Origin of the sequence: Pseudomonas sp. NFX5 (genome assembly GCF_049132125.1) — a bacterium.
Taxonomy (GTDB): Bacteria; Pseudomonadota; Gammaproteobacteria; order Pseudomonadales; family Pseudomonadaceae; genus Aquipseudomonas; species Aquipseudomonas marginalis.
In genome coordinates this window covers 115,343-172,499 of sequence record NZ_JAFMZG010000002.1, presented here as the reverse complement: position 1 = coordinate 172,499, position 57,157 = coordinate 115,343, and the positions used below count along the sequence as shown (strand labels likewise).

Annotated in this window: 49 protein-coding genes and 1 pseudogene (2 of these 50 cut by a window edge); 26 read left to right on the top strand and 24 right to left on the bottom strand. The window is 63.2% G+C overall.

The annotated features are described in order from the left end of the window. From J1N02_RS00820 to J1N02_RS00805, 4 genes are all read right to left on the bottom strand, one after another. A protein-coding gene (locus J1N02_RS00820; protein ID WP_098479269.1) for a winged helix-turn-helix domain-containing protein crosses the window boundary here: on the bottom strand, positions 1–61 show its 5' end (the start). Its footprint begins 587 nt before the window's first position; only the first 61 of its 648 coding nucleotides appear in the window; its start codon is at positions 59–61; the stop codon falls past the left edge of the window. A gap of 31 nt (positions 62–92) precedes the next feature. After that, a complete protein-coding gene (locus tag J1N02_RS00815) occupies positions 93–797 on the bottom strand; it encodes a hypothetical protein (RefSeq protein WP_098479270.1) in 705 nt (234 codons plus the stop codon). Then, positions 790–1,518, bottom strand: a complete 729-nt coding sequence (locus tag J1N02_RS00810; RefSeq protein ID WP_027608668.1) for a winged helix-turn-helix domain-containing protein — start codon at positions 1,516–1,518, stop codon at positions 790–792. Before J1N02_RS00810 ends, J1N02_RS00815 begins: the two co-directional genes overlap by 8 nt. Before the next feature lie 320 nt (positions 1,519–1,838). Next, positions 1,839–2,702, bottom strand: coding sequence for a LysR family transcriptional regulator (locus J1N02_RS00805; protein ID WP_027608667.1), 864 nt, complete (start codon positions 2,700–2,702; stop codon positions 1,839–1,841). 101 nt (positions 2,703–2,803) lie between these two features. On the opposite strand from J1N02_RS00805, the gene J1N02_RS00800 reads away from it, so the two are divergent. Continuing rightward, a complete protein-coding gene (locus J1N02_RS00800) occupies positions 2,804–3,808 on the top strand; it encodes a quinone oxidoreductase family protein (protein ID WP_027608666.1) in 1,005 nt (334 codons plus the stop codon). A 62-nt stretch (positions 3,809–3,870) separates the two neighbouring features. Here the strand turns inward: J1N02_RS00800 and J1N02_RS00795 are convergent, their stop codons facing one another. Both J1N02_RS00795 and J1N02_RS00790 read right to left on the bottom strand, forming a co-directional pair. Then, positions 3,871–4,374: a phage infection protein gene (locus J1N02_RS00795; protein ID WP_421147062.1), complete on the bottom strand. Its 504-nt coding sequence runs from the start codon at positions 4,372–4,374 to the stop codon at positions 3,871–3,873. 145 nt (positions 4,375–4,519) lie between these two features. After that, complete coding sequence (locus tag J1N02_RS00790) at positions 4,520–5,242, bottom strand: pirin family protein (protein WP_027608665.1); 723 nt, start codon at positions 5,240–5,242, stop codon at positions 4,520–4,522. A gap of 181 nt (positions 5,243–5,423) precedes the next feature. On the opposite strand from J1N02_RS00790, the gene J1N02_RS00785 reads away from it, so the two are divergent. Further along, positions 5,424–6,374: a GlxA family transcriptional regulator gene (locus J1N02_RS00785; protein ID WP_065941949.1), complete on the top strand. Its 951-nt coding sequence runs from the start codon at positions 5,424–5,426 to the stop codon at positions 6,372–6,374. Between the two features lie 95 nt (positions 6,375–6,469). Continuing rightward, positions 6,470–7,993: a winged helix-turn-helix domain-containing protein gene (locus tag J1N02_RS00780; RefSeq protein WP_108572820.1), complete on the top strand. Its 1,524-nt coding sequence runs from the start codon at positions 6,470–6,472 to the stop codon at positions 7,991–7,993. On the opposite strand, the gene J1N02_RS00775 is transcribed toward J1N02_RS00780, so the two are convergent. Further along, positions 7,940–10,702 (bottom strand): ATP-binding protein, encoded by a 2,763-nt coding sequence (locus tag J1N02_RS00775; RefSeq protein ID WP_027608662.1) that lies wholly within the window; start codon positions 10,700–10,702, stop codon positions 7,940–7,942. The two genes, J1N02_RS00780 and J1N02_RS00775, sit on opposite strands and share 54 nt — an antisense overlap. 58 nt (positions 10,703–10,760) lie before the next feature. Next, positions 10,761–11,159 (bottom strand): helix-turn-helix domain-containing protein, encoded by a 399-nt coding sequence (locus J1N02_RS00770; protein WP_027608661.1) that lies wholly within the window; start codon positions 11,157–11,159, stop codon positions 10,761–10,763. Between the two features lie 204 nt (positions 11,160–11,363). On the opposite strand from J1N02_RS00770, the gene J1N02_RS00765 reads away from it, so the two are divergent. The 7 genes from J1N02_RS00765 (at position 11,364) to uvrA (ending at position 22,425) form a co-directional block, all read left to right on the top strand. After that, positions 11,364–12,272 (top strand): LysR family transcriptional regulator, encoded by a 909-nt coding sequence (locus J1N02_RS00765; protein WP_027608660.1) that lies wholly within the window; start codon positions 11,364–11,366, stop codon positions 12,270–12,272. 92 nt (positions 12,273–12,364) lie between these two features. Then, positions 12,365–12,982, top strand: coding sequence for a transcriptional repressor LexA (gene lexA, locus J1N02_RS00760; protein ID WP_027608659.1), 618 nt, complete (start codon positions 12,365–12,367; stop codon positions 12,980–12,982). Then, a complete protein-coding gene (gene imuA / locus J1N02_RS00755) occupies positions 12,982–13,596 on the top strand; it encodes a translesion DNA synthesis-associated protein ImuA (protein WP_027608658.1) in 615 nt (204 codons plus the stop codon). Before lexA ends, imuA begins: the two co-directional genes overlap by 1 nt. Before the next feature lie 7 nt (positions 13,597–13,603). Continuing rightward, entirely contained in the window at positions 13,604–15,019 is a 1,416-nt protein-coding gene (locus J1N02_RS00750) for a Y-family DNA polymerase (protein WP_098479277.1), read from the top strand. Then, positions 14,995–18,087 (top strand): error-prone DNA polymerase, encoded by a 3,093-nt coding sequence (locus J1N02_RS00745; protein WP_421147061.1) that lies wholly within the window; start codon positions 14,995–14,997, stop codon positions 18,085–18,087. The genes J1N02_RS00750 and J1N02_RS00745 overlap by 25 nt, the downstream gene beginning before the upstream one ends. Positions 18,088–18,196: 109 nt before the next feature. Next, positions 18,197–19,909, top strand: coding sequence for an ATP-binding protein (locus J1N02_RS00740; RefSeq protein ID WP_027608655.1), 1,713 nt, complete (start codon positions 18,197–18,199; stop codon positions 19,907–19,909). Then, positions 19,906–22,425: an excinuclease ABC subunit UvrA gene (gene uvrA, locus J1N02_RS00735; RefSeq protein WP_421147060.1), complete on the top strand. Its 2,520-nt coding sequence runs from the start codon at positions 19,906–19,908 to the stop codon at positions 22,423–22,425. Before J1N02_RS00740 ends, uvrA begins: the two co-directional genes overlap by 4 nt. A 120-nt stretch (positions 22,426–22,545) precedes the next feature. On the opposite strand, the gene tkt is transcribed toward uvrA, so the two are convergent. After that, positions 22,546–24,603 (bottom strand): transketolase, encoded by a 2,058-nt coding sequence (gene tkt, locus J1N02_RS00730; RefSeq protein ID WP_421147059.1) that lies wholly within the window; start codon positions 24,601–24,603, stop codon positions 22,546–22,548. 175 nt (positions 24,604–24,778) lie between these two features. Between tkt and J1N02_RS00725 the strand changes: the two genes are divergently transcribed. After that, the gene (locus tag J1N02_RS00725) at positions 24,779–25,003 is read left to right on the top strand and encodes a DUF465 domain-containing protein (RefSeq protein ID WP_027608652.1); all 225 of its coding nucleotides are present in this window, start codon (positions 24,779–24,781) and stop codon (positions 25,001–25,003) included. Positions 25,004–25,161: 158 nt separating this feature from the next. Here the strand turns inward: J1N02_RS00725 and J1N02_RS00720 are convergent, their stop codons facing one another. Continuing rightward, positions 25,162–26,538, bottom strand: a complete 1,377-nt coding sequence (locus J1N02_RS00720; RefSeq protein ID WP_421147058.1) for a VOC family protein — start codon at positions 26,536–26,538, stop codon at positions 25,162–25,164. A gap of 288 nt (positions 26,539–26,826) precedes the next feature. On the opposite strand from J1N02_RS00720, the gene J1N02_RS00715 reads away from it, so the two are divergent. Together J1N02_RS00715 and J1N02_RS00710 are read left to right on the top strand one after the other, a co-directional pair. Next, positions 26,827–28,236 (top strand): OprD family outer membrane porin, encoded by a 1,410-nt coding sequence (locus tag J1N02_RS00715; protein ID WP_421147057.1) that lies wholly within the window; start codon positions 26,827–26,829, stop codon positions 28,234–28,236. 69 nt (positions 28,237–28,305) lie between these two features. Next, complete coding sequence (locus tag J1N02_RS00710; protein WP_421147056.1) at positions 28,306–30,942, top strand: MGH1-like glycoside hydrolase domain-containing protein; 2,637 nt, start codon at positions 28,306–28,308, stop codon at positions 30,940–30,942. Positions 30,943–31,009: 67 nt separating this feature from the next. On the opposite strand, the gene J1N02_RS00705 is transcribed toward J1N02_RS00710, so the two are convergent. Together J1N02_RS00705 and J1N02_RS00700 are read right to left on the bottom strand one after the other, a co-directional pair. Then, the gene (locus tag J1N02_RS00705; protein WP_027608648.1) at positions 31,010–31,324 is read right to left on the bottom strand and encodes an SCP2 sterol-binding domain-containing protein; all 315 of its coding nucleotides are present in this window, start codon (positions 31,322–31,324) and stop codon (positions 31,010–31,012) included. A gap of 56 nt (positions 31,325–31,380) precedes the next feature. After that, positions 31,381–32,091 (bottom strand): histidine phosphatase family protein, encoded by a 711-nt coding sequence (locus J1N02_RS00700; RefSeq protein WP_092356735.1) that lies wholly within the window; start codon positions 32,089–32,091, stop codon positions 31,381–31,383. Positions 32,092–32,286: 195 nt separating this feature from the next. Between J1N02_RS00700 and sohB the strand changes: the two genes are divergently transcribed. Beyond that, positions 32,287–33,312, top strand: coding sequence for a protease SohB (sohB, locus tag J1N02_RS00695; RefSeq protein ID WP_027608646.1), 1,026 nt, complete (start codon positions 32,287–32,289; stop codon positions 33,310–33,312). Between the two features lie 483 nt (positions 33,313–33,795). Here the strand turns inward: sohB and J1N02_RS00690 are convergent, their stop codons facing one another. After that, on the bottom strand, positions 33,796–35,304 hold the full coding sequence (locus J1N02_RS00690) for an MFS transporter (protein ID WP_098479283.1): 1,509 nt from the start codon (positions 35,302–35,304) through the stop codon (positions 33,796–33,798). A 150-nt stretch (positions 35,305–35,454) separates the two neighbouring features. Between J1N02_RS00690 and J1N02_RS00685 the strand changes: the two genes are divergently transcribed. Continuing rightward, the gene (locus J1N02_RS00685) at positions 35,455–36,351 is read left to right on the top strand and encodes a LysR substrate-binding domain-containing protein (protein ID WP_027608644.1); all 897 of its coding nucleotides are present in this window, start codon (positions 35,455–35,457) and stop codon (positions 36,349–36,351) included. On the opposite strand, the gene dhaL is transcribed toward J1N02_RS00685, so the two are convergent. The 7 genes from dhaL to J1N02_RS00650 all read right to left on the bottom strand — a co-directional run bounded on the left by dhaL (position 36,308) and on the right by J1N02_RS00650 (position 43,542). After that, positions 36,308–36,955, bottom strand: a complete 648-nt coding sequence (gene dhaL, locus J1N02_RS00680) for a dihydroxyacetone kinase subunit DhaL (protein WP_065927173.1) — start codon at positions 36,953–36,955, stop codon at positions 36,308–36,310. The genes J1N02_RS00685 and dhaL overlap by 44 nt on opposite strands. A gap of 3 nt (positions 36,956–36,958) precedes the next feature. Then, positions 36,959–37,960, bottom strand: a complete 1,002-nt coding sequence (locus J1N02_RS00675; RefSeq protein WP_098479287.1) for a dihydroxyacetone kinase subunit DhaK — start codon at positions 37,958–37,960, stop codon at positions 36,959–36,961. A gap of 88 nt (positions 37,961–38,048) precedes the next feature. Then, entirely contained in the window at positions 38,049–39,164 is a 1,116-nt protein-coding gene (locus J1N02_RS00670; RefSeq protein ID WP_027608641.1) for an MDR/zinc-dependent alcohol dehydrogenase-like family protein, read from the bottom strand. Positions 39,165–39,191: 27 nt separating this feature from the next. After that, a complete protein-coding gene (locus J1N02_RS00665; protein WP_027608640.1) occupies positions 39,192–39,947 on the bottom strand; it encodes an SDR family oxidoreductase in 756 nt (251 codons plus the stop codon). Between the two features lie 89 nt (positions 39,948–40,036). Then, positions 40,037–41,044, bottom strand: coding sequence for a substrate-binding domain-containing protein (locus J1N02_RS00660; RefSeq protein WP_421147055.1), 1,008 nt, complete (start codon positions 41,042–41,044; stop codon positions 40,037–40,039). Between the two features lie 36 nt (positions 41,045–41,080). Continuing rightward, positions 41,081–42,058 (bottom strand): ABC transporter permease, encoded by a 978-nt coding sequence (locus tag J1N02_RS00655; RefSeq protein ID WP_421147054.1) that lies wholly within the window; start codon positions 42,056–42,058, stop codon positions 41,081–41,083. Continuing rightward, positions 42,055–43,542 (bottom strand): sugar ABC transporter ATP-binding protein, encoded by a 1,488-nt coding sequence (locus J1N02_RS00650; RefSeq protein WP_092356741.1) that lies wholly within the window; start codon positions 43,540–43,542, stop codon positions 42,055–42,057. The genes J1N02_RS00655 and J1N02_RS00650 overlap by 4 nt, the downstream gene beginning before the upstream one ends. A gap of 283 nt (positions 43,543–43,825) precedes the next feature. On the opposite strand from J1N02_RS00650, the gene rpiB reads away from it, so the two are divergent. The 3 genes from rpiB to J1N02_RS00635 all read left to right on the top strand — a co-directional run bounded on the left by rpiB (position 43,826) and on the right by J1N02_RS00635 (position 47,454). Next, positions 43,826–44,287 carry a ribose 5-phosphate isomerase B gene (gene rpiB / locus J1N02_RS00645; RefSeq protein WP_016969738.1) on the top strand — a complete coding sequence of 154 codons (462 nt, stop codon included), beginning with the start codon at positions 43,826–43,828 and terminating at the stop codon, positions 44,285–44,287. Positions 44,288–44,350: 63 nt separating this feature from the next. Next, the gene (locus J1N02_RS00640; RefSeq protein ID WP_027608636.1) at positions 44,351–45,331 is read left to right on the top strand and encodes a sugar-binding transcriptional regulator; all 981 of its coding nucleotides are present in this window, start codon (positions 44,351–44,353) and stop codon (positions 45,329–45,331) included. Between the two features lie 554 nt (positions 45,332–45,885). Then, on the top strand, positions 45,886–47,454 hold the full coding sequence (locus J1N02_RS00635) for a TerC family protein (RefSeq protein WP_421147053.1): 1,569 nt from the start codon (positions 45,886–45,888) through the stop codon (positions 47,452–47,454). A gap of 19 nt (positions 47,455–47,473) precedes the next feature. Here the strand turns inward: J1N02_RS00635 and J1N02_RS00630 are convergent. Both J1N02_RS00630 and J1N02_RS00625 read right to left on the bottom strand, forming a co-directional pair. After that, positions 47,474–47,764, bottom strand: a pseudogene (locus J1N02_RS00630) (thioredoxin family protein); the annotation flags it as partial. Positions 47,765–47,839: 75 nt separating this feature from the next. Then, positions 47,840–48,088, bottom strand: a complete 249-nt coding sequence (locus tag J1N02_RS00625) for a hypothetical protein (protein WP_027608634.1) — start codon at positions 48,086–48,088, stop codon at positions 47,840–47,842. A gap of 332 nt (positions 48,089–48,420) precedes the next feature. On the opposite strand from J1N02_RS00625, the gene J1N02_RS00620 reads away from it, so the two are divergent. From J1N02_RS00620 to J1N02_RS00585, 8 genes are all read left to right on the top strand, one after another. Beyond that, positions 48,421–49,269: a transporter substrate-binding domain-containing protein gene (locus tag J1N02_RS00620; protein WP_027608633.1), complete on the top strand. Its 849-nt coding sequence runs from the start codon at positions 48,421–48,423 to the stop codon at positions 49,267–49,269. A 52-nt stretch (positions 49,270–49,321) separates the two neighbouring features. Continuing rightward, on the top strand, positions 49,322–49,984 hold the full coding sequence (locus tag J1N02_RS00615; RefSeq protein WP_027608632.1) for an amino acid ABC transporter permease: 663 nt from the start codon (positions 49,322–49,324) through the stop codon (positions 49,982–49,984). Positions 49,985–49,995: 11 nt separating this feature from the next. Beyond that, a complete protein-coding gene (locus J1N02_RS00610) occupies positions 49,996–50,658 on the top strand; it encodes an amino acid ABC transporter permease (RefSeq protein ID WP_421147052.1) in 663 nt (220 codons plus the stop codon). After that, positions 50,655–51,437, top strand: a complete 783-nt coding sequence (locus tag J1N02_RS00605) for an amino acid ABC transporter ATP-binding protein (RefSeq protein ID WP_027608630.1) — start codon at positions 50,655–50,657, stop codon at positions 51,435–51,437. The genes J1N02_RS00610 and J1N02_RS00605 overlap by 4 nt, the downstream gene beginning before the upstream one ends. Before the next feature lie 16 nt (positions 51,438–51,453). Next, on the top strand, positions 51,454–51,843 hold the full coding sequence (locus tag J1N02_RS00600) for a RidA family protein (RefSeq protein WP_012723821.1): 390 nt from the start codon (positions 51,454–51,456) through the stop codon (positions 51,841–51,843). Between the two features lie 169 nt (positions 51,844–52,012). Next, a complete protein-coding gene (locus tag J1N02_RS00595; RefSeq protein ID WP_027608629.1) occupies positions 52,013–52,777 on the top strand; it encodes an IclR family transcriptional regulator in 765 nt (254 codons plus the stop codon). A 9-nt stretch (positions 52,778–52,786) separates the two neighbouring features. Beyond that, positions 52,787–53,995 (top strand): amino acid deaminase, encoded by a 1,209-nt coding sequence (locus J1N02_RS00590; RefSeq protein ID WP_405125697.1) that lies wholly within the window; start codon positions 52,787–52,789, stop codon positions 53,993–53,995. Positions 53,996–54,005: 10 nt separating this feature from the next. Continuing rightward, positions 54,006–54,917, top strand: coding sequence for a sugar kinase (locus tag J1N02_RS00585; protein ID WP_368962486.1), 912 nt, complete (start codon positions 54,006–54,008; stop codon positions 54,915–54,917). Positions 54,918–54,998: 81 nt separating this feature from the next. Here J1N02_RS00585 and J1N02_RS00580 read toward each other — a convergent pair whose 3' ends face one another. Both J1N02_RS00580 and J1N02_RS00575 read right to left on the bottom strand, forming a co-directional pair. Beyond that, the gene (locus J1N02_RS00580) at positions 54,999–55,274 is read right to left on the bottom strand and encodes a peptidylprolyl isomerase (RefSeq protein WP_065941977.1); all 276 of its coding nucleotides are present in this window, start codon (positions 55,272–55,274) and stop codon (positions 54,999–55,001) included. Between the two features lie 31 nt (positions 55,275–55,305). Continuing rightward, positions 55,306–57,157, bottom strand: the 3' portion of a protein-coding gene (locus J1N02_RS00575; protein ID WP_027608626.1) for a PAS domain-containing hybrid sensor histidine kinase/response regulator. It continues 656 nt past the right edge of the window; the window shows 1,852 of its 2,508 coding nt (coding positions 657–2,508); its start codon lies off the right edge, out of view; the stop codon is at positions 55,306–55,308.

Genomic DNA, 57,157 nt, shown 5'->3' with positions numbered 1-57,157 from the left:
AGTCCTGCAGTGCGATAGACGCAAGTGTTGGAGCGAAGGCGTGTTTCTTGAAAGAACTCATAGGGTCCACCCATATCAGGAAGATGCAGTTGTTAAAGGCAGTCAGCGGGGGAGTAATAGCCGCCCTGAAAGTATTCGAACGGCAAGTTTTTAGCCAGCATGGCGCTGTCGGCAAACTCGACCTGATCGGCGATGAAGCTGACCCTGCAGGCACTGATCAGTTCCAGCATGTGATCGTAAAGCCGGTCGTACAGGTCCGAACGCGTGTTGAGGCTGAGCCTGAGGGCAGAATCCGGAAAGGGCATTTTTATATAGTCGTATAGCTCGAGGTCGACCAGCAGGTCTGCCGGCTTTGTATCGAGTCTGTAGTTGTTGTAGGCCAACGTGATACCGCTATGGTCTTTCAACTTATACAACTGACGCACCATCGCCCGGCGTTCTACCGGACCGGGCAGGGCGTCCAGTGGGTTGTCGAGACTGAGGGTGAAGGGTTGTTTGTAGGATTCCAATGCCTGCGCGGCCTGAATGATCGCCTTGAGGATGTCGTCGTTCATCAGGGCCGATTGACCCATGCGCAGAAGCGTATGACTCGTCGCCGGGCTGACTGCCTTAAGCGTTTTGCGCGGTGGGTGGATATGGCGCAAGGCTTCAGTGCAGGCACTTTCAAGTTGTGCGGGATCAACGCCGTCCGCTACGCTGATTTCGCTGCCCCACCAGGCATGACCGCGATCAACGATGGCTTGCCTGATGATCTTGAAGTGCGGGATATGTACAGGGGGCGTTTTTTCACTATTCACGGCTCGGCCCCTCCTTAGTGGGTTGGAAATGGCTGGCGCAAATAAGACCCCGGCTGAGTTTATAACCATAACCGCGAATATTTTGGATGATGTTTTCACCGTAGTGCGCCTTGATTTTACTGCGCAAACGGCTGATGGATTTTTCCAGTGCGCGGGAGTCGTAGTACTTGGTATTAAGTCCCATGACACGGGCGATCTCATTATGACTGAGCAGTCGGTTCTGAATAAGCGCTTCCAATACTTTCATTTCGACGAAGGATATTTCCAACTTTTTCCCGTCGCCATACAGGCACATGCGGTCCTGGTCGAGAATCAGGTCGCACTGATTGAGTCGAGCGCTTTCACTGAGAAAGGCATCAAACAGGTTCAACTTTTTTTCGGGTGAAGTTTCGATTACCTTGATGCAGTAATCGGCGCCAGCCAGGTAGTATTTTGTTTTGCTCAGGGTCGACGCAAAGGTGATCACGACGAATATCGTGCAGTCGGGGTTTTCAGTTCGCGCTTTTTTTATTATGTCCAGGCTCATATTGCTGGCGGAGGGTGTATCAATTTCTATAATGATGGCACGGTAATGTACGTGGCTTTCCTGGGTGTCAATTAGTTGTCCGTAGCAACGTGTATCGACTTTTAAATTATTCGCTACAGTGCGAACTAAAAGCGCCCGAAAGTCCTCTGATTTCGATTGAGTCCGTGCAATAGCGAGGACGTTGGAAAAATGCATCACCTACTCCCTTTTCCGGCATGCAAGGCCGTCAGTTCAATCGCTGCTAGCGTTTAGATACTAATCGAATTGATTCCGCTAAAACGTGACAAATTTTAACATTCACCACTTGGTTTTTACGAGCGCAGGGGGGATTAGGGGAATATTTCACGGCAGGTTGTACCGACTTACACATATGCTAGTGCAAACTCTTAATGCTCGATAAGTATTTTAGTTCCAACGATTTTTTTTGACGGGTGCAGGTTTAAGCGTTGACCTTCTCAGGCAAAAAAACGCCTGCAGAGCGCCCCGAAGGTTGGCGGCCGTCCCCTCGGATGGGCTCAACGGCGCAACTGCACTTCGGCCTCGATGCACGCCACCAGAAACTCCATGACCACCTTCACGGACGGCGAGCGGCGCATGTCGGGGTACACCGTGAGCCAGATATCACGCAAAGGGCCTTCGACCGCAGTGGGCAGCCTGACCAGCAACGGGTCGTGATCGCCCACCAGGGTCGGCAGCACCACCGCGCCGACCTGGGCCCTGGCCGCCATTTGCTGGGTGGCCAGGTCGCTTGCGGCAAACGCGATCTCACGGCCGGCGCGCAGTTGGTGCATCCAGGCTTGCTGGGGCAGGTGGTCACGGCTGCTGTCGTAGGCGATGAAAGTCCACTGCGCAGCCGGCAATTGCTGGAACGTCGGCGGGCCATACAGCCCGAAGCGCACCACCCCGACTTTCCTGCGTACCAGGGCTTCCTCATCGGGACGCACCGTGCGCAGGGCAATATCCGCTTCACCTTTGTCCAGCGCGGCCAGTTGGGTCGACGGCATCAGCACCAGGTTCAACTGCGGGTATTGGGCGCGCAGCCGCGCTATATGGGGCGCAATGCAATAGTGGGCGATAGACGGCGGGCAACTGACCCGCACCGTGCCGGCCATTTCGATCGACGCGACCCGCGACAGGCGCATCACCTGGGTCGCCATGTCGTCCATGCCCGCCGCCAACTCCGCCAATGCCAGGCCTTGCGCGGTCAGCGGGCGGCTGCGCGGCAGGCGGTCCACCAGTTTGACGCCGAGGGCTTTTTCCAGCGCATCGACGCGGCGCCCGACGGTGGCGTGCTCCACCTGCAACTCGCGGGCGGCCGCCGACAACGACTGGCTACGTGCCAATACCGTGAAGTAATACAGGTCCTGCCAATCGAACATCGGGTTATTTCCGCACGGAGGTTGGGAAGCTTTGGGGAATTTTCCTACTGAGAGCGTCCTTTTACCATGGCCGCTTCCCAGTGCACACGGAGTTGTCCCCGATGAAAGCCATTACCTTGCAAACCTACGGCGGCCCTGAAGTCGTCCAATTGCGCCATGACGTCCCCAAACCCCAGGTGTTGGCCGGGCATGTGCTGGTCAAGGTGGCGTGCGCCGGGATCAACTTCATGGATATCCATACCCGGCAGGGCAAATATGCGCAGTCGTCGACCTATCCGGTGCGCCTGCCCTGCACCTTGGGTATGGAGGGCGCCGGCGTGGTGGTGGAAGTCGGCGCAGGCGTCAGCCATTTGGCCGTCGGCGACCGGGTGGCGTGGTGCATCGCCTGGGGCGCCTTCGCCGAGTACGCCCTGGTGCCCGCGGCCAAGGTGGCGCAGATTCCCGGTGCCATCGCCTTCGATCAAGCGGCTGCGGCGATGTTTCAAGGCTGTACCGCCCACTACTTGATCGAGGATGTCGCCAGGTTGCAGGCCGGCAGTACCTGCCTGGTCCACGCTGCGTGCGGCAGCATCGGCCAGTTGCTGGTGCAGATGGCCAGGCGCTCAGGGGCTACGGTGTTCGCCACCGGCAGCACCGCTGAACGCTGTGCCATTGCCCACGAGCGCGGGGCCCACCAGGCCTGGGTCTATGACGGCGGCCGATTTGCCGAGCGGGTGTTGGAGGCCACGTGCGGGCAGGGAGTGGATGTGGTCTTCGATTCGCTCGGCAAAAGCACCCTGCGTGACAGCTTCCGCGCCTGCCGCACGCGCGGCCTGATCGTGAACTATGGCAATGTCTCGGGTTCGTTGACCGACCTCGATCCGATGGAACTGGGGGAGGCGGGCTCGCTGTTTTTGACGCGCCCCCGGCTGGCCGACCATATGGCTGACGGCGCGAGCGTACAACGGCGCGCCAACGCGGTATTTGCGGCGATGCTCGAAGGTACGTTGACGGTGGCTATCGAAGGGCATTACACGCTGGAAACGCTGCATCAGGTACATGAGCGCATCGAAGCGCGGCAACAGATCGGCAAGGCTGTGGTGTGGGTGGACCGCGACCTGCATTAATCGAAGGCGAAAAAAAACCGGCTGATCAGGCCGGTTTGGGGTGCCCCGCGAACAGTGCGGGATTAAGCGTGGTTGTCCAGCAGGCGATCGGCACCGCCTTCAACAATACCGCGTTGCTGCAAACGATCGGCACCGCCTTCGGCCAGGCCACGTTCCTGCAAGCGATCGGCACCATCTTCGGCGACGCGGTTGCCTTGCAGGCGGTCGGCGCCATCTTCGGCGACGCGGTTGCCTTGCAGGCGATCAGCGCCACCTTCAACAATACCGCGTTGCTGCAAGCGATCAGCACCACCTTCGGCAACACGACGTTCCAGCAAGCGATCCGAGCCACCTTCGGCAACACGACGTTCCAGCAAGCGATCCGAGCCACCTTCGGCAACACGACGTTCCAGCAAGCGATCCGAGCCACCTTCGGCAACACGACGTTCCAGCAGGCGATCCGAGCCACCTTCAGCAACACGGCTTTCGATCAGGCGAGCCGCGCCGCCTTCAGCAACAACAGGGTGGGCAAATGCGTTTGCAGCGAGTACCGAGAAAGCGAGGCTAAGCAAGATTTGGCGTTTCATGAGGGTGTGCTCCGAGTGTTTTAGTTGGGTGTTGCCTGGTATGGGTTTGATGTTACGCGTTGCATTTTTTAAGAGAACTTCATTGGGATGATGGTGACTATCGATGCCAGCGATGGCCCGTTTCAAAGGGCCAACGCCGAGCCGGTCACGGCATCTGTGGCCGTTCCTGGGGGCGCAGGTCGAACACCAGCACCTCGGCATCCTGGCCCTGGCTCAGGCGGATTTGCCGCTCATCGCGCACTCGGGCACCGTCGCCTTCCTGCAAGCGCTGGCCGTTGATGTCCACGCTGCCCCGAGCCACATGGATGTACACGTGACGATCCGGCGGCAGGTCGAGGGTCGCGGCTTCGTCGCCGTTGAACAGTCCGGCGTACACCCGGGCGTCCTGGCGCACGGTCAGGGAGCCGTCGCTGCCGTCCGGCGAGATGATCAGTTGCAGGCGCCCTTGTTTCTGCGCTGCGCTGAAGTGCTCCTGTTGATAGCGCGGCTCGGCGCCGGCCACGGCGGGTACGATCCAGATTTGCAGGAAGTGCACGCCACGGGTCTGGCTGTGGTTGAACTCGCTGTGGGCCACGCCGCTGCCGGCGCTCATCAGTTGCACATCGCCGGGGCGAATCACCGAGCCGGTGCCCAGGGTGTCCTTGTGTTCCAGGGCGCCTTCAAGCACATAGGAGAAAATCTCCATGTCGCGGTGCGGGTGTTGGCCGAAGCCTTTGCCGGCCGCGACGCGGTCGTCGTTGATCACCAGCAGGTCGGAAAAACCCTGTTCATCGGGGTTCCAATAGTTGGCGAACGAGAAGGTGTGGAACGACTTCAACCAACCGTGATTGGCGGCGCCGCGTTCGGAAGCTTTGCGAAGGGTCAGCATGGTCTTGTCCTCAAGTGAGCGCGGGCTGCGAGATGCAGGGCGCTTGCGTTGAGAAGAAGGTTACTGGCAACCTGAAAATTCATTAAGAAGCTGAAATTTGAATAACTGTCTCCTTGAGATTGACAGTAAAAGCCATGCCATAATGCCTTTCGCTTTCTTCCCCTCGATGGATGCTTCCCGTATGAAAACCGTGGCCATGGCGCTGTTCCCGGACTTCCTCCTGCTTGACATGGCCGGGCCGCTCGAAGTGTTTTCCATTGCCAACCGCTACCTGCCGGCGGCCGAGCATTACCAGATCCTCACCCTGGGTACCGAGCCCGGTCCGTTGCGCGCCTCCAATGGGGTGCTGGTCCAGGCCGACCTGCTGCTGGACCAGGCCCAGGCGGCTTATGACCTGCTGCTGGTGCCCGGCGGCCCGGGTGCCTATAACGAATGCCATCCGGCGCTGCTGCCCTGGCTCAAGGCGGCGGCGCCACGGGCGCGGCGCTTCGGCTCGATCTGCACCGGCGCCTTTGTGCTGGGCCACGCCGGGCTGCTCGACGAGCGCCGCGTGACCACCCACTGGCACTACACCGAGCGCCTGATCAAGGCCTTCCCCAAGGCCATCGTCGAGACGGATCGCATCTACCTGCAGGACGGGCGGTTGATTACCTCGGGCGGGGTCACCGCCGGTATCGACCTGGCGCTGTCGATCGTCGCCCAGGACCATGGCAAGCAAGTGGCGGTGGATGTGGCCAAGGTGCTGCTGGTGGTGATGAAGCGCCAGGGCGGCCAGGCCCAGTTCAGCCCGATGACCGCGTCCGTGGCGCCCCAGGAAACCGCGATCACCCGGGTGCAGAACCATGTGCTCGCCCATCTGGACCAGCCCTTCACCATCGAGTCCATGGCCGAACTGGCCGGCATGAGCCCGCGCCACTTTGCCCGGCTGTTCGCCAAGGACGTGCAGATGACGCCCATGGCCTTCCTGCAGGGCGCGCGCATCGACCGCGCCCGGCAACTGCTGGAAACCACCGACCTGCCGCTCAAGACCGTGGCGTTCCACGCAGGCTTCGGCAGCGTGCGGCACATGCGCTTTCTATTCAGTGAAAAACTCGGCCTCAACCCGACCCAATATCGCCAGCAGTTCAGTTAACGACAGGATGTCCGTCTCGCGCACCCGATTGTCCGTATCGCTCCCTGTGCCAGCATTGCCCTGTCACGGGTAGCTGGCAAGATAAGGTCGAGCCCATGGAAAAGGATGCGCGGAAGCCCAAGATCGGGCGTTTCAGCGCGATTGCAGACATGAATATGCCTCAGGCGATTGACGCGGATAGCACGGTGCGCTTCGGTGACTATGCCTTTCATCGGCAGCAGCGGCTGGTGAGCAAGGCGGGTTGGCCGGTGCCGTTGGGCGGGCGGGCTTTGGATATTCTGGCGGTGCTGCTGGAGTCGCCAGGGCAATTTATCAGCAAGGCCACCCTGATCGAGCGGGTCTGGCCGTGCAGCGTGGTGGAAGAGAACAACCTGCGGGTGCACATCGCCGCACTGCGCCGTGCCCTTGACGGGCAACGCTTGATTATCAACGACCCCCAGCGCGGTTACTGCTTCGCCGCCCCCGTGCGGGTCGCGGCTGCCGCGCTGCTGCCCCGGCATAACCTTGCCCCCCGGCTCAGCCCGCTGATCGGTCGCGATGAACTGCTGGGCGTGCTGGTGCGGCGGGTGTCCGGGCAGCGCCTGATGACCCTCACCGGGTGCGCCGGCGTGGGCAAGAGCACCTTGGCCCTGGCCCTGGCCGAGCGCGTGTTGCCGCGCTACCGCGACGGTGTGTGGTGGGTCGACCTGGCCACGGTGGAGGCGCCGCTGATGATGCTGCGCCACCTGGCCACGATCCTGCACCTGGAACCCGGCGGCAGTGTCACGCAGTTGTGCCGCCAACTGGTCTCCCGGCAATTGCTGCTGGTACTCGACGGCGCCGACCTGCTGCTCGGTGCCTGTCGACATCTTTTACGGGCGCTGCGCGAAAATGCGCCCCAGGTCAGCGTGCTGGTCAGCAGTCGCGAAGCGTTGCAGGCCCCAGGCGAATGGGTGCTGCGCGTGCCCCCGCTGGGCGTGCCGGCGCCGTCGGCGCTGGGCAGTGTTGAACAGGCGATGGCGTTCCCCGCCGTGCAACTGTTCGTCGCCCGGGCGTGTGCCGGCCAACAGGGCTTTGTGTTGCGCCGACAGGACCTGGCGCCGTTGCGGGACATCTGCCGGCGCCTCGACGGTATTCCCCTGGCCCTTGAACTGGCGGCGGCCCAAGTGGATGCGCTGGGCGTGCGCGGTCTACAGGCGCAGTTGCACAGTGGATTGCAGGTACTGACCCGGGGCCGCCGCACAGCGGTGGAGCGCCACCAATCCCTGACCGCCGCCCTGGACTGGACCTACGAGCGCCTGAGCCTGCCGGAGCGCTGGCTGTTCCTGCAACTGAGCCTGTTCAAGATGGCCGTGACCTTGCCCACCCTGGGTAAGCTGGTGGCCGGCACCGAGCTGGAACACGCCGATTTGTCGTACCTGCTCGGGCGGCTGGTCGGCACCTCGCTGCTGAGCCTCGAACCCGGTCCGGGTTATCCGCGCTATCGTCTGCTCAACAGCACGCGCAGCTATGGCCTGGCACTCCTGCGCAACCCGCAGCAGGTGGCGCGTTTGCAGCAGGGCTATGGGCATTACCTGGGAGCGTTCTCAGGCCGGCCGTTTGTCCTGCAACTCGTCGAGCAGGCGGCGTACGCGGACTAGGTCCTGGGTGGCGAAGCCTTCGCTGAATCGCGCGTAGACCGAACCCAGCAGGTCGCGGGCGGCCTGCACACGACCCTGCTGTTGCCACCGCCGCGCCAAGGAGTCCGCACAGCGCAGCTCCCAGGCCAGCGCGCCTTGCTGGTGTGCCAACTCCAGGGCTTCGAGCAGCAGCGCCTCAGCCCCTTGGGGATCGGGCATGGCCTCGGCGCGCACGCGCAGGATTTCCGGGCTGCACCAGCCGGCCGCACCGCTCCGGGCGCGTTCGAACAAGGCTTCATCCACGGCTCGGGCGTTGAAGGTCACCAGGATGTCTGCGACCAGCCCCAATCCCTGCATATCGGCGATCTGCGCCGTGCCTTCGTAGCATTGCGCCCAGGTGTGGAACAACTGCACCGAATGCTTTTGCGCCTGTTGCAGGAGGAGGTCCAAGCGGTCGCGGGCCGCGAGGGTGTCGCCGTTGCAGTGGGCGATGACCACCCCGGCCAGGGCCAGGGTGTAGCAAATCGACGTGCCGTGGTTGATCTGCAACGCCAGCTCCAGCGCCTGGCTGGCGGTGCGCCACGCACGTTCGGGAAAACCGCGCAGCCACAGGATGCGCGCGAGGATGGTCAACGAGGCCACGCTCTGGTCGTACTGCACGCCAAAGCCGTGGGTAAACCGGTTGAGATGGCCGCTCTGGGCCATGCGCTGGATCACCTGTTCGGCATTCTGCTGCGCCAGTACCTGATTGCCGGCGAAGTGCTGCGCCAGCACCCTCAGGCGTTGGGCGCTGAGGGCCAGCAATGGTTCGGCCTGCGGCCCCAACCGGTCGAAATGCAGGCTTTGTTCCAGGGCCTCGCGGTAGTTGCCGCCACACAGGCTGACCGCCATTTGCCCCGACACCGCGCGCAGTTGGCCAACCAGGTTGCTGTCGGCTTCGGCCAGGCGCCGTGCATGGGCAAAGGCTTCGATGGTCTGCGGCGTACCGCCCTGGGTGTGGTAGGAAAAACTGCCGAAGGCCAACTGCAAGGCCATGTTCAAGTGCGGGCTCGGCGTGCTCGATTGCCCCAGCCGCGCCAGGGCCTTGCCCACGTACAGTCCGTGTTCGCGCAGCAGCGACAGCTCCTGCCACAACGGCATGGCGCTGACGGTGAGACGAATACCCAGCAGGTGCACGCCCTGGTCGCCCAGGCCCCAGTCGAGGGCGGCACGAATGTCTTCGCGCAGCGGCGCATAGCGGTCGATCCAGGTTTGGGTGGCGGTCTGTTCCCAATCGTCCTGCGCCTGGTTCATCAGCACCAGGCAGCGCTTGGCGTGGTGTTCACGGGTGGCGTCGAGTTCATTGGCAACGCTGAGTTTTTCCAGGGCATAGGTGCGGGTGATGTCCAGCAGGCGGTAGACCACCTCGTCATCCCCGGCTTCCACCGTGAGCAGGGATTTCGCCACCAGCTGGGTGATCGAACCCAGCACCTCGGCCGGTGCAACCTGTTGCCCGGCGATCACCGCCGCCGCACTGGCCAGGCTGAAACCACCTCGGAACACCGCCAGGCGACGCAGGCAGATTTGCTCGCAGCCGGTGAGCAATTCGAAGCTCCAGTCCAGGGTGGCACGCAGGGTTTGATGGCGGGGCAGGGCGCTGCGTCGGCCACGGGTGAGCAGGCGGAAGTTGTCTTCCATCTGCACCAGCAGGCCGGGCAAGCCGAAGCGCTCGATCTGCGCGGCCACCAACTCGATTGCCAGGGGGATGCCGTCCAGGCGTTGGCAGATATCAATGGCCAGGGGCAGTTCGGCTTCGCTCAGTTCGAAGCTGTCCTGATGGGACATGGCCCGCTCGATCAGCAGTTGCAGGGCCGGATAACCCAGGGCCTGGGCGCGGTTACCGGTGGCGGGCGGGCAGGCCAGGGGTTCCAGGCGCTGCACCGACTCGCCCTCGGCGCGCAAGGCCTCGCGGCTGGTGGCGAGGATGTGCAATTGGGGCGCGTGGCGCAGCAGGGCCTCGCTGATCAGCGCGATGTCGTCCAGCAGGTGTTCGCAGTTGTCGATCACCAGCAGCAACTGGTGCTCCTGCAGGCGGCGCGCAAACACGGGCAACGGTTCATGCTCGGTGTGGGTGAGGTCGAGGAGCGCGGCGAGATTGGGCAGGATCATCGACGGCGCGCTGAGGGGCGCCAGGTCCAGCAGGCGAATACCGTCGCGGTAATGTCCGATCAACAATTCCGCCACGCGCAAGGCAACGGTGGTCTTGCCGATGCCGCCGGCGCCGGTCAGGGTGATAAAGCGTTTCTCGGGCAGCTGCTGTACCAGGCTGTCGATCAGGGCCTGGCGGCCAAGCATGCGCGTGCGTCGCAGCGGCAGGTTGTGGCTCGGGCGTTGGGGGGCGCCTTCGGTCGGTAGGCTCATCGGCTCGATGCTCAGTGGCGCCACAAAACTGTAGCCGCGCTGGGCCACCGTAACGATATAGCGCTGCCCGGCCTGGCCATCGCCCAGGGCCTTGCGCAGCGCCGCCATGTGCACCCGCAGGTTGCCGTCTTCCACCACGCTCTTGGGCCAGACCCGGGCGATCAGTTCCTGCTTGCTCACCACTGTGCCGGCCTGCTCCAGCAGGATCAGCAGGATGTCCACGGCCCGCCGTCCCAAGCGCAATGGGCGACCAGCCTCCAGCACCAGGCGCTGGCGCGGGTGGACACGGTAAGGACCGAAATGCACGGCCTGGTCGCGTGGGTCACTCATGGGTGGCCATGCTCTGGGAAAAGTAAGCGGCCAGCATATTCCAGGTGCGTGCCGACCACTAGGCAGCGATCTCCCGAGGCTTGTGACGCAGTTGGTGATTTCGCCAGGTCATCGGGTTGACGCCCTCGCTGCGCGTGAACATATGGCAGAAATGCGCCTGGTCGCAAAAGCCGCACTCCAGGCTGATTTGCGTGAGGCTCAAGGAGGAACCGGTGATCAACTCCTTGGCCCGCTGGATGCGTTGCTGGCGTATCCATTCCTGGGGCGACAGCCCGGTGGTGCACTTGAACGCGCGGGAAAAATGGCTGCGCGACAGGGCGCAGGCCTGGGCCAGGTCGGCAATCGCCAGGCTTTCACCGAGGTTGGCGAGGATCAATTGCTTGGCGATTCGTTCGCGCCGGGGGCACAGGCCGCCGGTGGCGGATAAGCGAGGAGCACAATACGCAGGTCGGGCCATGACGGATATCCGCAGTCGATGGGAGCGTTCCCGGTGAATGGATGCAGTGTAGACCGGCTCATTTTTGGCGCCCCGCCGGCTGGCTGGCGAGTTAATCGTTGTTAATTTCGCCAGGTTCGGTCGCGGAAAAGACAGCACAGGCATGCAATCCAGGCAGTGTCCTGTCTGCTTAGCTGGGAGCCTGCTAACCGTTTGGATACCGCCATGAACCGCAATGACCTGCGCCGCGTCGACATGAACCTGTTGGTGATTTTCGAAGCGCTGATGTTCGAGAAGAACCTGACCCGGGTCGCCGAAAAGCTCTTCATGGGCCAACCGGCGGTGAGTGCGGCATTGGGCCGGCTGCGAGATTTGTTCGACGACCCGTTGTTGCTGCGCAACGGCCGGGGCATGGAGCCCACGCCACGCGCCGTGGCGATACTCAAGGAGCTGCAACCGGCCATGGACACCATTTCAGGCGCAGTCAGCCGCGCCAAGGATTTCGACCCTTCCACCAGCTGTGCGGTGTTCCGCATCGGCCTGTCCGACGACGCCGAGTTCGGCCTGTTCCCGCCGCTGCTCAGCCAACTGCGCGAAGAAGCCCCGGGCATTATCGTGGTGGTACGCCGCGCCAATTACCTGCTGATGTCCGCGTTACTGGCCAGTGGCGAGATCTCGGTGGGCGTGAGCTACACCACTGAACTGCCGGCGAATGCCAAGCGCAGGAAACTGCGGGACATTCCCTGCAAGGTGCTGCGCGGGGATGACGGCGTCGAACCGCTGACCCTCGACGACTATTGCGCACGGCCCCATGCGATGGTGTCGTTCTCGGGGGACTTGAGCGGCAACATCGACCTGGACCTGGCCCGTATCGGCCGTGCCCGGCGGGTGGTGCTGGCGGTACCGCAGTTCAGTGGCTTGCGGGCGCTGCTGGCCGGTACGCAGATTATTGCCACGGTGCCCGACTATGCGGCGTGTGCGTTGACCGAGGGCACGGCGCTGCGGGCAGAGGATCCGCCGTTTGCGATCGATGCGGCGGAGTTGTCGATGGTGTGGAGCGGGGTGCATGACAATGACCCGGCGGAGCGGTGGTTGAGGGGCAGGATTGCGCAGCATATGGCGGGAGGGGGGTGAGCTTGGCGGCTTCTGGGCCTCCCCCGGTTTGATCTGCATACCCCCCAACCCCGACTACCGGCTCTTGTAAGAAATTTCCCAGAGGAGTACAAATGTACTCCATGACGACCCTGACCCCCCGCCGCACCGCCATCCTGACCTTCATCCGCGACCGTATCGCGCAGCAAGGCCAACCCCCCAGCCTCGCCGAGATCGCCGAGGCGTTCGGCTTTGCCTCCCGCAGCGTCGCACGCAAGCACGTCGTGGCCCTGGCCGAAGCCGGTTTCATCGAGGTCAACCCCAACCAGGCGCGCGGCATTCGTTTGCTCAACCAGCCCCCGCGCCCGGAGTGGCTGGATGTCCCTGTGCTCGGCCGAGTGGCGGCCGGCCGGCCCATCGGCGCGGATGCCGACGTGCACAGCCGCCTGCAACTCGACCCCGCCACTTTCGCGAAAACCCCGGATTATCTGTTGCGGGTGCAAGGCGACTCGATGATCGAGGACGGCATCCTCGACGGCGATCTGGTGGGCGTGCGCCGCAGTGCCGAAGCGGTGAACGGGCAGATTGTGGTGGCGCGCCTGGACGGTGAAGTCACCATCAAGCGTTTCGAGCGCAGTGGCGAGCGTGTGCGTCTGCTGCCGCGTAACCCCGCATACGAACCTATCGTGGTCGGCCCCGACCAGGACCTGGCCATCGAAGGGGTGTTCTGCGGCCTGGTGAGGCAAGGCTGATGGGCGCCGTGGTTGCACTGGATACGCTGTTCAATGGCGGCCGCGTCTGGAAAGGCCGGCCTGTCGCGCCTCCGGCCAGCGTGCAGCCTACGGGGCTGGCGGCGCTGGATGCGGTGCTGCCCACGGGCGGCTGGCCGGAGTCGGCCTTGAGCGAAATCCTGATGGCCAGGGACGGTATCGGCGAACTGCAACTGGTGCTGCCGACCCTGGCGCGATTATCGGCGGCGGGGGAGCGCATTGTGCTGGTGGCGCCGCCCTACACCCCGTACCCCCACGCGTGGCAGAACGCCGGGGTGGATTTGCGCCAGCTGTCGGTGGTCCAGGCCGAGGCGCGCGATGTGCTGTGGGCGGTGGAACAATGCCTGCGCTCCGGCAGTTGCGGCGCGGTGCTGTGCTGGCCGCACAAGGCGGATGACCGCGCCTTGCGTCGCTTGCAGGTGGCTGCGGAAACCGGGCAGACCCTGGCGTTTGCCTGGCGCGCCTTGAGTGAAGCGATCAACCCTTCGCCCGCCGCCCTGCGCCTGGCCGTCGAGGCCAAACCTGCCCGGGTGCGGGTGCTCAAGTGCCGGGGTGGCTTGGCTCATCCGGCGCCGATTGCACTGGCGGGGCACTGAGGTTGCCATGCGCTGGGTGTGTATTGTCTTCCCGCAATTGGCGCTGGACGGGGTGCAGCGCCTGCACCCCGAGCCCGACCAACCCCTGGCGCTGCTGGCCGGCACGCCGCAGCGGCGCGTGCTGCAAACTGTCAATGACGCCGCCCGCGCATTGGGCCTGCGCCCGGGGCAATCGCTGACGGCCGCCCATGCCCTGGCCAAGACCTTTGCCTGTGCCGAATACGACCCCGTGGAGATCGAGCGCTGGCAGCAGTTCCTCGCCGCCTGGGCCTACCGCTTCAGCTCCCAGGTCAGTGTGTATTACCCGCGTGCCTTGCTGTTCGAGATCGAATCGAGCCTGGGCCTGTTCGGGCCCTGGCCTCGGTTCGAGGCACGCCTGCGCCAGGAACTGAGCGAGCTGGGCTTTCGTCACCGTATCGTCGCCGCCCCCAACCCGGCGGCGGCGCGGGTGCTGGCCAATCTCTACGATGGCCTGGCCGTGGCCGATGAGGATGCGTTGCTCCAGGCCCTGGCGCCACTGCCCATCGACCGCGCCGGCCTCGACCCGCAAGCGGCCACCGCGTTGTCGCGCATGGGCCTGCGTACCCTGGCCCAGGTGCAGGCGTTGCCCCGGCATACCCTGGCGCGGCGCTTTGACGCCAGCCTGCTCAAGCACCTCGATGCCTTGACCGGACAACGGCCGTTGGCCCTGGCGTTCTATCAGCCGCCGGACCAGTTCGATGTGCGCATCGAGCTGAATTTCGATGTGCAATCCCACCAGGCCTTGTTATTCCCCCTGCGCCGTCTGACCGGCGACCTCTCGGCGTTCCTCTGCGGCCGGGACAGTGGCGTGCAGCGTTTCGACCTGCACCTGGAACATGCCGATGCACCGGACAGTGTGATCAAGGTCGGCCTGCTGAGCGCCGAGCGTGAGCCGGCGATGCTGTTCGAACTGGCCCGTGGGCGCCTGGAGCACGTGCAAGTCACCTCGCCGGTGCGTGGTTTTCGCCTGGTGGCCCAGGACCTGCCGGTGTTCGTGCCGCAACGCCAGGACCTGTTCGACGATCGCCCGCAACAGACCCTGCCGTGGGAACAACTGCGCGAACGCCTGCGTGCACGCCTGGGGGATGAGGCGGTGCAAGGCCTGCGCTTCCATGCCGACCATCGCCCCGAATGCGCCTGGCAAATGGCGGCGGATAAAAGCCCGTGCGCCACCTTGGGCAAGGTGCGGCGTCCCGGCTGGTTGCTTGACGAACCGACCTTGCTGGCCGAGCAGGGCGTGCAGATCCTCATGGGCCCGGAGCGCATCGAATCCGGCTGGTGGGACGGTGCTGATATTCGCCGCGACTACTACCTGATCCAGACCCGCGCCGGCCAGCAAGGCTGGGCCTATCGCTGCGTGGGGCAAAGCGATGGGCTGTGGCTGCAGGGCTGGTTCGCATGAGTTATGCCGAGCTGCACTGCCTGTCCAACTTCAGCTTCCAACGCGGTGCCTCCAGCGCCCTGGAGTTGTTCGAGCGGGCCAAGCGCCAGGGCTACAGCGCCCTGGCGATCACCGATGAATGCACCTTATCGGGCATCGTGCGGGCCTGGCAGGCGGCGAAGGCGGTGGGCTTGCCGCTGATTATCGGCAGCGAAGTGCGCATCGAAAACGGCCCGAAACTGGTGCTGCTGGTACAGGACCTCAGCGGCTACCAGCACCTGTGCCGCTTGATCACCGTGGCCCGACGCCGGGCTGAAAAAGGTCGCTACCGCCTGCTGCTGGAAGACTTCGAGCAGCCGTTGCCCGGCCTGCTGGCGCTGTGGGTCGCCGAAGACAGCGACACCCAGGCCTCGACCCACTGGCTGCGCCATACCTTCGCCGAACGCCTGTGGCTGGCGGTGCACCTGCACTGCGGCCAGGACGATGCGCGGCATCTGGAGCAACGCCTGCACCTGGCCGCCAGCCTGCAGATTCCGGCGGTGGCCTGCGGCGATGTGCATATGCATGCCCGTGGCCGCCGCGCCCTGCAAGACACCATGACCGCGATCCGTCATCACGTGCCGGTGGCCGACGCCGGCACGCGCCTGCACCCCAATGGCGAGCGGCATCTGCGCAGCCTCGACGCCCTGGCCACGCTGTACCCGCAGGCGCTGCTCGACGAAACCCTGGCCATCACCCAGCGTTGCAGCTTCGACCTTAGCCAGTTGCGCTACCACTACCCGCGCGAATTGGTGCCCGAGGGTCATGATGCCGAATCCTGGTTGCGCGCCGTCACCGATGAAGGCATCGCCCGGCGCTGGCCCCACGGGGTCGACGCCAAGACGTTGCAGCAGATCCATCACGAGCTGACACTGATCAGCAAACTGGGTTACGAAAGCTACTTCCTCACGGTGCACGACATCGTGCGCTTCGCCCGCAGCCGGTCGATCCTGTGCCAGGGCCGGGGTTCGGCAGCCAACTCGGCGGTGTGTTTTGCCCTGGGCATCACCGAGATCGACCCGAGCCTGACGAGTACGTTGTTCGAGCGCTTCCTGTCAGAGGAGCGCAACGAGCCGCCGGACATCGACGTCGACTTCGAGCACGAACGTCGCGAAGAAGTGCTGCAGTACGTGTTCCAGCGTTATGGCCGTACCCGCGCGGCGCTGACGGCGGTGGTCAGCAGTTACCACGCCGCCGGTGCGGTGCGCGATGTGGCCAAGGCCCTCGGCTTGCCGCCGGACCAGATCAACGCGCTGGCCGAATGCTGCGGGCGCTGGAGTGACGATGCGCCGCCCCTGGAACGCCTGCGCGAAGGCGGCTTCGACCCGGACAGCCCGATCCTGCGCCGTGTGCTGACGCTCACCCAACAGTTGATCGGTTTTCCCCGGCACCTGTCCCAGCACCCCGGGGGCTTCGTGATTTCCGAATACCCGCTGGATACCCTGGTGCCGGTGGAAAACGCCGCCATGGCCGAGCGCACCATCATCCAGTGGGACAAGGATGACCTCGATGCGGTCGGCCTGCTCAAGGTGGATATTCTCGCCCTGGGCATGCTCAGCGCGATCCGCCGCTGTTTCGATCTGCTGCGCCGCCATCGTGGCCGTGACCTGTCGCTAGCGACGATCCCCCAGGAAGACCAGGCCACCTACGCGATGATCAGCAAGGCCGACACCATTGGCGTGTTCCAGATCGAGTCGCGGGCGCAGATGTCGATGTTGCCCAGGTTGCGGCCGCAAACATTCTACGACCTGGTGATCGAGGTGGCCATTGTGCGCCCCGGGCCGATCCAGGGTGGCATGGTGCATCCGTACCTGCGCCGACGGAACAAGGAAGAACCCACGACTTACCCGTCGCCGGAGTTGGAAACCGTGTTGGCGCGCACCCTGGGCATCCCGCTGTTCCAGGAACAGGTGATGCAGATCGCCATGGTCGCCGCCGACTACAGCCCCGGCGAGGCCGACCAGTTGCGCCGTTCCATGGCCGCCTGGAAACGCCACGGTGGCCTGGAGCCGCATCAAGCACGCCTGCGCACCGGCATGTTGAAAAACGGCTACACCGAGGCTTTTGCCGCGCAGATCTTCGAACAGATCAAGGGCTTCGGCAGCTATGGTTTCCCCGAGTCCCACGCCGCCAGTTTTGCCTTGCTGACCTACGCCAGTTGCTGGCTCAAGTGCCATGAACCGGCGGCCTTCGCCTGTGCGTTGATCAACAGCTGGCCCATGGGGTTCTACAGCCCGGACCAGATCCTGCAGGATGCGCGGCGCCATCGCTTGCAGATCCGCCCGGTGGATGTGCAGGCCAGCGACTGGGACTGCAGCCTGGAGCCCATCGATGGCCAGCAACCGGCGATTCGCATGGGGTTGCGCATGATCTCGGGGTTTCGCGAAGAGGATGGGCGGCGCATCGAAGCCGCACGTCAGCGCCGGGCGTTCAGCGATATTGCCGATCTGGACGCCCGCGCCGGGCTGGATGCGCGCACCCAGGCATTGTTGGCGGATGCCGGGGCCTTGCGTGCCCTGGCCGGCAACCGGCATACGGCGCGCTGGGCCGTGGCAGGGGTGCATAAGCAGCTTGGCTTGTTCGCCGGCCTGCCCAGCCCCGATGAGGCGCGGGTGGAACTGCCGAAACCGACGGTGGGTGAGGATCTGCACGCCGACTACGCCCTGCTTGGCACCACCCTTGGCCCGCACCCATTGGCGCTGCTGCGCGCCGAGCTGCGTAAACGGCGTTGCCGCAGCTCGAATGAACTGCAGGCGGTGGAGCATGGGCGCACTGTCAGCGTCGCCGGGCTGGTCACCGGTCGCCAGCGCCCCGGCACGGCCAGTGGCGTGACCTTTGTCACCCTCGAAGATGAATTCGGTAACCTCAACGTGGTGGTCTGGCGCGACCTGGCCGAACACCAGCGCCAGGCCCTGGTGGGGTCGCGGTTGCTCAAGGTGGACGGGCGTTGGGAGGCGGTGGGCGAGGTGCGGCACCTGATCGCCGGGCGCCTGACCGACCTGACGCCGCTGCTGGACGGCATCACGGTGCGCAGCCGGGATTTTCACTGAGGCGGGTAGCGCTGGCGGTGATTAGCCCCTAATTTATAGAAAATGAAACCATCGCCCCTTGATACGCTCCAAATTTTGCGACCGTCCTTTCTCTGCGCAGAGCCGAACGATGCAATTCTTATCCGACCCCCACGGCTGTGAAGGTTGGGCCGGCGAAATGGCCCAGCGCATTCGCGCATTTGACTGGTCCACCACCGACCTGGGACCCCTTGACCGCTGGTCCACCAGCCTCGCCTGTACCGTGCAGATGATGCTGGCATCCCCCGTGCCCATGGTGATGCTCTGGGGGCCGGCGGGGTACATGATCTACAACGACAGCTATTCGGTGTTTGCCGGCGGCCGCCATCCTTATTTGCTCGGCACGCCGGTGGAGCTGGGCTGGCCGGAAGTCGCCGACTTCAACCGCCATGTGGTGGACACCTGCCTGGCCGGCGGCACCTTGTCGTTCAACAACAAAGACCTGGTGCTGCTGCGCAACGGCCAGCCGGAAACGGTGTGGCTGGATCTCTATTACAGCCCCGTCGCCGGGGATAACCAGCAACCGGCCGGTGTGCTGGCGATTGTGGTGGAGACCACCGCCCATGTTCATTCCGAACGTGTGCGCCAGGAATTGACCCATAACCTGGAGCAACGGGTGGCCGCCGAAGTCCAGGCGCGTTCCGCCGCCGAAGACCAACTGCGCCAGTCGCAAAAGCTCGAAGCCATTGGTGGCCTGACCGGTGGCGTGGCCCATGACTTCAATAACCTGTTGCAAGTGATCGCCGGCAACCTGCACCTGCTGGCCCGCCATGAACCGGAGAATGCCCAGGTGCAGCGGCGGGTCACGGCGGCCATTGCCGCGGTGGAGCGGGGCGCCAAACTGTCCTCGCAACTGCTGGCCTTTGCCCGGCGCCAACCGTTGTCACCGGCCGTGTACAACCCGCAGCGCATCTACGCCGGGCTGGGCGAACTGCTGCAACGTGCGTTGGGTGAAACCATCCATATCGACGTGCAGCTGCCCCAGGATTCCTGGTGCATCAACGTCGATCGCAACCAGTTGGAAAATGCGCTGCTCAACCTGGCGATCAACGCCCGCGACGCCATGAAAGGCGAAGGCGTGATTCGCATCACCGGTGAAAACATCATCCTCAACCCCAAGGATTGCCGTGGCAAAAGCATCAAGCCAGGCGAGTATGTGCGCCTGGCCGTCACCGACATTGGCGTGGGCATGCCGGCGGCGATCCTGTCGCGGGTGTTCGAGCCGTTTTTCACCACCAAGCGCGATGGCCACGGCACCGGCCTTGGCTTGAGCATGGTGTTTGGTTTTGTCCGCCAGAGCGGTGGGCATGTGGACGTGTGGAGCGAGGAGGGCAAGGGCACCGTGGTGCAAATGTACTTTCCGCGCAGCCTGGGCGAAGAAGTCCAGGAGACTCACCCAGAACCCGTGTCCCACGACATGGGCCAGGAGACCATCCTGGTGGTGGAGGACAACGAGGATGTGCGGGTGACCGTGGTGGACCTGCTCGAACAGGCAGGCTACACGGTGTTGACCGCCGAAGACGGCGACCGCGCGATGCAAGCCTTGCAGGACGGCGTGCGGCCCGACCTGATCTTCACCGATGTGGTGATGCCCGGCCGTATCAAAAGCACCGACCTGGCCGAGTGGGCCCGCGTCCAGACGCCGCCGGTGGCGGTGCTGTTCACCTCGGGGCACACCCGCGACATCCTCTCCAGCAATCACCTGCTCAGCGCTGACATTCACTTGCTGAGCAAACCCTACAGCCCCGAGGCCCTGACGCAACGGCTGCGCAGCGTGCTCACTGCCAGACAAGGTTGTTCATGACGTCACAGCGCAACATGCCTCCGATCACTGCCCAGCACCTTGGATTCGTAAAGGTGCGCGGCGCCCGCGAACACAACCTGAAGAACGTCGACGTGGACATTCCCCGGGATGCCCTGGTGGTGTTTACCGGCGTCTCCGGCTCGGGCAAATCGTCCCTGGCGTTCTCCACGGTGTATGCCGAGGCCCAGCGCCGCTATTTCGAATCGGTGGCGCCCTATGCACGGCGCCTGATCGATCAGGTCGGCGTGCCGGATGTCGACAGCATCGAAGGCCTGCCGCCCGCCGTGGCGTTGCAGCAGCAGCGCGGCACGCCGAGTGCGCGTTCCTCAGTGGGCAGTGTGACCACCCTCTCGAGCCTGATCCGCATGCTGTATTCGCGTGCCGGCAGCTACCCGCCGGGACAGGCGATGCTGTATGCCGAGGACTTTTCGCCGAACCTGCCCCAGGGCGCGTGCCCGCAATGCCATGGCCTGGGCCGTGTGTATGAAGTGACCGAGGCGCTGATGGTGCCCGATCCGTCCCTGACCATCCGCCAGCGCGCGGTGGCGTCCTGGCCCCTGGCGTGGCAGGGCCAGAACCTGCGCGACATTCTCGTGACCCTGGGCTATGACGTGGATGTTCCCTGGCGCGACCTGCCGAAAAAGCAGCGCGACTGGATCCTGTTCACCGAAGAAACCCCCACCGTACCGGTGTATGCCGGTTTCACCCCGGCGCAAACCCGCGATGCACTGAAACGCAAGCTGGAGCCAAGCTACCAGGGCACGTTCAGCGGCGCGCGGCGCTACATCCTGCACACCTTCACCCACACCCAAAGCGCGCTGATGAAGAAGCGCGTGTCGCAGTTCATGCAGGGCAGCGCCTGCCCGTTGTGCGAGGGCAAGCGGCTGACCCGGGCGGCGCTGTCGGTGAAGTTTGCCGGGGTGGACATTGGCGAGTTGTCGCAACTGTCATTGACGCAATTGGCCACGTTGTTGCGGCCGGTGGCGGCGGGGCAGGACAAGATGAAGCTGTCGGTGGAAAAACGCCTGGCGGCCCAGCGCATTGCCGAGGATCTGCTGGAGCGGGTCAGTACCTTGATCGAATTGGGGTTGGGCTATCTGTCCCTGGAGCGCAGCACGCCGACCCTGTCGTCCGGGGAGTTGCAGCGCCTGCGCTTGGCCACGCAATTGGGCTCGCAATTGTTCGGGGTGATTTATGTGCTGGATGAACCTTCGGCAGGCCTGCACCCGGCGGATGGCGAAGCGTTGTTCAGCGCGCTCGAACGCTTGAAAGCGGCGGGCAATTCGTTGTTTGTGGTGGAGCATGACCTGGAAACCATGCGCCGCGCCGACTGGCTGATCGATGTGGGCCCGGCCGCCGGCGAGCATGGCGGGCACGTGCTGTACAGCGGGCCACCGGCCGGTCTGGCGGACGTTGAGGCGTCGCAGACCCGGGCCTATCTGTTCGCCGACAAGCGCCCTGGGAACCCGGCGCGCCGTGAACCCAGCGGCTGGCTGAGCCTGGAAGGCGTGACGCGCAATAACCTCAAGGACCTGAGCGTGGATGTCCCGTTGGGCTGCTTTACGGCGGTCACCGGTATTTCCGGCTCGGGCAAGTCCAGCCTGGTCAGCCAGGCGCTGCTGGAACTGGTGGGCAGCGGCCTCGGCAGCCGGGTGGAAAACGACGAAGAGCCGAGCCTGGAAGACGACGCCCCGCAAATCAGCGGCGGGCGCATCAGTGCCGGCCTGGAGCACATCCGCCGCCTGGTGCAGGTGGACCAGAAACCCATCGGCCGCACCCCGCGTTCCAACCTGGCGACCTACACCGGTTTGTTCGACAACGTGCGCAAGTTGTTCGCCGCCACGCCAGCGGCGAAGAAGCGCGATTACGACGCCGGGCAGTTCTCCTTCAACGTCGCCAAGGGCCGTTGCCCGAACTGCGAAGGCGAGGGCTTTGTCAGCGTCGAATTGCTGTTCATGCCCAGCGTCTACGCACCGTGCCCGACCTGCCACGGCGCGCGCTACAACCCTGAAACCCTGGCCGTCAAATGGCAAGGCCTGAGCATCGCCCAGGTGCTGGGGCTGACCGTGGAACAAGCGGTGGAGGTGTTCGCCGAACAACCTGGGGTACTGCGTTCACTGCACGTGCTGCGGGATATCGGCCTGGGTTACCTGCGCCTTGGGCAGCCGGCGACGGAACTGTCCGGCGGCGAAGCGCAACGCATCAAACTGGCCACCGAGCTGCAACGCAATGCCCGGGGCGCGACCTTGTATGTGCTGGACGAACCCACCACCGGGCTGCACCCACGGGATGTCGACCGCCTGCTCAGCCAGCTCAATCAACTGGTGGATGGGGGGCATACGGTGGTCGTGGTGGAACATGAAATGCGTGTGGTGGCCCAGAGTGACTGGGTGATCGACATCGGACCGGGAGCCGGGGACCGGGGCGGCAAGGTGGTTGCCAGCGGGACACCGCAGAAGGTGGCCAAAAACAAAACCAGCCGTACCGCGCCATTCCTGGCCCGAGAGCTGCTCTGACAAGCGATGTTGTCCAAATGTGGGTGGGGGGCTTGCTCCCGATGAGGGAGTGTCAGTCGCTAACAATTTGACTGAGCCACCGCCATCGGGGGCAAGCCCCCTCCCACATTTTGCTCAGCGTTAGGTCAGGTTGATCTGTGCCCTGGCCTGCTTCACCACATTCTCAACCGTAAACCCGAACTGCTCCTGCAACTTCGCCAACGGCGCCGACGCGCCGAAGCTGTTCATCACCACCTTGGCGCCGGTCTGGCCGACATAGCGGTCCCAGCCCAGTGGCCCGGCCTGTTCCACCACCACCCGGGCCTTCACTGCCGGCGGCAACACGCTGTCGCGGTAGGCCTGGTCCTGGTCTTCGAACAGTTCCCAGCTGGGCATTGATACCACCTGCGCGGCAATCCCTTCGCCTTTCAACTGCTCATACGCCGCGACCGCCAGGCTGACTTCACTGCCGCTCGCCAGCAGAATCACCTGAGGATCATCCGCCTTCGCCAGCACATAGGCGCCCTTGGCCGCCCCCGATGCCGCCGCGTACTGGGTACGATCCAGCGTCGGCAGTGGCTGGCGGGACAGTATCACGCAACTTGGCCGGTGGGTCTGCGCCAGCGCGACCTTCCACACTTCCAGGGTTTCATTCGCGTCGCCGGGGCGCAGGGTCAGCAGCCCCGGCGTGGCGCGCAGTTGGGTCAGGTGTTCGATGGGCTGGTGGGTCGGCCCATCTTCGCCCACGCCAATCGAGTCATGGGTAAACACGAACACCACCGGCAGCTCCATGATCGCGGCCAGGCGGATCGGCGGCTTCATGTAGTCGCTGAACACCAGGAATGTCGAGGTGTACGGCCGCAGGTAGGACAACGCCATGCCGTTGGCAATCGCGCCCATGGCGTGTTCGCGGATGCCGAAGTGCAGGTTGCGCCCGCTGTAGTCGTCGGCGCTGAAACGCCCGGCACCGTCGAAGGTGAGGTTGGTCTTGGTCGAGGGCGACAGGTCCGCCGAGCCGCCGAGCAGCCACGGGATCTGCCGGGCAAAGGCATTCAGTACTTCGCCACCGGCGGCACGGCTGGCCACGCCCTTGGCGTCGGGGTCGAAACCGGGCAGGTCATCCTGCCAATGCTCCGGCATTTCGCCGGCACGCATGCGGCGCAGCTCTTCGGCCAGTTGCGGCTCGTGCTGCTGCAGCTGCGCCAGGCTATGCTGCCAGGCGTCATATAACGGCTGGCTGCGCTCCAGCAGGGCGTCACGCAACACCGTGCGGGCCTCGTCGGGGACCAGGAAGCTGGAATCCTGCGGCCAGCCATACGCAGCCTTGGTCAGGCGGATCTCTTCATCGCCCAAGGGCTCGCCATGGGCGGCGGCGGTGTTGTGTTTGTGTGGCGAACCGTAGCCGATCACGCTGTCGACCACGATCAGGGTCGGCGCGCCGGTGTTGCCCTTGAAGGTGTTCAGCGCCTCGCTCAAGGCCTGCAAGTCATTCGCATCGGTGACGTGCACGGTGTGCCAGCCATAGGCCTGGAAGCGCTTGATCACGTCTTCGCTGAAGGCCAGCTCGGTGTGGCCTTCGATGCTGATGGTGTTGTTGTCGTAGATCCAGCACAGGTTATCCAGCTTCAGGTGCCCGGCCATGGACGCGGCTTCGCTGCTGATGCCCTCCATCATGTCGCCGTCGCCGCACAGGGTGTAGACGTTGTAGTCGAACAGCACCTGGCCGTCGCGGTTGAAACGCTTGCCCAGCCAGCGCTGGGCCATGGCCATGCCGACGCTGTTGGCGCAGCCCTGGCCCAGCGGCCCGGTGGTGGTTTCCACACCGGTGGTCATGCGGTACTCGGGGTGGCCGGGGGTCTTGGAGCTCATCTGGCGGAACTGCTTGATATCGTCCAGGCTGATCGCCGGTTGCCCCGAACGTTTGCCGTGGGCATCGATCTCGACCACACCGGCCAGGTGCAGCAGCGAATACAGCAGCATCGACGCATGCCCCACCGACAACACAAAGCGGTCACGGTTGGGCCAGTCGGGATGCTCGGGGTGGTAACGCAGGAAGCGGCTCCACAGCGTATACCCCACCGGTGCCAGGCCCATGGGCGTGCCGGGGTGGCCGGAGTTGGCCTTCTGCACGGCGTCCATGGCCAGGGTGCGCAGGGTGTTGATGCATTGGGTGTCGACAGCGGTGGCAGCATGAGTCATGAAACCGTTCTCCCTCGGGTGGCGATTTACAGTGGAGGGCGGGGTGTGGCAAAGGTTTGATCCCATTGCCCGCGCCGCGACGAACGGGGATGGATTGACCCTGAACATGACAAGACCGGCTGGAATGGGCTAGCTTCAAGGGGGTAAGCCATTGATCAACTTGCGGAGGTACGCCATGCCAGTGAAACACGACCTGTATCAGGATTTGGGGTTGAGCAAGGAAGCCGTTCACGAACGCAGGGCGAACGACAAACGCCTGGACTCGCTGTTCACTCAATACGATGCGGCCGATGGGGAGGTGCTGAAGGCGGAATCGGCCAAGGCCAGCGATGAGGAGGTGGAGAAGCTGAAGAAGAAACGCCTGTTGGTCAAAGACGAGATTGTGGGGCGATTGGGTTAAGCGCAACACTGCGCCTGCCATAGCGGGCGCAGATTTTTTCAGAATTGCCTGAAAGACATCTCTGCGCCGCCTGCCTATGATCCCGCTCGCCCTCCCGGCTCTGGGGACTGTTGCGGCGCAAGGATTGCGCCGGTGAGCCGGGTGGGCACTTTCCGTTTCTACACCAGCAGTGCCCGAGTGCATTCATCTATGGAGCGCTGCTGCGTCTCGCCATACACCTTCAATTCATCGACAGTCGTGCGCCCCAGGGCCTTCTCGAATTCGGCCTGGTTCGAATTGGCTGCGTAGTGACTCTGCGCCCCATCCCCCAGGTTCGACTGGAAAATCCCCGCCGCACTCACTGGCAGGAAATCCTCATACACCAAGGGTTCGACAGCCACATGGCCGGCGGCGACCAGTGCCTCCAGTGTGCGCGGTTGATCGGCCTGGCCGCGTGCCGCCAGGCCTTTCTCCGTGGCGAAGTAGCGGAAGTAGGCCAGATCCTGCTCACGCATCTGCCCGTGGTTATCCGGGAAGGCCTGGAAGTGCTGCTCCATCAACTGCATGTAACGCGCGGCATTGCCCTCGTTGGGGAAGGCGCCCAGTTCGTCGCGCGCGGCATTCAGCAGTTGGTCGTACAGCGCGCGGCCCTTGGGCGTCAGCGCCACGCCACGCTGTTCGATTTCGCCGAAACGCGCGCTGTGGCTGCCCTGGGCATCGGTGAAGGCGATGGGTTCGTCGAGGGCCTTGAAGCTGGTCTGGCGCAGCAGGATCGGGCACTGGCGGCGGGGCGGCCCTTCGATCACGGCCTTGGGGGTGATGCCCTTGCCGGGCATGGCGGCCTGGACCTGGTCGATGTCCAGGGTGCGCGGGGTCAGGTGGTTGATGTGCGGGCCCTTGAAGGCCACCACGTCGGCGATCAGGCGGTGCTGGTCGCTGAGTTGCTGGTATTGCGCGGCGGTCACGGTCGCGGTGGGGTGCCAGCGGAAGGTTTCCAGGGCCTGGCGCACAAACTCATCGGCATCCGCAGGGTTGAGGCCACCGTCCTTCTCCGCTTGTTCGATCAGCGCCAGGGCGCGGGGAGTGAATATCGAGCGCTTGGCCAGGGCGGTTTCGGCAAACCCGCGCAGCTCGGGGTTTTCGATCAGCTCCATGCGCAACAATGAGGTAAACACGCGAAACGGGCTGGTCTGCAGCGCGCTTTCGTGCACGGCGCGGAACGCCGTGGAATGCACCGGCACGCCGGCGGGGGTCAGGTCGTAGTAACCCACCGGCTGCATGCCCATCACCGCGAACAGGCGGCCGATGGTCGCCAGTTCCGCCGCGGTGCCGAGGCGGATGGCGCCATGGCGTTCCATGTCCAGGCGCTGGATCTCACCGGTGCGTTGCAGCTGTTGCGCCAGGTCCGGTTCGCTGGCGAGTACGTGGGCGTTGGTGGCGGCGACCAGCTCCATCAGTGCGCCATACAGCGGAACTTCATCTCGGTACATGTCGGACATGGCCTTGGAAAAGCCCTTGCGGATCTCGTCGGGGCTGACATGTGCGGTGCTGTGCATAGAAAAATTCCTGATCACGATGCTGATGGGCGCGGCCGATACCTGGATTTTGTTGGGCTGTGGGCGGGCGTGCAAACGAAGAATCCTCTGGACTTCATTCTGCAAATGAATGAAATGACGTGAATATGACAAAAAACGGCGGCAGGGAAATTTCATTTTCCAGGCCCTTTTCTAAAGAAAGCTTCACGAGGTCCGCCCTGGCCGGCATGAAAGAATCGTCACGTTTGCAGAGCCGACAGTGGGTTTGCACGCCAAACACGATAAAAAAACATTCAGGGGCCGCAGTTAATGAAAATTTCTACACTGGCGCTGTCGATCACCGCCGCCGTTCTTGCACAACAGGCTTACGCTGATGACTTCGGGCTCGGCGCGCTGGGCACAGGCAATGGCCACAGCGGCTTTCTCGAAGACAGCCATGCGTCCGTCAGTTCGCGGACCATGTACTACAGCGCAGATAACCGCTCGGGCACCAACAACGACTTGCGCGAAGCAGCCACCGCGTTGCGTTTCGACTATAAATCCGGCTTCACCCAAGGCACCGTTGGCCTGGGTTTCGACGTGATGGCCTTCGGCGCCCTGCGCCTGGACGGCGGCGATGGTCACACTGCGGGCCCGGGCCTGGCGGGTAATGGCAACAGCTTCTTCCCAACCAAAAACAACGGCACCGAGCCGGCCGACTCCTTCGGTCGCGCGGCCGGCAACGTGAAGTTCCGCATTTCCCAGACCGAGTTGCATGTCGGTGGTGGCCTGGCGCCGGTGTTGCCGATCCTGGTCTCCAACGACAGCCGCGTGGCGCCGCAAACCTTTGACGGCGGCATCCTCACCTCCAACGATATTCCCAACGTCACCTTCACCGGCGGCGAGCTGAACCGCGCCGAAGGCCGTGCCTCCAGCAACGCCACGGGCTTGAGCGTGGCCGGCGGTACGCGCGACAGCGACAGCTTCAAATTCGGTGGGGTGGACTACAAGCCGTTTGGTTCGTCCGACAACGCCATCGCAAAAAACCTGACGTTGCAGTACTACTACGCCCAGTTGCAGGACTTCTACAAACAGAACTACGTCGGCTTGGTCCACGTGCTGCCCCTGGGCAACGACCAGTCGTTCAAGACCGACCTGCGTTACTTCGACAGCAGCAGCGACGGCAAGAATGGCGAGAGTGGCTACCAGTTCAACAACAACGGCGGCTACGCCAAGCACGCCAACGAAGTGGACAACAAAACCTACAGTGCCGCGTTCACCTACCAACTGGGTGGCAGCAGCTTGATGCTCGGCCACATTGGCGTGGGTGACGATGGCGGCTTCGTCTGGGTCAACCAGGGCAGCCTTGCCGATCCCCACGCCCAAGGTGCCGGCGGCAGCGACTTCTACCTGTTCACCGATGCGGTGGTGGGCCAGTTCTCCCGGGCGGGCGAGCAGGTCAACTTCGGGCAGTACGCGTATGACTTCAAGGCCTACGTACCGGGCCTGAAAGCGTCCGTGGCCTACCTGGACGGTACGGATATCAAGTCGAAGGTTGCCGGTGGTCCTGACCAGAAAGAAAACGAAACCGACTTCCGCCTGGACTACGTGGTGCAGGCCGGGCCTCTGAAAGGCTTCGGTACCACCTTGCGTACCGGCACCTATCACGGCAAAAACACCGGTACCGCCGACCAGGACCAGACCCGCCTGATCTTCAACTACACCTACGCCATCTTCTAAGTCTTCATGTGCACCCGGGCGTCATTGGGCTCTACACTGCTCCTCACCTGGTAGGCGATGGAGGACCCGATGACGGCCACACCCGACACCCGAATACTGGACACGATCGAAGGCCAACGCCTGGCGACGCAGGATGCCGAGCGTTGGCGCGAGTGGGGCCCCTACCTGAGCGAACGCCAATGGGGCACGGTGCGCGAAGACTACAGCGCCGACGGCGATGCCTGGGCTTACTTCCCCCATGAACATGCGCGCAGCCGCGCCTACCGCTGGGGCGAGGATGGCCTGGCCGGTTTCAGCGACAAGGCGCAACACTGGTGCCTGGGCCTGGCCCTGTGGAACGAGCGCGACGCGATCCTCAAGGAGCGCCTGTTCGGCCTGAATAACGCCGAGGGCAACCACGGTGAAGACGTCAAGGAGTTGTACTTTTTCGTCGACGGTGTGCCCAGCCATGCCTATATGCGCATGCTCTACAAATACCCCCATGCGGCCTTTCCCTACGCCGACCTGATTGCCGAGAACGCCCGGCGTGGGCTGGGCGATGCCGAGTACGAGATCCTCGATACCGGTGTGTTCGAAGACAACCGCTACTGCGACGTCAGCGTCGAATACGCCAAGCACCAGCCTGACGATATTTTCATGCGCGTCACCGTGCACAACCGTTCGCAGCAGCCGACGCGCCTGCAGGTGCTGCCGCAGCTGTGGGCGCGCAATGACTGGAGCTGGACCTCGGATGCGCCCAAGCCGCAGTTGAGGCTGGACGGCGAACACGTGCTGGCCCGTCATCATGCACTGCCCGATCTGCGCCTCAGCGCCTGGGGGCAGGAGAGTGTGGAATGGCTGTTCTGTGAAAACGAGAGCAACTTCCCGCGACTGGGCGGGCAACCGGCGCCGGGGCCGTTCAAGGACGGGATCAACGATTATGTGGTTGAAGGGCTGGACGCTGCGATTCGTCGCGACACCGGTACCAAGGTTGCCGCACGCTTTATCCTTGAGCTGGCGGGGCTGCAAAGCCAAAGCCTTTACCTGCGCCTTGCGCCCGTGGACGCGCCGGAGGTCAACGCGCGCAAACTGTTTGAGCAGCGTCGCCAGGAAGCCGATGACTTCTACGCCGCCTTGCAGCAAGGCCTCGTCGATGACGACGCGCGCAACGTGCAGCGCCAGGCCCTGGCTGGCTTGCTGTGGTCCAAGCAGCTCTACTATTTCGATGTGAACCAGTGGCTCGACGGCGACCCCGCCCAGCCCGCGCCACCGCCCGAGCGCCTGCATATCCGCAATACCCATTGGCGGCACCTGTCCAACTTCGACATCCTGTCCATGCCCGACACCTGGGAATACCCGTGGTACGCCTCCTGGGACCAGGGCTTCCAGGCGGTGGCGTTTGCCCTGATCGATCCGGGGTATGCCAAGCAACAGCTGTTGTTGCTGGTGAAGGACCGCTTCATGCACCCCAACGGCCAACTGCCCGCCTATGAATGGCGCTTCGACGACGCCAACCCACCGGTGCATGCCTGGGCCAGCTGGCGCGTGTATCAGCAGGACAAGGCGCTGACCGGTGTGGGCGATCTGGATTTCCTCGAGCGGATCTTCCACAAGCTGCTGCTGAATTTTTCCTGGTGGGTCAACCGCAAGGACGCCGAGGGTCGCAACCTGTTCCAGGGCGGCTTCCTGGGGCTGGACAATATCGCCTTGTTCGACCGCTCGGCCGCGTTGCCGCCGGGTTATCAGCTCGATCAGGCCGACGGCACCGCCTGGGTGGCTGCGTATGCGCTGGACTTGATGCGCATCGGCCTGGAGCTGGCCAAGCGCAATGCGGTGTATGTCGATATCGCGGTGAAGTTTTTCGAGCACTTCCTGTATATCGCCGGCGCCATCAACCGCGTCGACGACAGCGCCGAAGGCCTGTGGGACGAGCAGGACCTGTTCTTCTACGACGTACTGCACCGTCCCGACGGCCAGAACGAGCCGGTGCGCCTGCGCTCCATTGTCGGCCTGATGCCGTTGTTTGCCGTGCTGGTGCTGGAGCAGCGCGAACACGAAGGGCTGGAGGGGTTGCGTGAACGGCTGTTGGGGTTCATGCACCACCGGCCGGACCTGGCCAAACTGGTGTCGCGCTGGAACGAACCGGGGCAGGGCAATCGCCTGTTGCTGGCGCTGTTGCGTGGCGAGCGCACCAAGGATTTGCTGCGGCGCATGCTCGATGACGACGAATTCCTCTCGGCCTTTGGCGTGCGTTCCCTGTCCAAGGCGTTTGCCGAGCAGCCATTGGCGCTGAAGATGAATGGCGACACCCTGTGCGCCCGTTACCAGCCGGGTGAATCCGACTCGCGCCTGTACGGCGGCAATTCCAACTGGCGCGGGCCCTTGTGGATGCCGGTGAACTACATGCTGATCGAATCGCTGCGCGAATTTCACCGCTACTACGCGGACAACTTCTCGGTGGAATACCCCACGGGCAGCGGGTATCTGGCATCCCTGGAGGACGTGGCCGACAGCCTCAGCCAGCGCTTGACCCGCCTGTTTCTGCGGGATGAAAACGGTTCACGACCGTCGATGGCGGGGTATGCGCAGTTGGAGGCGGACCCGGCCAGTCGTGACCTGGTGTTGTTCCATGAATATTTCCATGGCGAGACGGGGCGGGGGTTGGGGGCTTCGCACCAGACCGGATGGAGTGCGTTGGTGGCGTTGCTGCTACAGCCCAGGATCTGAATACCACCGTAGACCAAATGTGGGAGGGGCTTGCCCCCTCCCACAGAGATTCAGGGTTGCCCGTGAATCAGGAAGGGAACAGTTCGCTCAGCTTCATGGCCAGCATCATGTCGCCTTCGGTGCGCAGCTTGCCTCCCATGAAGGCCTGCATGCCGTCGGTCTCGCCGCTGACGATGCCTTTCATGGTGTCGCCGTCCATGACCAGGGTCACTTGGGCGTCAGGGTTTTCGCCTTCCAGCAGTTCGCAGGTGTTGTTCTTGACCACCAGCGAGAAGTTCTGGGTGTCGTCGATACGGAAACCGAACACCAGGTCCAGGCCGTCGGCGGCGGCTGGGTTGAATTTGGCTTTCATTGCTTCTACGGCTTTAGCTACGTCAGTCATGGTTTCGATCCTTTTATGGTGAGTCCAGTGACCTTGGGGTCACGGTTGGCCGCACTTCATCGGAAGGTGATGAGTTGCGGCGCCTTCAACAGTTGCAAGTGGGTGTGACTGTTGAAGGAAGCCAGTGCCACCTCGCGACCGCGGAATTTCAGCTGGTTGAGCGAGGTGTTAACAATTTGCCAGTTCAGTTCGAAGGCCTGGGCGGCAGGCATCCGGGTAATCAGGTGGAGCAGGGCGGTGATGGTGCCGCCGGAGGTGAATACCGCGATCTTCTGCGTGTTGTCCGCCGCTTCCAGAATGCGTTGCAGGCCACCCTGGACGCGCTCCACGAAGCCCAGCCAGCTTTCCAGTCCCGGCGGGTCATAGGTGCCGGCCAGCCAGCGCTCGATGATCAGGGCGAAGATGCGTTGGAACTCGCTGCGGTTTTGCGCGGCGTTGCGCAGGATGTCCAGGGCGTCGGGTTCGCTGCCGAGCAGGTCGGGGAGCAGGGCGCGGATGATCGCGTCGGCATCGAATTCGTTGAAGGCGCTGTCGGTTTCCAATGCAGGTACCGGCAGGCCGAGGGTGCTGTATTGATCGAAGGCGGCAGTGGCCGTGTGTTGCTGGCGACGCAGGTCGCCGGCGATGCAGCGGTCGAACACCAGGCCCATATCCGCCAGGTGGCGGCCGAGCACTTGCGCTTGTTCCACGCCGACGGGCGACAGCACGTCATAGTCGTCTGCACCGAAGGAGGCCTGGCCATGTCGAATCAAATAGATGCTGCCCACGTCCGTTTTCCCGGTACGTTGAAAGTCTGGCGAGGTTATGAGGATGCCAGGGTGCTGTCAATGAAAAAACATACGCTTGTTTTAAAAGCTCGTTGGAGCGCGTTCCTGCTGGCGGTTTGAGCACTGGCCGCCCGGCGATCCCGTCGGTATGCTTGGGCAATCCGCGCCTGGCGCCGTGCATTGTTAAGGAGACACATGGATTTTTTGGCTGAATACGCGAGCTTTCTGGCGAAGACCGTCACCCTGGTGGTCGCTATTCTGGTGGTCTTGATCAGCTTCGCGGCACTGCGCAGCAAAGGGCGTCGCAAAGCCGCCGGCCAACTGCAGGTCAGCAAGCTCAATGACTTCTATAAGGGCCTGCGTGAGCGCCTGGAGTCGAGCCTGCTCGACAAGGAGCAGCTCAAGGCCCTGCGCAAGTCCGAAAGCAAAGCCGAAAAGAAGAACGGCAAGAAGAAACCCGAGGCCAAGCCACGGGTGTTCGTGCTGGATTTCGACGGTGACATCAAGGCCTCGGCCACCGAGAGCCTGCGCCATGAAATCACCGCACTGCTGAGCCTGGCCACGCCCAAGGACGAAGTGGTGCTGCGCCTGGAAAGCGGCGGCGGCATGGTCCACAGTTACGGCCTGGCGTCGTCGCAACTGGCGCGTATCCGCCAGGCGGGCGTGCCGTTGACCGTGTGCATCGACAAGGTCGCGGCCAGCGGCGGCTACATGATGGCGTGCATCGGCGAGAAGATCATCAGCGCACCGTTTGCCATCCTCGGCTCCATTGGCGTGGTGGCGCAGTTACCCAACGTCAACCGCCTGCTGAAAAAGCACGACATCGACTTTGAAGTGCTGACCGCCGGCGAGTACAAGCGCACCCTCACGGTGTTTGGCGAAAACACCGAGAAAGGCCGCGAGAAGTTCCAGGAAGACCTGGACATCACCCATCAGCTGTTCAAGAACTTCGTCTCGCGTTATCGCCCACAGCTGGCGATTGATGACGTAGCGACCGGAGAGGTGTGGCTGGGTGTGGCCGCGCTGGATAAGCAACTGGTCGACGAACTGCAAACCAGCGACGAATACCTGGCCACCAAGGCCAAGACCGCCGAAGTGTTCCACCTGCACTATGCCGAGCGTAAAAGCCTGCAGGAACGGGTGGGCCTGGCGGCCAGCGGCTCGGTAGACCGGGTGCTGCTGACCTGGTGGAGCCGCCTGACCCAGCAACGCTTCTGGTAAGCCCCTTTGGGGTATAGGTAATACCTGTGGGAGGGACGGTGCGACGATTCGACTTGCCCCCGATGGCGGCCTGACAGCCGACCAGGATGTTGGATCAGACCGAGTACATATCCGTTGCTGCGGTAACGGCTGCTGTTGGTTCCGCCCTTACGGCGGCTCACTTTTGAAAAGCGCAAAAGTAAGCAAAACGCTTCGCCCCACCACTCGGCACCTCGCCTAGGCTCGGTGTGCCCGTAATCCGACAGTGATGTGGGGGGCCGCCGCCACGCGCCATCCATGGCGCGGGGCGGCTAAACCGGCATCCCTGCCGGTTTACCCCCCAAATCACTATCGAATTCCGGCCAGCGTGGTTTAACGGGGCGCCTGAGATCAAGATCAAGAGCGGCTCGCTTCGCATCGTGGTTAGCGTTGGCTGCTACAAATTTTTGTAGATACCTATGCTCATCGGGGGCAAGTCGAATCGTCGCACCGTCCCTCCCACATTTAGTTCGGTGTGGGTATCGGCTTGCGCATCAGCCTCCCCACCACCAGTGCTCCGAGCAATCCCAATAACCCTGCCACCCACAACACCCCGCTGAACCCATCCACAAACGCCTGCCGCGCCAGCGGTTGCACCATCGCCCGTGCCGGCTCCGGCAACAAGCCCATTGCCGCCGGCATATCCCCGGCCACCACCCGTGAAGCAATCCCCGCCGCCTGCGCCTGCCATTGCGTGTCGATACGTGCGCGCAACACGTGCTCGCTGTGGCTGCTCAGCAGTGCGCCATACACGCCAATCGCCAACATGATCGCGCTGAACCGCATGGTGGTGCTCATGCCCGAGGCCATCCCCGCACGGTCCCGTGGCACGCAGGCCATGATGTTTTTTTGCGTATCACCATTGAGCAAACCGGCACCGGCACCGGTGACGGCAATCGCCAGGGCGAAGGGCAGGTAGCCGCCGATATTCACCGCCCAGGCACTTAGCAGGTTGCCGCAGCCCACCAGGGTCAACCCGGCCGCCATCATCGTTGCCGGTGCGAAGCGCCCCGCCAGCCGCGCGCCGATCCGGGGGCAGACCAGCATGGTCAGGGCGAACGGCAGCATGCCCAGGCCCGAGGCAATCGCGGAGAAACCCAGGCCGTTCTGCAGATAGAACGGCAGCAGCGTCATCATCACTTGGGCGCAGCCGGCGTAGGCAAACATCCCGAGCAAGGCGCCGATAAAACGCGGGTGGCGAAACAGTTGCAGGTCCACCATGGGCCGCTGCTGCACACGTTCGACCCCTACAAATACACCCAGCAACACCGCACCGCCGATCAGGCGTGCATAGGTCAGCGGGTTATCCCAGCCGATACGGTTGGCCTCGATCAGGCCCCAGATCAGGCACAACAGGCTCGCGCTGAAGGCCAGGCTGCCCCACGGGTCGAGGCGGGCGGATTGGCTATCGCGGGATTCCGGAATCGCGTGCAGCACCAGGCTCATCAGCGCCAGGCCCACGGGCAGGTTGAGGTAGAAAATCCAGCGCCAGCCCAGGTACTCGGTGATCAAGCCGCCCAGGGTCGGCGCGGCCGTCATCGCCACGCCCATGCAGGCGCCCCAGAACGCCCAGGCCTTGGCCCGCTCGACTTCATCGTGGAAGGTGTGGCCAATGGAGGCCAGGGCTGACGTGAGCAATAACGCTGCACCGACGCCCTTGACCGCGCGGGCGATGTCCAGCCACAACGCACTCGGCGCCGCCCCGCAGCCAAGGGAGGCGAGGATAAAAATACTCAGGCCCCAGACCAGGGATTTCTTGCGTCCGAACCGATCGGCCAGGCTCCCGGCCGGCAGCAGCAAGGCGGCAAACGCCAGCATGTAGGCACTGACGACCCATTCGATATCGGCAAAGTTCGCCCCCAGGTCGCGAGCGATGCTCGGCAGGGTCACGGCGACGATATTGGTGTCGAGCACGATCAGCGAGCAGACACCGGACGCGGTGAGCAACGTCAGGCGTGGGCTGACCCGACTCATGGCTTGATTACCTTACGGGCAATAGGGGAAATGCAGTTGGTGGGCATCGCAAGGGCGCTCCAGTGTTGAGGTGCTTCGAGCTTATCCCTCGCCGCTGCTGGTATTGTTAGCCACTGTGGAGCACTTCATTACCTTTGAGCTAATCCTGTTATGGATATCCGCCATTTTCGCTACTTCCTCGCCGTGGCCCGGCAGCGCAACTTCACCCGTGCCGCCGAGCAATTGGGCATTGCGCCACCGACCCTGAGCCGGCAGATCCAGGACATGGAAACCAGCCTGGGCACGCGCTTGTTTATCCGCCGGCAACGCGAAGTCAGCCTCACCGAAGCCGGCGCCGCCTTGCTGGTCGAGGCCGAAGCCACCGTGCGCCAGTTTGAATTCGCCCAGCACCATGCCCAGCGTGCCGGGCGTGGCGAGATCGGCCATATCGAATTGGGTTACGTGGCTTCGGCGCTGTACGCCGGGCTGTTGCAGCGGCAGATGCGTGCGTTCGGCCAGGCATTTCCCGACGTCAGCGTGACGGTGCGCGAATGCGCCATGGCCACGCTGCCGAGTGCGGTGGCGGACGGGCGCTATGACATCGGCTACATCCGCTCGCCGATGACCTTGCCCGAGGGAGTAGAGGCGGTGCGTCTGGACGGCGAAGGTTTTGTCCTGGCGCTGCCCCAGGATTCCTGGCTGCTGGGGCTCGCGGCCATTGGCTGCGAACACCTGCAAAACGAGACATTTATCCTGCCGGAGCAAATCAGCGGCACCCTGCATGTCGCCGCGCAAGGCGGTTATGCCCCGCGCCTGGGGCCACAGCCGGGCGGGCTGGTCGCGGTGGTGGCGCTGGTGTCGATGGGGCAGGGCGTGGCGGTGGTGCCCGCATCAATGGTCGGGCATGTGCAGTTGCCGGGCGTGGTGTACCGCAGCATTCAGGGCTGCGACGCATCCTCGTGGCTGTCGCTGATTCACCGGCGCTTCGAGAAAGCGCCGGCGGTGGCGCGGTATATCCAGCAGGTCAAGCACTCAGGCGCGGCTGCACCGAATCCGCCAGGCGCGTAAGGATCAGGCAGCACGACACCGCCCCTGCATCCAGCACGCCCAGTGAGCGCTCGCCCAGGCGACTGGCGCGGCCGATCTTCGCCACCAGGTCCTTGGTGGAGTCGCGCCCCTGGGAGGCAGCGGTTTTCATCGCCTCCAGTGCATCACTGAAAGACGCCCCCGAGGCGTGCGCGCGCTCGAAGGCTTCCACCGCCGGGATCAATGTGTCCATCAGGCACTTGTCGCCCACGCCCGCTTCGGTGATGTCCTGCAACGAGGTCAGGCCGCCGCGCAACAGGTGGGCGAAGGTGGCTGCGTCGATGTCGTCACGGCCGCGCACTTCGTCGGCCATGCCGATAAACAGGCTGCCATACAACGGCCCCATGGAGCCGCCGATGCCTTCCATCAGGCTCAGGGTCAGCTCATCCAGGGCTTCGGCGAGGGTCAGTTGGCGACCTTCGATCGTGCGCCCGCAATGGGCGAAGCCCTTGGCCATGTTGATGCCATGGTCGCCGTCGCCAATCGCGCCGTCGACTTCGCTGAGGTATTCACGGTTGGCCACGATCACGCTGACCAGGTCGGTGACGATGGCGCTGCCGTGGTGGCTGGAAAAATGCTGGCTCATGGTTCAGTCCGCCTGGGTCATGCCGATGGAGCGGCAGGGTTGGTCGATCAGGGTTTTCAGCTCCGCGTCGAGGCCGAGCAGGGTCAGGGTCACGCCCATCATTTCCAGGGAGGTGAAGTAGTTGCCGACGTAGCAGCGGTGAATCTTCAGGCCCTTGGCGTTGAGTTGGCGTTCCACCTCGGCGTAGAAAATATACAGCTCCATCACCGGCGTGGCGCCAAGACCGGAGACCAGCACCACTACGCTGTCATCCTGGCTGAAGTCGCGGTCGGCGAGGATCGGCGCGAGCATGCGCTCGGCCATGGCGGCGGCGGACTCAATGGGGATGACCTCAATGCCCGGTTCGCCGTGATGGCCGATGCCCAGTTCCATCTGGCCGTCGGGGATCTGGAAGTTGGGCTTGCCCACGGCGGCAATGGTGCAGGGCGTGAGGCCGATGCCAATCGAGCGGCAGTGGTCGACGGTTTTCTGCGCGACGCGAATCACGCCGTCGAGGTCGTAGTGCTGGGCGGCAGCGGCACCGCCGATCTTCCACATGAAGATTTCCCCGGCCACGCCGCGACGTTTGGCGATCTCGGCCTTGGGCGCGGAGGCCACGTCGTCGTTGGCGACCACGGTGCGGATGCGCATGTCTTTGCTGGCGGCCATTTTCATCGCCAGCTTCACGTTCATATTGTCACCGGCATAGTTGCCGTACAGGCAGGCCACGCCGGCGCCATGGTCGGCGGCGCGGAAGGCGTCGAAAAAGCTCTTGGCGGTGGGCGAGGAGAAAATCTCACCGACGGCCACCGCGTCGACCAGGCCGGGGCCGACATAGCCGAGAAAGGCCGGCTCATGGCCGGAGCCGCCCCCCGTGACAATGCCGACACGCCCTGGCCCGGAAGGCCTGGCCTTGACGATCACCCGTGGGTTGCTTTCGTACTGGCGCAGTTCGGGGTGCGCGACCAGGATGCCGCGCAGCATGTCCTCGACCACGTGGTCCGGATCGTTGATGACTCGATTCATAACGCGGGTTCCTGTTTTTATGGGTTCACCGCTATCCAACCGTGGGGGGGAGGGCTTGCCGCCTCCCACATTTGGACCTGTCGGGTGCTTAGGGCTCTAGTACAACCTTGAGCGACTTGTCGCCACGTTCCATCACCGCAAACGCTTCCTTGAAATCCGCCAGGGCGAACTTGTGGGTGACTACATCGCGCATATCGATCTTGCGGTTGCCGATAAAGTCGATGGCCCGCGGGTACATGTACGGCCCCAGGTGCGAACCGAGGATGTCCAGCTCCTTGCGGTCGCCGATGATCGACCAGTCCACCGTGGCCTCGTCGTTGAACACGCTGAACTCCACGAAGCGCCCCAGCTTGCGCAGCATCGCCAGGCCCTGGTTCACCGCCTTGTGGTGCCCGGTGGCCTCGATATAGATGTCGCAGCCATAGCCGTCGGTGATCGCGCGGATGTTGGCCAGTACGTCCACTTCGGCCGGGTTCCACACTTCGTCGGCGCCCATGCGCAGGGCGAGGGCGGCGCGTTCGGGTTTCATGTCGAGCACGATGAGTTTTTTCGGGTTGCGCAGGCGCACGGCGCCGATGATGCCCAGGCCCAGGGTGCCGGCGCCGGCCACCACCACGACGTCGTCATGGTCGACGTTGGCGCGTTCCGCCGCATGCAGTGAGCAGGCCAGGGGTTCGATCAGGATCGCTTCGTCGGGGGCGATGGATTCCGGCACTTTGTGAATGATGCCTTCCTTGGTGAAGATCATGTACTGGGCCATGGCACCCTGCACATTGTTCTGGAAACCATAGAGGTCGTGTTTCTGGCACATCCAGTACTGGCCGTGGTTGCAGAAGCGACAGCCCCAGCACGGCACGATCTGCTCCGAGATCACCCGGTCACCGACCTTCACGCCGCGCTTTTCCGCGCCTGGGCCCAGGGCCACCACGCGACACACGAACTCATGGCCGGGGATCATTGGCGGCTTGACGTAGCGTGGTTGCTCGGCATCGCCCCAGAACGACGGCGCGCCGCGATAGGTCTTGATGTCGCCCATGCATATGCCGCACAACTCGACCTTGGTGAGGATCTCATCGGGGCCGGGCGTGGGCACGTCGACGGTTTCCAGGCGATAGTCTTCCGGGCCATGGCAGACCACGGCCTGCATGGTTTTCGGGATGACCGGCGAGAGTTGTTCGGGTGTGCGTTCGGTGACAGTGGACATGACAAAACCTCACGACAGATAAATGAATTACTGAATGCTGTAGCCGCCGTCGATCACCAGGTTGGCGCCGGTGATCATCTGCGCGGCATCGCTGAGCAGGTACAACGCCAGCCCGGCGATTTCCTCCGGCTGGGCAAAGCGGCCCGCCGGGATCTGCAATTTGGCCCGTTCGCCGACTTCACCGGCCCAGGCCTTCTTGCCCAGCGCGGTCTCGACGATGGTGGGGGAGATGGCGTTGACGTTGATGTGCGGCGCCCATTCCATGGCCAGCACCTTGGTCATGCCGACGATGGCCGCCTTGCTGGCGCAGTAGGCGACGTGGCGGTCGAGGCCGATCACCGCGGCCTGGGACGCGAGGTTGACGATGCGCCCGCTGCCCTGGGCGAGCATGTGCCGCGCGCAGGCCTGGGCCACGAAAAAGCTGGCCTTGAGGTTGATGTCGAGGGTGGTGTCCCAGGCGCTTTCGCTGACATCGACGGCCTTGTCCAGCAGGGCCACGCCGGCGCTGTTGATCAGGTAGTCCAGGCGTTGGAAGTGTGCGAAGACCTGGTCGATGGTGTGTTGCACCTGGTTGATCCGGCTGAGGTCGACGGCAATGCCCAGATGCCCGGCACCCAGGCTTGCTGCCACTTCAACCACCGCCGGGTCGCGGTCGAGCAACGCTACGCGGGCGCCACGCTCCACCAGCAGGCTGGCGCAGGCCAGGCCGATACCGGCGGCGCCGCCGGTGATCACCGCGCAACGGCCGTTGAGGTCGAAGGCTTGGTTCCAGAATCCAGACATTTACATGACTCCATTTTCGAAAACAGTGAAGATCTCATGTGGGAGGGGGCTTGCCCCCTCCCACACTTGCCTGTATTTCAAGCCAATAACTACTTACCGCCACTGACTTGTTTGTACAGTGCATCGGCGTTGGCGTTAGTCACGGGCACCCACGGCAGGATGTAGGTCTTGGCCGTGCCATCGCCCCATTTCACGTCCTTGGCATAGCGCTCCCAGATCACCGACTGCGGTTTGTAGTCCTTGCCGGCGAGTGCGCGCAACGCTACGTCCAGTGCGCCCTGGGACTGGGCCTGGGCGTCCTGGAGGAAGGTGGTGACTTCGTCTTTCTTCGCCGCCTGGATCGCGTCCGGCATGCCGTCGATGGACGTGACGGGCACATCCTTGGAGGTCAGGCCGTGGGATTTGAGGGCCTGCACGGCACCGAGGGCCATGTCGTCGTTCTGCGCGATCACGCCGTTGATGCCTTTGGGGTGGGCGTTCAGCCAGTCTTCGGTCAGCGCCAGGGCCTGGGCGCGGTCCCAGTTGGCGGTCTTCTTCTCGATGATCTTGATGCCAGGGTGCTTGCCTAGCACTTCCAGCTCGCCTTTCTCGCGGTCGATCTGCGCCGACTGGCCAATCGGGCCCTGGATGATCACCACGTTGCCCTTGCCGTTGAGCTTGTCGACCATGGCCTGGGCCTGCAGGCGGCCACCTTCCACATCATCGTTACCGACGTAGGGCACCGAGGCGTCGGCGACCTTGGTGTTGGAGGCGATAACCACCACGTCGTTGCTCATGGCTTGCTTGACCGTGCCGACGCCGGCCTTGGTGTCGATCGGCACGAACAGGATTGCGTCGTAGCGCTGGGTCACCATGTTTTCGATCTGGTTGTTCTGGGTCAGGGCGTCGTAGTTGCCGTCGAACACGGTCAACTGCACGGTGCCGTCCTTGACCGCCGGGTGCTCCTTGAGCTCGCGGACCCAGTTCTGCATGAACTGGCCCTTGAGGCCGTAGACGGCCGCGCCGACCTTGTAGGTCTTGCCATCGGCGGCCGTTGCGATACTGCCGGCGAGCAGGGAGAGAGCCGCCGCGGCGGCCAGGGTGGTACCAAGTTTCATGGGGGGAACTCCGGTTATTGTTGTAGTGGTCGTTCTCTAGCGTTTTTTCTTGCGCCACACGTCGATCAGTACTGCAAACACGATGATCAGGCCCTTGGCGACCTGCTGGTAATAGGAGGACACGCCGAGCAGGTTCAGGCCGTTGTTGATCACGCCGATCAACAACGCGCCGAACAGCGTGCCGACAATGCTGCCGGTGCCGCCCGACAGGCTGGTGCCGCCGATCACCACGGCGGCTATCGCGTCCAGCTCATAGGAAACCCCGGCCTGGGGCAGGGCGGAGGTGGTACGTGCCGACAACACCACGCCGGCCAACCCGGCGAGCAGGCCGGACACCACGTACACCGAAAACATCACCTTGCGCACGCCGATCCCGGAGGTGCGCGCGCTTTTTTCATTGCCGCCCACCGCGTACACGTAGCGGCCGTAGGTGGTGTAGCGCAGCACCATCCAGAAGATCAGCGCGACCACCGCAAAGATGATGATCGGCACGCCAATCGGGCCGATCTTGCCTATGCCCAGGGCCAGGTAGGCGTCGGGCAGGTCGGTGATCGGGCTGCCGTCGTTGAGGATGAAGGTCATGCCACGGGCAATGCTGAGCATGCCGAGGGTGGCCACGAACGGTGGGATCGACAGGTTGGCGACCATAACGCCGTTGACCACGCCGAGCATCGCCCCGGCAAACATCCCCGCGCTCACTGCCGCCAGCAGCCCGTAGCCCTGGGTCGCGACCATGGCGCTGCACAATCCGGCAAAGGCCAGGATCGAACCGACGGAGAGGTCGATGCCCTTGGTCAGGATCACGTAGGTCATGCCCACCGCGAGGATGCCGTTGATGGAGGTCTGGCGCAGGATGTCCATCCAGTTGCGCCAGGTCATGAAGTACTCGCTGGAAAACGCCATCACCACGCACAGCAGGATAAACACCAGTGGCAGGCCAAAGCGGTCGAGGGACAGGCGCAGGCGGTTGCGCGGTGCGGTGGTGATAGGGGCGGCAATGGTTTTGGCATTCATGAGGCAAGACTCAACAGGGCTTCCTGGGAAAGGGCGGTGTCGGTGCTGATGGTCACCAGGCGGCCGCCCTTGAAGACGGCGATGCGGTCACTCAGGTGCAACAGTTCCGGGGCTTCCGACGACACCACGATGGCGGCGCCACCGGCGCGCACGAATTGATCCAGCAGGTGGTAGATCTCCTGCTTGGCGCCCTCATCGATACCCCGGGTCGGCTCATCGCACAGCAGGCACACCGGTTCGGTCGACAGGCATTTGGCAAGCACCACTTTCTGTTGGTTGCCGCCGCTCATGGACGCCACCGGCAGTTCCAGTGAGGTGGTTTTGATCTGCAGGCGCTTGACCATGTCCTGGGCCAGTTGGGTTTCCTTGCGTGCGTTGATCAGCGACCAGCTCGACAGGCGCTTGTAGGCCGACAGCGCAATGTTGGAAAGAATGCTGCCGGTCAGCACCAGGCCGCTGTCCTTGCGGTCTTCGGTGACCAGCGACATGCCGGCATTGATGGTCGCCTTGGGCAGGCCGACGGGCATGGGCTTGCCTTGCAGGGTGACGCTGCCGGAGTCGGCCACGGTCAGGCCATAGATGCAGTTGAGGAATTCACTGCGCCCCGAGCCCATCAGGCCGTAGATGCCGAGGATTTCACCCTGGCGCAGTTGCAGGCTGATGTCGTGGAACTCGCCGGCGCGGCTGAGGTTGTCGATTTGCAGGCAGGTGTCGGCGGCGCATTCGCGGCCGACCTTGTGGTCGATGCGGGTCAGTTCCTGGCCAACGATGCCGCGCACCAGGTGGTCGCGGTCGATATCGGCCATGCGTCCGCTTTCCACAAAGGCGCCGTCGCGGAAGATGCTGTAGTCATCAGCGATCTGCGCTAGTTCGCTCAAGCGGTGCGATACATAGACGATGCCGGCGCCCCGCGCGGTGAGGCGGCGAATCGCCTTGAACAGGGTTTCGGCTTCGCGCTCGCCAATGGCCGACGTTGGCTCGTCCATGATCATCACCTGGCAGTCATGGCTGAACGCCTTGGCGATTTCCACCAGCTGGATCTGCGCCACGCTCAGTCGGTGCATGGGGCTGCTGGCGTCCACCTCGAATTCCAGGCTTTCCAGCAGCTCGCGGGTGCGGCGGTTCAAGGCCTTGTTGTCGACGATGCAGCCGGCGCGGCGCGGTTCGCGGCCCAGCCAGATGTTTTCGGCGACGGTCATGTAGGGGATCGGTTCCAGTTCCTGGGTGATCATCGCGATCCCCGCCGCGAGGGCTTCGCTGGGGCGATTGAACTGTACGGCGGTGCCGTTGAGCAGAATGCTGCCGGCATCGCGCGGGGTGATGCCCATCAGGATGCTCAGGAAAGTCGACTTGCCTGCGCCATTGCCGCCGCACAGGGCGTGGACGCTGCCGGCCCGCAGAGAGAGGCGCCCGTCACGCAGGGCAGGGATCCCGGCGTAAGCCTTGGCGACGTGTTCAGCCTGGAGCAGTAATGGCGTGGCCATCGGCGTGTCCTCGTGCTGTGAATTCTTATTAGGTCGCACAGTCATGTTTCGCTGTGATCATATGTGTATCAAATGAAATTCTGATCAGTCAATCTCTTTCATGTAAATGCTGCGATTCTGATCTTTTTCGCCAATTACCCTTTCTTAGAGCGCTTTGACTGGCAGGTCAGTTAAATCCCGCTTGACAGAAGAGGGGTAACGCCTGCGAAATGAATGAGAGAAATTTCATTGAGTGATCAATTGATCAGTCGTAAGCACCCTCACGGCAGCGGAGCCAGACATCATGAACACACCTTTCCCGGTGGCTATCGGATGCGATGAAGCGGGTTTTGAGCTCAAGGAGCTGTTAAAGCGCCATATCGAGGCGCTGGGCTATCCGGTGACCGACTTCGGCACCCATTCCACCGCGCCGGTGTTGTACCCGGACATCGCCCTGGCCGTGGCCACCGCCATCAACGCCGGGCAGCAGCGCCTGGGCGTGCTGGTGTGCGGCACGGGGATCGGCATGGCGATCTCGGCCAACAAGGTGCTCGGGATTCGTGCGGCCCAGGCCCATGACACGTACTCGGCAGAGCGGGCGCGCAAGAGCAACGATGCGCAGATCCTCTCTATCGGCGCGCGGGTGATCGGCGCCGAACTGGCGAAAAGCATCGTCAAGTCGTTCCTGGAGTCGGAGTTCGAGGCGGCCCGTTCCGGGGCCAAGGTCGAGCGCATCAATGCGATCGAGCGCGATGGGCATCAATAGTGGACGTAGCAGGGCAAGAGTCGGGAGAATGCGCCTTTGACGCCGAAACGGAAGCCCGTCCCCATGAGTGACAGTACCCAGCGCATGGCCAGCGATATTGATCAGATGACCGAAGTGGCGATGCTCTATTACCTCGAGAACGTCACTCAGGAAGCCATCGCCAAGCGCTTCGACCTGTCCCGGGCAAAAGTCAGCCGATTGCTCAAGCGCGCGCGGGATGAGGGCATTGTCGAGGTGCGCGTCTTGCAGCATCCGGCGATGAACAACGAGCTGGAACAGGCCTTGGTGGCGCGCTTCAAGCTGGATCGCGCGTTGATCGCGGTGGACCACAGCGACCCCGATACCCAACGCTCGGCCGTCGCCAGCCTGGTGGCCAACTACCTGAACAAGACCTTGAGCGACGGCATGATCGTCGCCGTGGGCATGGGTCGCAACGTCGGCGCCGTGGCCGATAACGTGTTCCTGCCGGTGACGCGCAACTGCACATTTGTCTGCGCCATTGGCGGTTCGCTCAAGGCCGGCGAATACATGAACCCCGATCACATCTGCCGGCGCCTGGCCCTGCGCTTTGGCGGCGAGAGTGAAAGCCTGTACGCCCCGGCCCTGGTGGCCAACCCGGAGTTGCGCGGGGTGTTGATCAACAATGACACGGTGCGCTCCACCCTCGACCGTGCGCGGCGGGCTGACATGGCGCTGATCGGCATCGGCGACATGAGCGAGAACAGCAATATGGTCCGTATGGGCTGGTTCTCGCCCCAGGAAATCGCCCAGGCACGCTTGTCCGGCACCGTGGGCGACATGATGGGCTATGACTTCATCGACATCCACGGCCAGCCGGCAGTCAACGCGATCCAGGGGCGAGTGATCGGGTTGACGGTGCAGGAGTTGTTCCGCATCCCGGACGTGGTGGCGATTGCCAGTGAGAACACCAAGGCGGCGGCGACGTTGGGGGCGTTGCGGTCGGGGGTGATCAATACCCTGGCGACGACGGTGACGAATGCCCACACCATCCTGGCGCTGGACGATGCAACCCGTAAAACCTGACACGCCCTCATCGGGGCATGGGTATCTACACAACGTTGGCTCAACGCCGGACGCCCGGCAGACAGGGCTGTTGTGGTGAGCGGGCTTGTCGAATCGTCGCACCGCCCGCGCTGGGCTGCGAAGCAGCCCCAGTAAAGAAGAACGCGGTGTATCAGGCACTCTGTAGAGGCTGGTTTTGGGGCTGCTTCGCAGCCCAGCGCGGGGCAAGCCCGCTCACCACAGAGATTTGGCAAAATCTTAAAAGTTGTGTAGATACTCATGCTCATCGGGGGCAAGCCCCTTCCCACATGATTTTGTGTGGGGCTCGAAGACAGGTTTTGTAATAGTTTTGCGTTGCAGGAAATTTGTATTTCGCCTGTAGGATTCAAGTCCTTTTGTTATTTCAGGACCTGCATGAACATCCTCTCGGAGCCTCCCAGTCGTCTTTCCCCAAGACATCCGCCGCCGCTGTTCCCGCTGAAACACCCCGTATCCCGACTGCCAGCCGTGTCCCGGTCCACCGACCGCGCCTTGCCGTGCCCGGCATTCTGAAACCTGTAGAGAGACTGATATAAATGGAATGGTTAGCGGATCCAACGGCCTGGCTCGGCCTGTTGACCTTGATTGTGCTGGAACTGGTGCTGGGCATCGACAACCTGGTGTTTATTGCGATCCTGGCGGACAAGCTGCCGCCGGAGCAGCGCGACCGTGCGCGCTTGATCGGTTTGTCCCTGGCGCTGCTGATGCGCCTGGGCCTGCTGGCGAGTATTTCCTGGTTGGTGACCCTGACCCAGCCGCTGTTCGAGGTGTTCGACAAGAGCTTCTCCGGCCGTGACCTGATCATGCTGTTCGGCGGTGTGTTCCTGTTGTTCAAGGCCACCATGGAATTGCATGAACGCCTGGAAGGCCATGTGGCCCAGCGCACCGGCAACGTGGCATACGCCATGTTCTGGCCGATTGTGGCGCAGATCGTGGTGCTCGACGCGGTGTTCTCCCTGGATGCGGTGATCACGGCCGTGGGCATGGTGGATGAGTTGGCGGTGATGATGATCGCGGTGATCATTTCCATCGGCCTGATGATCGTCGCGAGCAAGCCGCTCACACGCTTCGTCAACGCCCACCCGACGGTGATCATGCTGTGCCTGGGCTTCCTGATGATGATCGGTTTTGCCCTGACCGCCGAAGGCCTGGGTTTCCATATTCCCAAGGGCTACCTGTACGCGGCGATTGGTTTCTCGATCCTGATCGAGGTGTTCAACCAGATTGCCCGCGCGCGTCGCAAGAAGTCGGCCCAAGGCGTGTTGCCGGTGCGTGAGCGCACGGCCCATGCGGTGATGCGCTTGCTCGGCGGTCGCAGCCTGGCGGTGGAGGAGGTGGGGGAAGAGGTGGCTGACCTGCTGGGCGAGACGGATGCCGCCCAGGGGCCGCTGTTCGACCGACGCGAGCGGGTGATGATCAGCGGTGTGCTGCAACTGGCCGAGCGGCCGATTCGCAGCTTGATGACGCCGCGGGCCAACGTCGACTTTATCGACCTGGCGGACGACCCCGACACGATTCGCCTGAAGCTGATGCATTCGTCCTATTCGCGCCTGCCGTTGATCCGCAATGGCGCGGTGGATGAGCCGCTGGGCTTTGTGCACAAGAAGGAATTGCTCAAGGAATACCTGGCCGGCAATGAGCCGAACCTGGAGCACCTCGCACGCCGGGCGATCAACCTGCTGGAGAGCTTTTCGATCCTCAACGCCCTGGAGCAGATGCGCCAGGAATCCACCCATATCGCCTTCGTGATCAACGAGTTCGGTGACTTCATGGGCGTATTGAGCATGACCGACATTCTTGAATCCATTGCCGGTGAGTTGCCGGATGCCAGTGAGATCGAAGGGCCGGATATTGTCGAGAAGGGCGCGGGCTTCCGTGCCAATGGCGCCCTGAATCTCACCCAGATTCGTCAGCGTACCGGCTTCAAGGCCGTCGCGACCGAGGATTACCAGACCCTGGCCGGCCTGGTGATGAGCCTGCTCGACCGCCTGCCGGTGGTGGGTGATAGCCTGGAGCATGAGGGCTGGCGCCTGACGGTGGCGGCGGTAGAGGAGCGGCGGGTGACGCAGGTGTTATTGCAGCCTTGCGGCGTGCATAACGCTTGAAGGTGTCCTCCACAAACTGCGCTTGCTGCTCCTCGGGTCCGAAACCCTTGAATGTTTCCATCAAGGTGCCGTTCTGGAAGATCAGCAGCGTCGGGGTGCCTGTAACCTGCGGGTGCCTCGGCGTTTTCGCGCAATCGAGCACCAGGCTCACTACTGATCGGTACTGGGCGGCAATCTGCTCAAACAGCGGCCCGGCTACCCCGCAGGCCGGGCAGTGAGCTGAGATGAACAGCATGAATACCGGGCGCGAACTGCTCAGCACGCGCCGGTAGTCGTCGGTAGTGGCAATGGTCGCAGTGGCAATCCCCATGATGATCTCCCTTTGGGCCTTGCAGGGTTTTTGCCAACGCTAAGCCCGGGGACCGTTACCGTCTACTGTCAACCTTCACAGGTCTGCCTCACGCTCCACACGTTCCCGGGCCTTGCGCGCCTGGTTTGCGCACTTGCGGTATTCCTCATTGTCCCGGGAGGCCTTGGCCCGGCGGTAGTCGTGGTGGTTCTGGCTGGTGTAGTTGGTGTCGAAGGCTTCCTTGAGCCTGCGCAGTTCTTCCTTGCAGTCGCGGCGGTCGTTGCTGGCCGACGCGTTGCCGGCTGCCAGCAAGGTGAGCACCACCAGGGTAAGACATGACTTCATCAGGGCAGGGTCCTTGTCGGCAGGGATGTGCCAAGGCTAGTCCAGCGTGGGGATTTTTCCACGCTGCACGCGCACTGCAACGGTGCGCGGTAACGCTGTTGCAGTGCGTCCGCCGGGACCTGTCACCGCCATATGGGGCCCTGGGTAGCAAAGAGATTGCAGATGCTGGCGTAGCGCCTTGTCTCCCCAAAATATTTATCTATCTGATTTAACAAGCCTTTATTGCAGGCATGTTTTTCTTTGAGGGCGTGTGGCACACTTTCTGCTGTCTATTCCGTTGTTACATACTAAGTTCCGGTATAGCGGAATACACAACTCCTGGAGTGCTTGTCATGCATCACCGACCTTCCGTGTTCAAAGCGTGTGTTTTTCTCTTCGCCGCATCGGCTTCCCTCGCAGGCATCGTGCAGGCGGCGGACAGCAAGCTCGATGATGTGCTCAAGCGTGGGCACCTGATCGTGGGTACAGGCAGTACCAATGCGCCGTGGCACTTCCAGGGAGCGGATGGCAAGTTGCAGGGGTTTGATATCGACATCGGCCGGATTGTGGCCAAGGGCTTGTTCAACGACCCGAGCAAGGTCGAGTTTGTGGTGCAGTCGTCCGACGCACGCATTCCCAACCTGCTGACCGACAAGGTCGACATGAGCTGCCAGTTCATCACCGTCACCGCCAGCCGTGCCCAGCAAGTGGCGTTCACGCTGCCGTACTACCGCGAAGGCGTGGGCCTGCTGCTGCCGAACAACAGCAAGTACAAGGAAATCGAAGACCTGCAGGCGGCGGGCGATGGCGTCACCGTGGCGGTGCTGCAGAACGTGTATGCCGAAGAGCTGGTGCACCAGGCGCTGCCCAAGGCCAAGGTCGACCAGTACGACAGCGTCGACCTGATGTACCAGGCGGTGAACTCCGGTCGCGCCGATGCCGCCGCCACCGACCAGTCCTCGGTCAAGTACCTGATGGTGCAGAACCCCGGCCGCTACCGCAGCCCGGCCTACGCCTGGAGCCCGCAGACCTACGCGTGCGCGGTCAAGCGTGGCGACCAGGACTGGCTGAACTTCGTCAACACCGCGCTGCATGAGGCCATGACCGGTGTGGAATTCCCCACCTACAAGGCGTCGTTCAAGCAGTGGTTCGGTGTGGACCTGCCGGAACCTGCCATCGGCTTTCCCGTCGAGTTCAAGTGATTCGTGAAAACCGGGGCGCCGCCAACGGCGCCCCCATCAGGTACTGCTGACCATGAACTATCAGTTGAACTTTGCCGCCGTGTGGCGCGATTTCGACACCTTGCTGGCGGGGCTCGGCCTGGGCCTGCAACTGGCATTGCTGTCGATCGCCATCGGTTGCGTGATCGGCCTGTTGATGGCGTTTGCCATGCTGTCCAGACACCGTGCGTTGCGAATCCTGGCCTCGGTGTATGTGACGGTGATCCGCAATACGCCGATCCTGGTGCTGATCCTGTTGATCTACTTTGCGTTGCCCAGCCTGGGTATCCGCCTGGACAAGATCCCGTCGTTCATCATCACCCTGTCGCTGTACGCCGGTGCCTACCTGACCGAAGTGTTCCGCGCCGGGCTGTTGAATATTCCCAAGGGCTTGCGCGAAGCCGGACTGGCCATCGGCCTCGGCGAATGGCGGATCCGTGCGTATATCACCGTACCGGTGATGCTGCGCAACGTACTGCCCGCGCTGTCGAACAACTTTATCTCGCTGTTCAAGGACACCTCGCTGGCCGCCGCCATCGCAGTGCCCGAGCTGACCTATTACGCCCGCAAGATCAACGTCGAAAGCTACCGGGTGATTGAAACCTGGCTGGTCACGACCGCGCTCTACGTGGCGGCCTGTTACCTCATTGCCATGCTGCTCCGTTACCTGGAGCAGCGTCTGGCGATCCGTCGTTAAGGAGGGTGTCCATGTACGAGTCCCCCAGCTGGCTGCATGAGTTGTGGATCGCCCGGGATACGCTCTGGGCGGGGTTTCAGGCCAGTGTCGCGGTGTCGGTGCTGGCGATTATCTTTGGCACGCTGATCGGTATCGTCGCCGGGTTGATCCTGACCTACGGCAAATTCTGGATGCGCGCACCGTTTCGCCTGTATGTCGACCTGATCCGTGGCACGCCGGTGTTTGTGCTGGTGTTGGCGTGTTTCTACATGCTGCCGGCGCTTGGCTGGAAAATCACCGCGTTCCAGGCCGGCGCCGTCGGGCTCACGCTGTTCTGCGGCTCCCACGTCTCGGAAATCGTGCGCGGTGCACTGCAAGCCATTCCCCGTGGGCAACTGGAAGCGGGCAAGGCGATTGGCCTGACGTTCCAGCAGTCCCTGGCCTACGTGCTGCTGCCCCAGGCGCTGCGGCAGATCCTGCCGACCTGGGTCAATTCCTCGACGGAAATCGTCAAGGCCTCGACCTTGCTCTCGGTGATCGGCGTGGCCGAATTGCTGCTGAGTACCCAACAAGTGATCGCGCGTACCTTCATGACCCTGGAGTTCTACCTGTTCGCCGGGTTTCTGTTCTTTGTCATCAACTACGCCATCGAGTTATTCGGGCGCTACATTGAAAAGCGGGTGGCCTTGCCATGAACCAACCTCAAACAACCGAGCCGCTGCTGGACATCCGCGGCCTGCGTAAACAATACGGCGAGGTCGAAGTGCTCAAGGGCGTCGACCTGTCCATGGCGCGCGGCAACGTGGTGACGTTGATCGGCTCCAGCGGCTCGGGCAAGACTACCTTGCTGCGTTGCGTCAACCTGCTGGAAGAATTCCAGGGCGGGCAGATCACCCTGGATGGCGAGTCCATCGGCTACAGCGACATCGGCGGCAAGCGCGTGCGTCACCCCGAACGCGTGATCGCCCAGCACCGGGCGATGACCGGCATGGCGTTCCAGCAGTTCAACCTGTTTCCCCATCTGAGCGCATTGCAGAACGTCACCCTCGGCCTGTTGAAAGTTAAGAAAATGCCTAAGGACGAGGCGGTGGCACTCGCGGAAAAATGGTTGGACCGTGTAGGACTTTTGCAGCGCCGCGATCACTTCCCCGGCCAGCTGTCCGGCGGCCAGCAACAGCGTGTGGCGATAGCCCGTGCCATTGCCATGAACCCGAGCCTGATGCTCTTCGACGAAGTCACGTCGGCCCTCGACCCGGAACTGGTGGGCGAGGTGCTCAGTGTGATCAAGGGCCTGGCGGAAGAGGGCATGACCATGTTGCTGGTCACCCACGAAATGCGCTTTGCCTATGAAGTCTCGGACAAGATCGTCTTCATGAACCAGGGCCGGATTGAAGAGCAGGGCTCGTCGAAGGACATCTTCGAGCGGCCACAATCGCCGCGCCTGGCGGAATTTCTCAAGAACATTCGTTTTTAATCAGGAGCATCGTTTTATGAGCATCACTCGTTACGGAGCCGGCAGTACGGCCGGCGGTGGCCAGCCGCGTCCCTTCGCCCGCGCGGTGGAAGCGGACGGTTGGCTGTACGTCTCGGGCCAAGTGCCTGCGGTGGACGGCGAAATCATCACCGGCGGGATCATCGAGCAAACCCGGCAGACCCTGCGCAACGTGGTGGCGATCCTCGAAGAAGCCGGCTACGAGTTGAAAGACGTGGTGCGGGTCGGCGTGTGGCTGGAAGACCCGCGGGACTTCTGGAGTTTCAACAAGGTCTTCGGCGAATACTTCACCCCGGAACACGCGCCGGCGCGCGCCTGTGTGCAGGCCAACATGATGGTGGACTGCAAGGTCGAGATTGATTGCGTGGCCTACAAGAAAAAGGGCTAAATTGCCCTCACCCTTAAGCCCACTGCAAATCCAATGTGGGAGGGGGCTTGCCCCCGATGGCGGTGAGTCAGTCACAAATGCATGTGCTGACACTCCCTCATCGGGGGCAAGCCCCCTCCCACAGGAGAATTGTGTCGTACCCAACAACTTCGACCGGACCGATATCGCCATGACCGAAGACACCATCAAACGCCGCGCCAAAGGCCTGGACCGTGCATTCGATATCCTCGATTTTCTCAAGGAAATCGGCCAGCCCCTGCGCCCGAATGATATTGCCAGTGGCATCGGCAGCCCCAAATCCACGGTCTACGAATTGGTCGCCTCCTTGTTGGAGCGGCGCATCCTCGAAACCGTGGGCAAGGACGGTCACGTCTACCTCGGCCGTCAGTTGTATTTCCTCGGCCAGGCCCACTTGCGTCATTTCGACCTGACCCGCGAGGCCGACCACGCCTTGCAGGAGATCGTCAGCCAAACCCACGAAACCGCGCAGATGTGCCTACTCAACGGGCGCAAATACACGGTGGCGCTGATGCGCGAAGGCGAGCGGCATTTCCGCATTTCCTCGGACATCGGTGAAGACGCGCCGATCCCATGGACCGCCTCCGGGCGCCTGTTGCTGGGGCACTTGAGCGACCAGCAGATCATCGAACTGATCGACCACGACGACTTTATCCTGCCGGACGGCCAGCGCCTGCCGCTGGAGACCTTCCTCGCGCAAATCCGCCAGGCCACCCTCGATGGGTTCTTTTCCTTCGACAGTGTGGCCGACACCTTTACCCACTGCTTTGCCGCCCCGGTCCGGGACGCGCAGGGCGTCAGCATTGCGACGCTGTGCATCGTCGCCCCTCGGGCCGATGCGAGCAAAAACTACAACGACTATCGCCGGGTGTTGATCGACAGCGCCAACAACCTGGCCCGTCGCATCAACGAATAGGAGTTTTCCATGTCAGCCATCAATGCCGTTGAAAAGGGCGCCGCCGCCGTCGGTGCCCACCTGGTCCGTGACGTCAGCCTGCCCGCCCTGGTGCTGCACCGCGACGCCCTGGAACACAACATTCGCTGGATGCAGGATTTCGTCAGCAACAGCGGCGCGGAACTGGCGCCCCACGGCAAGACCAGCATGATGCCGGCGTTGTTCCAGCGCCAGCTTGCCGCAGGCGCCTGGGGCATCACCCTGGCCAACGCGGTGCAGACCCGCGCCGCCTATGTCGGTGGCGTGCGCCGGGTGCTGATGGCCAACCAGTTGGTGGGCGCACCGAACATGGCGTTGATCGCCGACCTGCTGGCCGACAAGGATTTTGACTTTCACTGCATGGTCGACCACCCGGACAACGTCGCCGACCTGGGCCTGTTCTTCGCCGCCCGTGGCCTGCGCCTGAACGTGATGATCGAATACGGCGTGGTCGGTGGCCGTTGCGGTTGCCGCAGCGAGCAGGAAGTGCGCGACCTGGCCAAGGCGATCAAGGCCCAGCCGGCCCTGGCCCTCACCGGTATCGAAGGCTACGAAGGGGTGATCCACGGCGAGCACGCCATCAATGGCATCCGCGACTTCGCCGCGAGCCTGGTGCGCCTGGCCGTGGACCTGCAAAACAATGGGGCCTTCGACCTGCCCAAGCCCATTATCACGGCGTCTGGGTCGGCCTGGTACGACCTGATCGCCGAGTCCTTCGAAACCCAAAACGCCGCCGGCCGTTTCCTCAGCGTATTGCGCCCCGGCAGCTACGTGGCCCACGACCATGGCATCTACAAAGAGGCGCAATGCTGCGTGCTCGACCGTCGCAGCGACCTCCAGGAAGGCCTGCGCCCGGCCCTGGAAGTCTGGGCCCATGTGCAATCGTTGCCTGAGCCGGGCTTTGCGGTGATCGCCCTGGGCAAGCGCGACGTGGCCTACGACGCCGGTTTACCGGTGCCGCTTAAACGCTATCGCGCCGGGATCCTGCCGGCGGAAGGCGATGATGTGAGCGCCTGCACCGTCACCGCCGTGATGGACCAGCACGCCTTCATGACCGTTGCGGCAGGTGTCGAGCTGCGCATCGGCGACATCATTTCCTTCGGCACCTCGCACCCTTGCCTGACCTTCGACAAGTGGCAGGTCGGCTGCCTGGTGGATGAGCAGTTGCGGGTGATCGAGTCCCTGGAAACCCGTTTCTGAGTGTAAAGCCATGACCACCACCCACCCCCGCATCGCCCTGATCGGCGAATGCATGATCGAATTGCAACACCGCGCCGACGGCAGCCTGCAACAGAGCTTCGGCGGCGACACCCTGAACGCGGCGGTGTACCTGCGCCGTGAGCTGGGGGATATCGGCACGGTGGACTATGTCACCGCCTTGGGCGATGACAGCTTCAGCGACGCCATGTGTGCGCACTGGGCCGAAGAAGGCTTGGGCCTGGAGCGGGTCCAGCGCCTGCCCGGGCGTTTGCCCGGCTTGTACTGCATCCAGACCGATGCCAACGGCGAGCGCAAATTCCTCTACTGGCGCAACGAAGCGGCCGTGCGCGACTGCTTTACCACGCCGGCGGCTGCGCCGATCCTGGCGGCATTGCCGGACTACAACGTGGTGTATTTCAGCGGCATTACCCTGGCGGTGCTGGGTGAAGTCGGGCGCCAGCGCCTGCTCGAAGTGCTGATCGAAACCCGCCGACGTGGCGGCGCAGTGGTGTTTGACAACAACTACCGGCCACGGCTCTGGGCCACGGTGGACGTTGCCCGCGAGGCTTATCGCAGCGTACTGGCCGAGGTGGATATCGCCTTGCTGACCGAGGATGACGAACGCGCGTTGTTTGGTTATGCCGACAGCGAAGAGGTATTCGCGGCGTACCCGGCGATTGCGGAAGTGGTGCTCAAGCGCGGTGCGGATGCGTGTTTGATCCGTTGCGACGGTGAGCGCCTTGCCGTGCCGGCGCTGAAGGTGGAGAAGGTGGTGGACACTACGGCGGCGGGGGATTCGTTCAGTGCGGCGTACCTGGCCAGTCGGCTCAAGGGTGGTTCGCCCCAGGAGGCTGCTTTGGCCGGGCATCGATTGGCGAGCCGGGTTATCCAGGTGCCGGGGGCGCTGATCCCCAGGGAGTAGATGAATGGCCGCCTGCGGCGGATCGGGAGCAAACCCCCTGTGGGAGGGGGCTTGCCCCGATAGCGGTGTAAAGACAACCGCTCAGTCGCGGTAAAACACCTGCACCAGGTGATACCCGAACTTGCTCTTGATCGGCCCGTGCACCACCTTCACCGGTTTCTTGAAGATCACCGCATCGATCACCCCGACCATCTGCCCAGGCCGCACTTCACCCAAGTCGCCGCCGCGCTTGCCGGACGGGCACGTGGAGTACTTCCTGGCCAGCACATCAAAGGCTTCGCCCTTGGCAATGCGCTGCTTGAGCTGTTCGGCTTCTTCGCTGGTTTTCACCAGGATATGGCGGGCTTGGGCTTTCATCGGTCTCTACCAGGTGTGCGACGGCGCGCGATTATGCCTGAACTGAATCATCGACGCTGATCATGCTGCGGATTTTGGTCGCCAGCAGGTCGATGGAAAACGGCTTGGCGACCATGTCCATGCCGTCCTCCAGGAAGCCCTGGCGTTCGGCGGCTTTCTCCGCGTAGCCGGTCATGAACAGCACCTTGAGCCCCGGCCGATGCTGGCGGGCGATCTCCGCCAGTTGGCGGCCGTTCATGCCGGGCAGGCCGACGTCTGTCACCAGCAGGTCCACGCGCAAGTCCGACTCCAGCAACGGCAGCGCCGCACGGGCATCCGCCGCCTGGTGCGCGGTATAACCCAACTCGTCGAGCACATTGACCACCAGCATGCGCACCGCCGGGTCATCCTCGACCACCACCACCGCTTCGCCGGCAAGGGCCAGCGGGACTTCGCCCGGATGGGCGGGCTGGCTGCTTTCCAGGGAGGTGCCGTGCAGGCGCGGCAGGTACAGGCGCACGCAAGTGCCCTGGCCCGGTTCGCTCTGGATGGTCACGTGGCCACCGGACTGCTGGGCAAACCCATAGATCATCGACAGCCCCAGGCCGGTGCCCTGGCCGATGGGCTTGGTGGTGAAGAACGGGTCGAACGCCTTGGCGAGAATCTTCGGTGCCATGCCGCTGCCGTTGTCACACACGCCGAGCATCACGTAGTCGCCGGCCCTGACTGGTTCGAGGGTGGTGATATCGGTGCCGTCCAGGTAGCTGTTGGCGGTTTCGATCAGCAGTTCGCCGCCATCGGGCATGGCGTCGCGTGCGTTGATTACCAGGTTGAGCAGGGCGTTTTCCAGTTGGCTGGCGTCGGTGTTGACCGGCCAGATGTCGCGGCCCAGTTGCACCTTGAGCGTGATATGCGCGCCCTTGGTACGCTGGAACAGCTCCTCCAGGGACGCTACCAACTGGTTCGGATCCAGCGGGCGAAGGTCCAGCGACTGGCGCCGTGAAAACGCCAGCAGGCGGTGGGTGAGGGCGGCCGCGCGATGGGCCGAGGACACGGCGGCGTCGGTAAAGCGGCCGATCTCGTCGCTGCGCCCGGCGGCGATGTAGCGCTGCATCAGGTCCAGGCTGCCGATGATGCCGGTGAGCATATTATTGAAGTCGTGGGCGATACCGCCGGTGAGCTGGCCCACCGCTTCCATCTTCTGCGCATGGCGCAGGGCATCTTCGGCGCGCTCGCGCTCGAACATCTCGTTTTGCAGGCGTTCGTTGGCTTCGGCCAGCGCCTGGGTGCGCTGGGCCACGCGCTCCTCGAGGTTCTCGTTGAGGTGGCGCAGGGCTTCTTCGGTGAGTTTGCGTTCGGTTTCATCGATGACAAAGATGTAGAAACCGTTCACCGAGCCGTCATTGCTGAAGCGTGGCAGGTATTTCATCAACGCATGGCGCGGGCGGCCATCGCGATGGGGGGTGACGGTCATGAAACTGCAGGCCTTGCCCCTGAGCGCAGCGGCGATCTTGTCCTCGCGCCCGGCGTACACATCGTCGCCGAGCACTTCGCGGATGGTCTTGCCGTACAGCTCCTGGGGCGTCAGGCCGTACCAGTCGAGGTAGGCACTGTTGTTCAGGCGAAAACGCTGCTCGTGGTCGACGTAGCCGATCAGCACCGGCATGGCGTTGATGATCAACTGCAGTTCGGTCTGGCTCTGGCGCAGGGCCTGCTCGGTATTTTTGCGCTCGGTGAGGTCCAGTGCCGCGCCGAGGAAGCGCGCGGGGCGGCCTTGATGATCCTTGTAGCAACGCCCCCGGGCGAACACCCAGCGCACCTGGCCGTCGGCCTGTTGCAGGCGATATTCCTCGGCGTATTCAGTGCCGTAGGTGATGCAATGCTTGATGCTGCGCGCCACCATG

Excerpts from the sequence above, each read along its gene's own strand:
- sohB (WP_027608646.1), top strand. The coding sequence starts at position 32,287 with ATGGATTTTTTGGCTGAATACGCGAGCTTTCTGGCGAAGACCGTCACC.
- J1N02_RS00800 (WP_027608666.1), top strand. The coding sequence starts at position 2,804 with ATGAAAGCCATTACCTTGCAAACCTACGGCGGCCCTGAAGTCGTCCAA.
- J1N02_RS00810 (WP_027608668.1), bottom strand. The coding sequence starts at position 1,518 with ATGCATTTTTCCAACGTCCTCGCTATTGCACGGACTCAATCGAAATCA.
- J1N02_RS00675 (WP_098479287.1), bottom strand. The coding sequence starts at position 37,960 with ATGAATCGAGTCATCAACGATCCGGACCACGTGGTCGAGGACATGCTG.
- J1N02_RS00600 (WP_012723821.1), top strand. The coding sequence starts at position 51,454 with ATGAGCATCACTCGTTACGGAGCCGGCAGTACGGCCGGCGGTGGCCAG.
- J1N02_RS00670 (WP_027608641.1), bottom strand. The coding sequence starts at position 39,164 with ATGTCCACTGTCACCGAACGCACACCCGAACAACTCTCGCCGGTCATC.
- J1N02_RS00770 (WP_027608661.1), bottom strand. The coding sequence starts at position 11,159 with ATGGCCCGACCTGCGTATTGTGCTCCTCGCTTATCCGCCACCGGCGGC.
- J1N02_RS00725 (WP_027608652.1), top strand. The coding sequence starts at position 24,779 with ATGCCAGTGAAACACGACCTGTATCAGGATTTGGGGTTGAGCAAGGAA.
- J1N02_RS00610 (WP_421147052.1), top strand. The coding sequence starts at position 49,996 with ATGTACGAGTCCCCCAGCTGGCTGCATGAGTTGTGGATCGCCCGGGAT.
- J1N02_RS00705 (WP_027608648.1), bottom strand. The coding sequence starts at position 31,324 with ATGACTGACGTAGCTAAAGCCGTAGAAGCAATGAAAGCCAAATTCAAC.
- J1N02_RS00580 (WP_065941977.1), bottom strand. The coding sequence starts at position 55,274 with ATGAAAGCCCAAGCCCGCCATATCCTGGTGAAAACCAGCGAAGAAGCC.
- dhaL (WP_065927173.1), bottom strand. The coding sequence starts at position 36,955 with ATGAGCCAGCATTTTTCCAGCCACCACGGCAGCGCCATCGTCACCGAC.
- lexA (WP_027608659.1), top strand. The coding sequence starts at position 12,365 with ATGTACTCCATGACGACCCTGACCCCCCGCCGCACCGCCATCCTGACC.
- J1N02_RS00690 (WP_098479283.1), bottom strand. The coding sequence starts at position 35,304 with ATGAGTCGGGTCAGCCCACGCCTGACGTTGCTCACCGCGTCCGGTGTC.
- J1N02_RS00785 (WP_065941949.1), top strand. The coding sequence starts at position 5,424 with ATGAAAACCGTGGCCATGGCGCTGTTCCCGGACTTCCTCCTGCTTGAC.
- J1N02_RS00765 (WP_027608660.1), top strand. The coding sequence starts at position 11,364 with ATGAACCGCAATGACCTGCGCCGCGTCGACATGAACCTGTTGGTGATT.
- J1N02_RS00605 (WP_027608630.1), top strand. The coding sequence starts at position 50,655 with ATGAACCAACCTCAAACAACCGAGCCGCTGCTGGACATCCGCGGCCTG.
- J1N02_RS00615 (WP_027608632.1), top strand. The coding sequence starts at position 49,322 with ATGAACTATCAGTTGAACTTTGCCGCCGTGTGGCGCGATTTCGACACC.
- J1N02_RS00625 (WP_027608634.1), bottom strand. The coding sequence starts at position 48,088 with ATGAAGTCATGTCTTACCCTGGTGGTGCTCACCTTGCTGGCAGCCGGC.
- imuA (WP_027608658.1), top strand. The coding sequence starts at position 12,982 with ATGGGCGCCGTGGTTGCACTGGATACGCTGTTCAATGGCGGCCGCGTC.
- J1N02_RS00750 (WP_098479277.1), top strand. The coding sequence starts at position 13,604 with ATGCGCTGGGTGTGTATTGTCTTCCCGCAATTGGCGCTGGACGGGGTG.
- J1N02_RS00590 (WP_405125697.1), top strand. The coding sequence starts at position 52,787 with ATGTCAGCCATCAATGCCGTTGAAAAGGGCGCCGCCGCCGTCGGTGCC.
- J1N02_RS00595 (WP_027608629.1), top strand. The coding sequence starts at position 52,013 with ATGACCGAAGACACCATCAAACGCCGCGCCAAAGGCCTGGACCGTGCA.
- J1N02_RS00635 (WP_421147053.1), top strand. The coding sequence starts at position 45,886 with ATGGAATGGTTAGCGGATCCAACGGCCTGGCTCGGCCTGTTGACCTTG.
- J1N02_RS00585 (WP_368962486.1), top strand. The coding sequence starts at position 54,006 with ATGACCACCACCCACCCCCGCATCGCCCTGATCGGCGAATGCATGATC.
- J1N02_RS00780 (WP_108572820.1), top strand. The coding sequence starts at position 6,470 with ATGGAAAAGGATGCGCGGAAGCCCAAGATCGGGCGTTTCAGCGCGATT.
- J1N02_RS00805 (WP_027608667.1), bottom strand. The coding sequence starts at position 2,702 with ATGTTCGATTGGCAGGACCTGTATTACTTCACGGTATTGGCACGTAGC.
- J1N02_RS00795 (WP_421147062.1), bottom strand. The coding sequence starts at position 4,374 with ATGAAACGCCAAATCTTGCTTAGCCTCGCTTTCTCGGTACTCGCTGCA.
- J1N02_RS00710 (WP_421147056.1), top strand. The coding sequence starts at position 28,306 with ATGACGGCCACACCCGACACCCGAATACTGGACACGATCGAAGGCCAA.
- J1N02_RS00650 (WP_092356741.1), bottom strand. The coding sequence starts at position 43,542 with ATGGCCACGCCATTACTGCTCCAGGCTGAACACGTCGCCAAGGCTTAC.
- J1N02_RS00620 (WP_027608633.1), top strand. The coding sequence starts at position 48,421 with ATGCATCACCGACCTTCCGTGTTCAAAGCGTGTGTTTTTCTCTTCGCC.
- J1N02_RS00775 (WP_027608662.1), bottom strand. The coding sequence starts at position 10,702 with ATGAGTGACCCACGCGACCAGGCCGTGCATTTCGGTCCTTACCGTGTC.
- J1N02_RS00790 (WP_027608665.1), bottom strand. The coding sequence starts at position 5,242 with ATGCTGACCCTTCGCAAAGCTTCCGAACGCGGCGCCGCCAATCACGGT.
- J1N02_RS00715 (WP_421147057.1), top strand. The coding sequence starts at position 26,827 with ATGAAAATTTCTACACTGGCGCTGTCGATCACCGCCGCCGTTCTTGCA.
- J1N02_RS00720 (WP_421147058.1), bottom strand. The coding sequence starts at position 26,538 with ATGCACAGCACCGCACATGTCAGCCCCGACGAGATCCGCAAGGGCTTT.
- J1N02_RS00740 (WP_027608655.1), top strand. The coding sequence starts at position 18,197 with ATGCAATTCTTATCCGACCCCCACGGCTGTGAAGGTTGGGCCGGCGAA.
- J1N02_RS00665 (WP_027608640.1), bottom strand. The coding sequence starts at position 39,947 with ATGTCTGGATTCTGGAACCAAGCCTTCGACCTCAACGGCCGTTGCGCG.
- J1N02_RS00640 (WP_027608636.1), top strand. The coding sequence starts at position 44,351 with ATGAGTGACAGTACCCAGCGCATGGCCAGCGATATTGATCAGATGACC.
- tkt (WP_421147059.1), bottom strand. The coding sequence starts at position 24,603 with ATGACTCATGCTGCCACCGCTGTCGACACCCAATGCATCAACACCCTG.
- J1N02_RS00685 (WP_027608644.1), top strand. The coding sequence starts at position 35,455 with ATGGATATCCGCCATTTTCGCTACTTCCTCGCCGTGGCCCGGCAGCGC.
- J1N02_RS00655 (WP_421147054.1), bottom strand. The coding sequence starts at position 42,058 with ATGAATGCCAAAACCATTGCCGCCCCTATCACCACCGCACCGCGCAAC.
- J1N02_RS00660 (WP_421147055.1), bottom strand. The coding sequence starts at position 41,044 with ATGAAACTTGGTACCACCCTGGCCGCCGCGGCGGCTCTCTCCCTGCTC.
- uvrA (WP_421147060.1), top strand. The coding sequence starts at position 19,906 with ATGACGTCACAGCGCAACATGCCTCCGATCACTGCCCAGCACCTTGGA.
- rpiB (WP_016969738.1), top strand. The coding sequence starts at position 43,826 with ATGAACACACCTTTCCCGGTGGCTATCGGATGCGATGAAGCGGGTTTT.